General features: G+C 60.6%; 50 protein-coding genes, 3 tRNA genes, 1 pseudogene and 1 riboswitch (1 of these 55 only partly in view). Of the genes and pseudogenes, 42 read left to right on the forward strand and 12 right to left on the reverse strand.

The window, feature by feature from the left end; translation table 11 throughout:
* The 4 genes and pseudogenes from C3Y91_RS26620 to C3Y91_RS26635 all read left to right on the forward strand — a co-directional run.
* On the forward strand, window positions 1–1,257 hold the 3' portion of the coding sequence (locus C3Y91_RS26620) for an O-acetylhomoserine aminocarboxypropyltransferase (RefSeq protein WP_130661346.1). 27 nt of this gene lie to the left of the window's left edge; only the last 1,257 of its 1,284 coding nucleotides appear in the window; its start codon lies off the left edge, out of view; its stop codon occupies window positions 1,255–1,257.
* 23 nt (window positions 1,258–1,280) lie between these two features.
* Window positions 1,281–1,625 (forward strand): cupin domain-containing protein, encoded by a 345-nt coding sequence (locus C3Y91_RS26625; RefSeq protein ID WP_130763977.1) that lies wholly within the window; start codon window positions 1,281–1,283, stop codon window positions 1,623–1,625.
* Window positions 1,626–1,846: 221 nt separating this feature from the next.
* Window positions 1,847–3,976, forward strand: a complete 2,130-nt coding sequence (locus tag C3Y91_RS26630; protein ID WP_168576026.1) for a bifunctional diguanylate cyclase/phosphodiesterase — start codon at window positions 1,847–1,849, stop codon at window positions 3,974–3,976.
* 12 nt (window positions 3,977–3,988) lie between these two features.
* Window positions 3,989–4,382 (forward strand): annotated as a pseudogene (locus C3Y91_RS26635) (phosphate ABC transporter ATP-binding protein); the annotation flags it as partial.
* A gap of 46 nt (window positions 4,383–4,428) precedes the next feature.
* On the opposite strand, the gene C3Y91_RS26640 reads toward C3Y91_RS26635, so the two are convergent.
* Window positions 4,429–5,673: a cytochrome P450 gene (locus tag C3Y91_RS26640; RefSeq protein WP_168576027.1), complete on the reverse strand. Its 1,245-nt coding sequence runs from the start codon at window positions 5,671–5,673 to the stop codon at window positions 4,429–4,431.
* A 59-nt stretch (window positions 5,674–5,732) separates the two neighbouring features.
* Entirely contained in the window at window positions 5,733–7,148 is a 1,416-nt protein-coding gene (locus C3Y91_RS26645; RefSeq protein WP_174827137.1) for a sensor domain-containing diguanylate cyclase, read from the reverse strand.
* 272 nt (window positions 7,149–7,420) lie between these two features.
* Here C3Y91_RS26645 and clpP point away from each other — a divergent pair, with 272 nt between their 5' ends.
* The 6 genes from clpP (at window position 7,421) to C3Y91_RS26675 (ending at window position 16,599) form a co-directional block, all read left to right on the forward strand.
* Window positions 7,421–8,050, forward strand: coding sequence for an ATP-dependent Clp endopeptidase proteolytic subunit ClpP (clpP, locus tag C3Y91_RS26650; RefSeq protein WP_003547334.1), 630 nt, complete (start codon window positions 7,421–7,423; stop codon window positions 8,048–8,050).
* A 303-nt stretch (window positions 8,051–8,353) separates the two neighbouring features.
* Window positions 8,354–9,631: an ATP-dependent Clp protease ATP-binding subunit ClpX gene (gene clpX / locus C3Y91_RS26655; RefSeq protein ID WP_003547337.1), complete on the forward strand. Its 1,278-nt coding sequence runs from the start codon at window positions 8,354–8,356 to the stop codon at window positions 9,629–9,631.
* A gap of 402 nt (window positions 9,632–10,033) precedes the next feature.
* Window positions 10,034–12,451 carry an endopeptidase La gene (gene lon / locus C3Y91_RS26660; protein ID WP_003547341.1) on the forward strand — a complete coding sequence of 806 codons (2,418 nt, stop codon included), beginning with the start codon at window positions 10,034–10,036 and terminating at the stop codon, window positions 12,449–12,451.
* Window positions 12,452–12,657: 206 nt separating this feature from the next.
* Window positions 12,658–12,933: a DNA-binding protein HupB gene (hupB, locus tag C3Y91_RS26665; protein WP_003558438.1), complete on the forward strand. Its 276-nt coding sequence runs from the start codon at window positions 12,658–12,660 to the stop codon at window positions 12,931–12,933.
* Between the two features lie 122 nt (window positions 12,934–13,055).
* Window positions 13,056–13,210, forward strand: a riboswitch (FMN riboswitch).
* A 186-nt stretch (window positions 13,211–13,396) separates the two neighbouring features.
* Window positions 13,397–14,305, forward strand: coding sequence for a riboflavin transporter RibN (gene ribN / locus C3Y91_RS26670; protein ID WP_425523618.1), 909 nt, complete (start codon window positions 13,397–13,399; stop codon window positions 14,303–14,305).
* Window positions 14,306–14,388: 83 nt separating this feature from the next.
* Window positions 14,389–16,599, forward strand: coding sequence for an esterase-like activity of phytase family protein (locus C3Y91_RS26675; RefSeq protein WP_174827138.1), 2,211 nt, complete (start codon window positions 14,389–14,391; stop codon window positions 16,597–16,599).
* 84 nt (window positions 16,600–16,683) lie between these two features.
* Here the strand turns inward: C3Y91_RS26675 and C3Y91_RS26680 are convergent, their stop codons facing one another.
* Window positions 16,684–17,670 (reverse strand): aldo/keto reductase, encoded by a 987-nt coding sequence (locus tag C3Y91_RS26680; protein ID WP_130763438.1) that lies wholly within the window; start codon window positions 17,668–17,670, stop codon window positions 16,684–16,686.
* A gap of 244 nt (window positions 17,671–17,914) precedes the next feature.
* On the opposite strand from C3Y91_RS26680, the gene C3Y91_RS26685 reads away from it, so the two are divergent.
* On the forward strand, window positions 17,915–18,316 hold the full coding sequence (locus tag C3Y91_RS26685) for a (R)-mandelonitrile lyase (RefSeq protein WP_245494879.1): 402 nt from the start codon (window positions 17,915–17,917) through the stop codon (window positions 18,314–18,316).
* Between the two features lie 109 nt (window positions 18,317–18,425).
* On the opposite strand, the gene C3Y91_RS26690 is transcribed toward C3Y91_RS26685, so the two are convergent.
* Window positions 18,426–19,031: a class I SAM-dependent methyltransferase gene (locus C3Y91_RS26690; protein ID WP_168576030.1), complete on the reverse strand. Its 606-nt coding sequence runs from the start codon at window positions 19,029–19,031 to the stop codon at window positions 18,426–18,428.
* A 165-nt stretch (window positions 19,032–19,196) separates the two neighbouring features.
* Here C3Y91_RS26690 and C3Y91_RS26695 point away from each other — a divergent pair, with 165 nt between their 5' ends.
* Both C3Y91_RS26695 and C3Y91_RS26700 read left to right on the forward strand, forming a co-directional pair.
* The gene (locus tag C3Y91_RS26695; RefSeq protein WP_024321117.1) at window positions 19,197–19,550 is read left to right on the forward strand and encodes a hypothetical protein; all 354 of its coding nucleotides are present in this window, start codon (window positions 19,197–19,199) and stop codon (window positions 19,548–19,550) included.
* Between the two features lie 132 nt (window positions 19,551–19,682).
* Entirely contained in the window at window positions 19,683–20,231 is a 549-nt protein-coding gene (locus tag C3Y91_RS26700) for a glutathione peroxidase (protein ID WP_018069462.1), read from the forward strand.
* A gap of 59 nt (window positions 20,232–20,290) precedes the next feature.
* Here C3Y91_RS26700 and C3Y91_RS26705 read toward each other — a convergent pair whose 3' ends face one another.
* Together C3Y91_RS26705 and C3Y91_RS26710 are read right to left on the reverse strand one after the other, a co-directional pair.
* Window positions 20,291–20,689 carry a hypothetical protein gene (locus tag C3Y91_RS26705; RefSeq protein WP_018069463.1) on the reverse strand — a complete coding sequence of 133 codons (399 nt, stop codon included), beginning with the start codon at window positions 20,687–20,689 and terminating at the stop codon, window positions 20,291–20,293.
* 101 nt (window positions 20,690–20,790) lie between these two features.
* Window positions 20,791–20,866: transfer RNA gene (locus C3Y91_RS26710), tRNA-Val, on the reverse strand.
* A 404-nt stretch (window positions 20,867–21,270) separates the two neighbouring features.
* On the opposite strand from C3Y91_RS26710, the gene C3Y91_RS26715 reads away from it, so the two are divergent.
* The 22 genes from C3Y91_RS26715 to C3Y91_RS26820 all read left to right on the forward strand — a co-directional run bounded on the left by C3Y91_RS26715 (window position 21,271) and on the right by C3Y91_RS26820 (window position 41,240).
* Window positions 21,271–21,347 (forward strand) — tRNA-Asp (locus C3Y91_RS26715).
* 84 nt (window positions 21,348–21,431) lie between these two features.
* Window positions 21,432–21,508, forward strand: a tRNA-Asp gene (locus tag C3Y91_RS26720).
* A 247-nt stretch (window positions 21,509–21,755) separates the two neighbouring features.
* The gene (locus C3Y91_RS26725; protein ID WP_010055493.1) at window positions 21,756–22,121 is read left to right on the forward strand and encodes an NADH-quinone oxidoreductase subunit A; all 366 of its coding nucleotides are present in this window, start codon (window positions 21,756–21,758) and stop codon (window positions 22,119–22,121) included.
* Complete coding sequence (locus tag C3Y91_RS26730; RefSeq protein WP_003547368.1) at window positions 22,112–22,696, forward strand: NuoB/complex I 20 kDa subunit family protein; 585 nt, start codon at window positions 22,112–22,114, stop codon at window positions 22,694–22,696. The genes C3Y91_RS26725 and C3Y91_RS26730 overlap by 10 nt, the downstream gene beginning before the upstream one ends.
* An 18-nt stretch (window positions 22,697–22,714) precedes the next feature.
* Window positions 22,715–23,317, forward strand: a complete 603-nt coding sequence (locus tag C3Y91_RS26735) for an NADH-quinone oxidoreductase subunit C (RefSeq protein WP_018069464.1) — start codon at window positions 22,715–22,717, stop codon at window positions 23,315–23,317.
* Between the two features lie 65 nt (window positions 23,318–23,382).
* On the forward strand, window positions 23,383–24,573 hold the full coding sequence (locus tag C3Y91_RS26740; RefSeq protein WP_018069465.1) for an NADH-quinone oxidoreductase subunit D: 1,191 nt from the start codon (window positions 23,383–23,385) through the stop codon (window positions 24,571–24,573).
* A complete protein-coding gene (locus tag C3Y91_RS26745) occupies window positions 24,573–24,845 on the forward strand; it encodes a hypothetical protein (protein ID WP_018484019.1) in 273 nt (90 codons plus the stop codon). Before C3Y91_RS26740 ends, C3Y91_RS26745 begins: the two co-directional genes overlap by 1 nt.
* A 16-nt stretch (window positions 24,846–24,861) precedes the next feature.
* Window positions 24,862–26,028 (forward strand): NADH-quinone oxidoreductase subunit E, encoded by a 1,167-nt coding sequence (locus C3Y91_RS26750; protein WP_018069467.1) that lies wholly within the window; start codon window positions 24,862–24,864, stop codon window positions 26,026–26,028.
* Between the two features lie 10 nt (window positions 26,029–26,038).
* Window positions 26,039–27,343 (forward strand): NADH-quinone oxidoreductase subunit NuoF, encoded by a 1,305-nt coding sequence (nuoF, locus tag C3Y91_RS26755; RefSeq protein WP_003558451.1) that lies wholly within the window; start codon window positions 26,039–26,041, stop codon window positions 27,341–27,343.
* A 2-nt stretch (window positions 27,344–27,345) separates the two neighbouring features.
* On the forward strand, window positions 27,346–28,029 hold the full coding sequence (locus C3Y91_RS26760; RefSeq protein WP_018069468.1) for a 5' DNA nuclease: 684 nt from the start codon (window positions 27,346–27,348) through the stop codon (window positions 28,027–28,029).
* A gap of 218 nt (window positions 28,030–28,247) precedes the next feature.
* Window positions 28,248–30,329, forward strand: a complete 2,082-nt coding sequence (gene nuoG / locus C3Y91_RS26765; protein WP_130664413.1) for an NADH-quinone oxidoreductase subunit NuoG — start codon at window positions 28,248–28,250, stop codon at window positions 30,327–30,329.
* A 12-nt stretch (window positions 30,330–30,341) separates the two neighbouring features.
* Window positions 30,342–31,385 carry an NADH-quinone oxidoreductase subunit NuoH gene (gene nuoH, locus C3Y91_RS26770; protein ID WP_003547383.1) on the forward strand — a complete coding sequence of 348 codons (1,044 nt, stop codon included), beginning with the start codon at window positions 30,342–30,344 and terminating at the stop codon, window positions 31,383–31,385.
* Between the two features lie 40 nt (window positions 31,386–31,425).
* A complete protein-coding gene (gene nuoI, locus C3Y91_RS26775; protein ID WP_003547385.1) occupies window positions 31,426–31,917 on the forward strand; it encodes an NADH-quinone oxidoreductase subunit NuoI in 492 nt (163 codons plus the stop codon).
* Window positions 31,918–32,061: 144 nt separating this feature from the next.
* Window positions 32,062–32,676, forward strand: a complete 615-nt coding sequence (locus C3Y91_RS26780) for an NADH-quinone oxidoreductase subunit J (protein WP_003547387.1) — start codon at window positions 32,062–32,064, stop codon at window positions 32,674–32,676.
* Window positions 32,677–32,699: 23 nt separating this feature from the next.
* Window positions 32,700–33,008, forward strand: coding sequence for an NADH-quinone oxidoreductase subunit NuoK (gene nuoK / locus C3Y91_RS26785; protein ID WP_003547388.1), 309 nt, complete (start codon window positions 32,700–32,702; stop codon window positions 33,006–33,008).
* 7 nt (window positions 33,009–33,015) lie between these two features.
* Complete coding sequence (gene nuoL / locus C3Y91_RS26790) at window positions 33,016–35,016, forward strand: NADH-quinone oxidoreductase subunit L (protein ID WP_130664414.1); 2,001 nt, start codon at window positions 33,016–33,018, stop codon at window positions 35,014–35,016.
* Window positions 35,016–36,527: an NADH-quinone oxidoreductase subunit M gene (locus C3Y91_RS26795; RefSeq protein WP_018447545.1), complete on the forward strand. Its 1,512-nt coding sequence runs from the start codon at window positions 35,016–35,018 to the stop codon at window positions 36,525–36,527. Before nuoL ends, C3Y91_RS26795 begins: the two co-directional genes overlap by 1 nt.
* Window positions 36,528–36,545: 18 nt before the next feature.
* Complete coding sequence (gene nuoN / locus C3Y91_RS26800) at window positions 36,546–37,991, forward strand: NADH-quinone oxidoreductase subunit NuoN (protein ID WP_018484027.1); 1,446 nt, start codon at window positions 36,546–36,548, stop codon at window positions 37,989–37,991.
* Window positions 37,991–38,755 (forward strand): biotin--[acetyl-CoA-carboxylase] ligase, encoded by a 765-nt coding sequence (locus tag C3Y91_RS26805; RefSeq protein ID WP_018069473.1) that lies wholly within the window; start codon window positions 37,991–37,993, stop codon window positions 38,753–38,755. The genes nuoN and C3Y91_RS26805 overlap by 1 nt, the downstream gene beginning before the upstream one ends.
* Before the next feature lie 17 nt (window positions 38,756–38,772).
* Window positions 38,773–40,443, forward strand: a complete 1,671-nt coding sequence (locus C3Y91_RS26810) for a ribonuclease J (protein WP_018069474.1) — start codon at window positions 38,773–38,775, stop codon at window positions 40,441–40,443.
* Window positions 40,444–40,445: 2 nt separating this feature from the next.
* Window positions 40,446–40,850, forward strand: coding sequence for a methylmalonyl-CoA epimerase (gene mce, locus C3Y91_RS26815; protein ID WP_130664415.1), 405 nt, complete (start codon window positions 40,446–40,448; stop codon window positions 40,848–40,850).
* Between the two features lie 114 nt (window positions 40,851–40,964).
* On the forward strand, window positions 40,965–41,240 hold the full coding sequence (locus tag C3Y91_RS26820) for a DUF1467 family protein (RefSeq protein ID WP_018069476.1): 276 nt from the start codon (window positions 40,965–40,967) through the stop codon (window positions 41,238–41,240).
* Between the two features lie 402 nt (window positions 41,241–41,642).
* On the opposite strand, the gene C3Y91_RS26830 is transcribed toward C3Y91_RS26820, so the two are convergent.
* Complete coding sequence (locus tag C3Y91_RS26830) at window positions 41,643–41,831, reverse strand: hypothetical protein (protein WP_018484031.1); 189 nt, start codon at window positions 41,829–41,831, stop codon at window positions 41,643–41,645.
* Between C3Y91_RS26830 and proS the strand changes: the two genes are divergently transcribed.
* Genes proS through C3Y91_RS26845 form a run of 3 tightly spaced genes read left to right on the forward strand, consistent with a single transcriptional unit; the run spans window position 41,830 to window position 45,170 of the window.
* Window positions 41,830–43,152, forward strand: a complete 1,323-nt coding sequence (gene proS / locus C3Y91_RS26835; RefSeq protein ID WP_130664416.1) for a proline--tRNA ligase — start codon at window positions 41,830–41,832, stop codon at window positions 43,150–43,152. The two genes, C3Y91_RS26830 and proS, sit on opposite strands and share 2 nt — an antisense overlap.
* 15 nt (window positions 43,153–43,167) lie before the next feature.
* Window positions 43,168–44,472 (forward strand): lipoprotein-releasing ABC transporter permease subunit, encoded by a 1,305-nt coding sequence (locus C3Y91_RS26840; RefSeq protein WP_018069479.1) that lies wholly within the window; start codon window positions 43,168–43,170, stop codon window positions 44,470–44,472.
* A 14-nt stretch (window positions 44,473–44,486) separates the two neighbouring features.
* Window positions 44,487–45,170 (forward strand): ABC transporter ATP-binding protein, encoded by a 684-nt coding sequence (locus tag C3Y91_RS26845; protein ID WP_075224175.1) that lies wholly within the window; start codon window positions 44,487–44,489, stop codon window positions 45,168–45,170.
* A gap of 86 nt (window positions 45,171–45,256) precedes the next feature.
* On the opposite strand, the gene C3Y91_RS26850 is transcribed toward C3Y91_RS26845, so the two are convergent.
* Entirely contained in the window at window positions 45,257–45,721 is a 465-nt protein-coding gene (locus tag C3Y91_RS26850) for a DUF5680 domain-containing protein (RefSeq protein ID WP_075224174.1), read from the reverse strand.
* Between the two features lie 501 nt (window positions 45,722–46,222).
* Here C3Y91_RS26850 and dnaE point away from each other — a divergent pair.
* Window positions 46,223–49,717, forward strand: a complete 3,495-nt coding sequence (gene dnaE, locus C3Y91_RS26855) for a DNA polymerase III subunit alpha (protein WP_075224173.1) — start codon at window positions 46,223–46,225, stop codon at window positions 49,715–49,717.
* Between the two features lie 123 nt (window positions 49,718–49,840).
* Here dnaE and C3Y91_RS26860 read toward each other — a convergent pair whose 3' ends face one another.
* Both C3Y91_RS26860 and C3Y91_RS26865 read right to left on the reverse strand, forming a co-directional pair.
* Window positions 49,841–51,097, reverse strand: a complete 1,257-nt coding sequence (locus tag C3Y91_RS26860; RefSeq protein ID WP_018069483.1) for a L,D-transpeptidase family protein — start codon at window positions 51,095–51,097, stop codon at window positions 49,841–49,843.
* 92 nt (window positions 51,098–51,189) lie between these two features.
* The gene (locus tag C3Y91_RS26865; RefSeq protein WP_026170695.1) at window positions 51,190–52,482 is read right to left on the reverse strand and encodes a DNA polymerase IV; all 1,293 of its coding nucleotides are present in this window, start codon (window positions 52,480–52,482) and stop codon (window positions 51,190–51,192) included.
* A 76-nt stretch (window positions 52,483–52,558) separates the two neighbouring features.
* Between C3Y91_RS26865 and C3Y91_RS26870 the strand changes: the two genes are divergently transcribed.
* A complete protein-coding gene (locus C3Y91_RS26870; protein ID WP_130655190.1) occupies window positions 52,559–53,146 on the forward strand; it encodes a GNAT family N-acetyltransferase in 588 nt (195 codons plus the stop codon).
* Here the strand turns inward: C3Y91_RS26870 and C3Y91_RS26875 are convergent.
* Together C3Y91_RS26875 and C3Y91_RS26880 are read right to left on the reverse strand one after the other, a co-directional pair.
* Complete coding sequence (locus tag C3Y91_RS26875; RefSeq protein WP_018069486.1) at window positions 53,121–53,798, reverse strand: hypothetical protein; 678 nt, start codon at window positions 53,796–53,798, stop codon at window positions 53,121–53,123. The two genes, C3Y91_RS26870 and C3Y91_RS26875, sit on opposite strands and share 26 nt — an antisense overlap.
* 2 nt (window positions 53,799–53,800) lie before the next feature.
* A complete protein-coding gene (locus C3Y91_RS26880; protein ID WP_018494103.1) occupies window positions 53,801–54,109 on the reverse strand; it encodes a DUF3572 domain-containing protein in 309 nt (102 codons plus the stop codon).
* Between the two features lie 132 nt (window positions 54,110–54,241).
* Here C3Y91_RS26880 and C3Y91_RS26885 point away from each other — a divergent pair, with 132 nt between their 5' ends.
* Together C3Y91_RS26885 and C3Y91_RS26890 are read left to right on the forward strand one after the other, a co-directional pair.
* On the forward strand, window positions 54,242–54,613 hold the full coding sequence (locus C3Y91_RS26885; protein WP_003547430.1) for a response regulator: 372 nt from the start codon (window positions 54,242–54,244) through the stop codon (window positions 54,611–54,613).
* An 18-nt stretch (window positions 54,614–54,631) separates the two neighbouring features.
* Window positions 54,632–56,005 (forward strand): PleD family two-component system response regulator, encoded by a 1,374-nt coding sequence (locus tag C3Y91_RS26890; protein WP_018069488.1) that lies wholly within the window; start codon window positions 54,632–54,634, stop codon window positions 56,003–56,005.
* Window positions 56,006–56,687: the final 682 nt, after the last annotated feature.

The raw sequence follows: 56,687 nt of genomic DNA on the forward strand, positions 1-56,687 counted from the left end.
ACGCTGGCGATCCATGCGGGTGCGCAGCCCGACCCGACGACCGGTGCGCGGGTAACGCCGATCTACCAGACGACGGCTTTCGTCTTCAATGATTCCGATCATGCCGCCGCCCTCTTCGGTCTGCAGGCCTTCGGCAACATCTACACCCGCATCATGAACCCGACGCAGGCCGTGCTCGAGGAGCGCGTCGCAGCGCTCGAGGGCGGCACGGCAGCCCTTGCCGTCGCTTCCGGCCATGCGGCGCAGGTGATCGTCTTCCACAACATCATGCGCCCCGGCGAGAATTTCATCGCTGCCCGCCAGCTCTATGGCGGCTCGGTCAACCAGTTCGGCCATGCCTTCGAGAATTTTGGCTGGCAGGTGCGTTGGGCAGATGCCGCCGATCCGGCAAGCTTCGAAAGCCAGATCGACGACAAGACACGCGGCATCTTCATCGAAAGCCTGGCCAATCCCGGCGGCACCTTCGTTGATATCGCCGCGATTGCCGACGTCGCACATCGCCACGGCCTGCCGCTGATCGTCGACAATACGATGGCGACACCCTATCTCATCCGCCCGATCGAGCACGGTGCCGACATCGTCGTGCATTCACTGACCAAGTTTCTCGGCGGCCACGGCAATTCCATGGGCGGCCTCATCGTCGACGGCGGCACCTTCGACTGGTCGAAATCCGGCAATTACCCGATGCTGTCGAGCCCGCGGCCGGAATATAACGGCATGGTGCTGCACGCGACCTTCGGCAATTTCGCCTTTGCGATCGCTGCCCGCGTGCTCGGCCTGCGCGATCTCGGGCCGGCGATCTCGCCCTTCAATGCCTTCCTGATCCTGACCGGTATCGAGACGCTGCCGCTCAGAATGCAGCGCCACAGCGACAATGCGATCGCCGTCGCCAAATGGCTGAAGGCGCACAGCAAGATCGCCTGGGTGAATTATGCCGGCCTCGACGACGACCCTAACTACGCCCTACAGCAGCGCTATTCGCCGAAGGGCGCCGGCTCCGTCTTCACCTTCGGCGTCAAGGGCGGTTACGAGGCGGGCAAGACGCTGGTCGAGGGGCTGGAACTCTTCTCCCATCTTGCCAATATCGGCGACACCCGCTCGCTCGTCATTCATCCGGCCTCGACGACGCACCGGCAGTTGACCGACGAGCAGAGGATCGCCGCCGGCGCCGGGCCTGACGTGGTCCGCCTTTCCGTCGGCATCGAGGACGTCAAGGACATCATCGCCGATCTCGAACAGGCTCTCTCGAAGATCTGAGATCAGAAGGATCTATGGTGACTATGACAAATTTCATCACCTTCAGCATCGACGGCGTCGAACCCGAGTTCGGCGCTCCGGAGCCCGGCCGTATCATCTCCGGCGATCCGCATTTCCGCACCTGGAGCCTGGAGGAAGCCGAAGGCGGCCTTTATTCCGGTATTTGGGAGGCGACACCGGGCAAATGGCGGATTGTCTACGAGGAATGGGAATATTTCAGCCTGTTGTCCGGCCATTCGATCGTGACGGAGGATGGCGGCGAGCCAGTTCATCTCAAGACGGGCGACCGGATGATCCTCAGATCCGGCTTCAAGGGAACGTGGGAAGTCGTTGAAACGACTCGCAAGGACTATGTGATCAAGGTTTAAGCGGGCCAGCAAACCGACGTTGGCGATTCCGGGTTTGTCCCGATTTGCGGCGATCATAGCCCATATGGCTGCGCTTCTTTCCCGGATAGAATGCTTTTAACCATTCCCATTAATCGTGCCTACATCGTCAAATGCTAAACCTTGTCTGCAGCGCATTGCGGACATGAAGTCTCCTGCCGTCACACAGACATGGCCTTGCAATCGATCTTTTCGGAATTTGCATGTCGTCGAATCTTGCAGGTAGGTACGTTCGGACCCAGACGTCTTCCATCATTGCGACAACCGTCTTCTTCCTTGTCGTCGCCCTCGTACTGACCGGCCTGGTGGCACATGTTGTCATTACGATGACCCGGTCGGCGAACGAAATCGATGATGCCAGGGCCAGTCGCGCCGCCCGCGCGGCAATCGGTGCGTTTGTCAGTCGCCTGAGCGCGACAACGACGGATAATGCGGTATGGGATGATGCCTACAGCGCTGTCTCATCTTCGGCTGCCGCGGATTGGGCCTATGAGAATTGGGGAAAAACCAGCGAGGATTACGCGCTCTATGATGGAGCGATCGTGATCGGCCCTGACCGGTCTTCGATCGTATCCGCATATGCCAAAGGCAAGCCCTTTCAGCCGAGCGCGTTTTTCGGAGAAGGCTTTTATCAGCAGATCAATGTGGCTGCCGATCCGGGGCGGGCGCCAGTGGTCAATTTCATCAAGACCGAAAGCGGTATCGCGCTGATCGCATCGCAGGCAATCCAGCCTTTCGAGGCGACCGCCGAGCTTCCGAAACCTAGCACGCTGAGTTTCTACAAGGAATTTACATCGGAAGTTCTCGACACGCTCTCGAACGAACATGAACTTGAAGGCTTACACCTTGAGACGACGCCTAAGCCGGAATTCCTGAACACGCCGATCACCGACCTGAAGGGAGCTGTCATCGGCTACCTCGTCTGGCCCAGCAAAGCGCCGGGAACCGCCGTGTTTCATCAGGTCTACCCCTATGTCGCGGCCGCTATCGTCATCCTCGCACTGTTCCTGATCGGCGTTCTGCTGGTTGGCGCTTCCGAGGCGCGGCGCCTGCGCCAATTGGCGCAAACAGCGATTTTCGAAGCCGACCACGATAACCTGAGCGGTCTGTTGAACAGACACGGGCTTCTCAACCTATTGGAAGAGCTGGATAATTCGAGCTCTTCGCCACATCGGCTTTATCTGGTCGACCTTGATGGCTTCAAGGCCGTCAACGATGCCTGGGGCCATGCGGTGGGGGACGATTTGATCCGGCTGGTCTCGAAGGCGCTAACCGCCTGCCACCCCGAAATCATTGCCACGGCGCGGCTCGGGGGCGATGAATTTGCGCTGGTGCACGTCGGTTCCGCCATGTGCGGAGAGATGGAAAAGACGATTTTGGCGCTGTTTGCCGAGCCCTTCAAAATCGACGGACGAACGATCGAAGTTGGCGCAAGCATCGGGGCTGCTGTTCGCAACGGCGACGTCCCGCCCTTGGAGCTTCTCCGCAGAGCGGACATGGCCCTTTATCGTGCCAAGGCAAATGGCCGAGGCCAGGCGATCGAATACGACCCCGAATTGGACCGGGAACGCCAACGGGTCGCCGAACTGGAAGGCCTGTTGAAGAGCGCTATCAGCAGTGGCGCAATCGAAGCCGTTTTCCAACCTCTTGTCTCTGCCGCGACCGGCGCTGTGACCGGTCTTGAGGCACTGGCGCGCTGGCGCACTGCAACGGGAAACATCAGCCCGGAGATTTTCATCCCTCTTGCCGAGAGGTGCGGCCTCATCGATGCACTCGGCGTTCATATGTTGAGAACATCGATCGAGCACGCCAAGAGCTGGCCCGATCTGGCATTGTCGGTGAACGTTTCGCCGATCCAGCTGTGCAATCCGGAATTTGCCGCCGAAGTGATCTCGGTCCTGCGGGAGCTCGATTTCAGTCCAAGGCGTCTGACATTGGAGATCACCGAAGGCGTCCTGATGACGAATCCGGACCAGGCGCGGCGGTCGATAGACCAGCTCAAGCGCGTCGGCATCAAATTCGCGCTTGATGACTTTGGCTGCGGTTACGCAAGCATTGGTGCATTGCGGCAGTTTGGGTTCGATCGCATGAAGATCGACCGCTCGCTCGTGTCTGCTCTCGACGAAGGCGCAAATGGCGCCGATGTGCTTCGGGCAACCATTTCCCTGGCAACCGCTTTGCAGATTCCCGTTACCGCGGAAGGTATCGAGAACACCCGCCAGGCGACGATCCTGCGCGATGCCGGCTGTGATCAGCTTCAAGGATATCTGATCGGAAGACCTATGTCGGCACACGACATATCCAGCAAGCTGGAAGAAGAGTCAGCCGCGTGATGCCGTCGTAGCATCTCCAAGCCTGAGATGGACGTCCGCGTCGAGCAAGCGCTGCGCTCGGCAGCCCTGTGGGAAGAGGTCAAGGACAAGCTGAAGGGCAGCGGCCTCGGCCTTTCCGGCGGCCAGCAGCAGCGCCTTTGCATCGCGCGTGCCGTGGCGCTTCGCCCCGAGGTGCTTCTCCTCGACGAGCCGACCTCCGCCCTCGACCCGATCTCGACCGCCAAGGTGGAAGAACTGGTCGCCCAGCTGAAAGGCGGAGTTCACCATCGTCGTTGTCACCACAACATGCAGCAGGCAAGCCGCCTTCATGTATCTGGGCGAGCTGATCGAATTCGGCCCGACCGCTGAGATCTTCCAGTCGCCGAAGGTCAAGCGCACGGACTACATCACCGGCCGTTACGGCTGATCCGCAATCCCCGGATCGCTTCAGCGATGCCCGAAGGAGAAATGGATCACCACTGCAAATCCAACCGGTCCAGCCCGTGGAAATGGTAGACATCCTTGACCACCGGCGTCTTCGCCAGCCTCAGGCCGGCAAGGCGCTCGAACAGGATCGGCAGCACGACGTTGAGCTCCAGCCGCGCCAGCGGCGCGCCGATGCAGAAATGGATGCCGGCGCCGAAGGAGAGGTTTGCCGCCTCGTTGCGGTCGGGCTTGAAGGTCAGCGGATCGGTGAATTTTGCCGGGTCGAGATTGGCGGCGGCGAGGATGAGGCTCACCTTGTCGCCGCGCTTGAAGGAGACCCCGTCGATTTCGGCAGGCTCCAGGGCCCAGCGCTGGAAGATGTGGACCGGCGCGCAGATGCGCAAGGTTTCCTCGACGGTGCGCTCTGTCGTCGCTTCGTCCCGGAAGAGTTCCGCCGGATCGCAGCCGCTGTCGAGAATGGTGCGCACGGAATTGCCGATCTGGTGCACGGTTGCCTCGTGCCCGGCATTGAGCAGCACGATCGTCGTCGACACGAGCTCCTCCTCGGTCAGATACTGGCCTTTGTGCTCGGTATGGATCATGTGGGTCAGCAGGTCGTCGCGTGGTTCGGCGCGGCGTTCTGTGATGACCGTCTTGACGTAGTCGGAAAATTCCTTCGCCGCCCGTTCGGCCTCTTCCTCCTGCTCGCGCGTACGGCCGAACATGTACATGCGGACATAGGCGTGCGACCAGGTGAGCAGTTGCGGTCCCATCTCCTCGGGAATGCCGATCATGCGGGCGATCATCGTCACCGGGATGATGTCGGCAAAGGCCGAGAGCAGCTCGACCTCACGTTTCTCCGCGAAGCCGTCGATCAGCCGATTGGCGAGTTCGGCAAGCTCCGGTTTCATCTTCTCGACATGGCGGGACACGAAGGCGCGGTTGACGAGCGTGCGCAGCCGCGTGTGCTCCGGCGGTTCGAGTTCGAGCAGAGAATAACGTTCCGAGAGATCGAAACTGGCAAGATGCGGCATCGGCTCGGCAAGGCCGAGCTCCTCGCGGCTGGCGATATGCAGGATCTGCCGGCCAAAGCGGCGGTCGCGCAGCAGGCCGTTCACATGGTCGTAACCCGTGAAGAACCACTGCTTCTGCTCACGCCAGTAGAAGGTCGGGCAATGGGCGTGAAGTGCGTCATAGACGGCATTCGGGTTGCCGTAGAAGGCCGGGTTGCGACTATCAAGCGAGACATGACGGTTGGCGCGGTCGATCGAGAGAAAGGATGGGATCATCATGCCCCGAGGCTTAGCGGATTTGCCGAACCTCGGAAAGATGCGGGGTGAGGGATCCCGGACTACCCCGCCCGTGACAGCGTCCCCATGCGTCGCAGCGCCTCGACCTGGTCGTCGACCGTCGGCACGAGTTCGCCGGCGGTGCTGGTCGGCGTGGCCGGTGCAGGGGCTGCGGCCTCCGCTTCGCCGAAGGTGACCGTGCAGTTGCGGCCGGCGGCCTTCGCCGCATAGAGCGCCCGGTCGGCGGCCGAGATCAGTTTGTCGATATTGGCTTCGATCGAGGAGGCGAGCGCGATGCCGATGCTGACCGTGACCGGAACGATCGCTTCGCCGGTGCTGACGGGAAGACGGCAGAATTCGGTGCGGATCGCTTCGGCGATCGCCTCGGCTTCCGTCTGGTCCGTAACCGCGGCGAAGGCGGCGAATTCCTCGCCGCCCATGCGGCCGAAGATGTTGTTTGGAATATACTGGCGGGCCATCCGCGCGAATGCGGTCAGCACGGCATCGCCGGACTGGTGGCCGAAACGGTCGTTGACGCGCTTGAAATGGTCGAGATCGAAAAGCATCACCGCGACCTGGCGCTGGTCGTCATGGGCCTTTTCCTGGGTGGCGTCGAAATAGCCGAGCAGGCCGCGGCGGTTGAGCACACCGGTCAGCGAATCGGTCAGGGTGAGGGCACGCAGGTGCCGTTCGGAACGCTCCATGATCAGCCGGCAAGTGAACGCGAAGGCGATGGTCAGCAGGAACGCGCTGGCCATGGCGGAGGCGCCGCCGAGATTGGTCGCCTCGATATCGCTCGGCAGCGTCAGCGCCATCATCAGCGCCGAGCCGAAGCACAGGCAGCCCTGGATGACGAACACGCCCATCAGCTTGACGCGGGTACGCTCGCGGCGCATGTCACCGGCGGCGACTGCCATGGCAAGTGCCGTCGCACCCGTCGCCGAAGCAAGGTTATAGAGCACCACCCGGTTTGAATAATCGCTGTTGACCCAGGGCAGGAAGACCCCGGCGAGCCAGATGACCGGCGGCAGCAGCGCCCACCATTCGATCCGCTTGCGGTCGAGCGCCAGAAAACCCGCCACCCAGGCGCTCTGGCCGAGCAGGGCGATGGCATTGCCCGCTTCTATGGAAAGCACGCTGGGGATTTCGCCGCGCAGCGCGACCATCGCAAAGCCAATGCCGGTCAGGAGGAAGCCCAAGCCCCAATAGAGATAGGCCTCGTTCCTGACGTTATGGCGCCAGGCGACGAACAGCACCAAAGCGAGCGTCATGGCCTCTGAACACCAGATGGCGAGACCTGTAGCAATATTGAACACGGCAGCAACCCCTTGTCTGTCCGTTCGCATCCTTGCCGAGGAAGCTCGCCACTTCCTTAATGTCGCTGCGCTGCGGCATTGTTTTAGGCCGATATCTGCCGGTAGGCTTTCCGTTGGGTAAACGTGTATGAGTATTGTCGAATAGAGTAAGCCTTCCTTCATCCTGTCATGGAGAAAAACGGGGGGAGACCGTACCAAGGGCTCGCCGTTAACAGGCGTTTGGGGGAAAGAGGCCCAATGCATGTCGCCCGGAAGTACAGCGGTTCCGAGATAACGACATGCATGAAAAGAAGGAGCTTAGCCGCCTTGCCCCGCCTTCTTAACGTTATCCTCATGCGTGTCTTGAAGAGGAGGGCCGGGACACTCTATGTAGGGGTAAGATATTTTTCTTTGATTCCCGGCGCCGGCCGGCGAGACGTTGACAAAGGACGCACATGAGAAACCCAGTCGATACCGCAATGGCCCTCGTGCCGATGGTCGTGGAACAGACCAACCGCGGTGAACGCTCCTACGACATCTATTCCCGCCTGTTGAAGGAACGCATCATCTTCCTGACGGGTGCCGTCGAAGACCATATGGCGACGCTCGTCTGCGCCCAGCTGCTCTTCCTCGAGGCCGAAAACCCGAAGAAGGAAATCGCCCTCTACATCAATTCGCCCGGTGGCGTCGTCACCGCCGGCATGGCGATCTACGATACGATGCAGTTCATCAAGCCCGCGGTTTCGACGCTCTGCATCGGCCAGGCCGCATCCATGGGCTCGCTGCTGCTGGCTGCCGGCCACAAGGACATGCGCTTTGCGACGCCGAATTCCCGCATCATGGTGCACCAGCCCTCGGGCGGCTTCCAGGGCCAGGCTTCGGACATCGAGCGCCATGCCCGCGACATCCTCAAGATGAAGCGCCGCCTGAACGAGGTCTATGTCAAGCACACCGGCCGCACCTACGAGGAAGTTGAAAAGACGCTCGATCGTGACCATTTCATGGATGCGGACGAAGCCCAGAGCTGGGGCGTGATCGACAAGGTCCTGACGTCGCGCCTCGAAATGGAAGGCGAACAGGCCTAGTAATTAATAGGGATGGTGTTTTCCTCGCCACAGTTCTATCCCATTTGTGATTGAACAAGGGCTTTCATACGGCGACGAAGACGCTAATAGTAACTATTAATGCTATGTTGAATTTTTATGACATAGCATTCGGCATTCGAAGGGGAGTTCGTTGCCGCCGGGACCAGGACATGATTGGTTGGGCCCGGTTCGTACCCCCTGAAGCCCTTCTCGGCAAAGGCTCCGGAAACGGAGTGCCGCCAGGAGCTGATAGAGTGGACCGCGATTTCGCCTTGAAATGCGGCGTGCTGGAAGGAAAGTGATATGAGCAAGGTCAGCGGCAGCAACGGCGGCGACTCCAAGAACACTCTTTATTGTTCGTTCTGCGGAAAGAGCCAGCACGAAGTCCGGAAACTGATTGCCGGACCGACCGTCTTCATCTGCGATGAATGCGTCGAATTGTGCATGGACATCATCCGTGAGGAAAACAAGTCCTCGATGGTCAAGTCCCGCGACGGCGTTCCAACGCCCCAGGACATCATCAAGGTCCTCGACGAATACGTTATCGGCCAGCGGCAGGCGAAGAAGATCCTGTCGGTTGCCGTTCACAACCATTACAAGCGCCTGGCGCACGCCTCCAAGAACGGCGAAGTCGAGCTGGCGAAGTCGAACATCATGCTCGTCGGCCCGACCGGCTGCGGCAAGACCTATCTTGCCCAGACGCTCGCCCGCATCATCGACGTTCCCTTCACCATGGCCGATGCGACGACGCTGACCGAGGCCGGTTATGTCGGCGAGGATGTCGAAAACATCATCCTGAAGCTGCTGCAGTCGGCCGACTACAACGTCGAGCGTGCGCAACGCGGCATCGTCTACATCGACGAAGTCGACAAGATTTCGCGCAAGTCCGACAACCCGTCGATCACCCGTGACGTCTCGGGCGAGGGCGTGCAGCAGGCGCTGCTGAAGATCATGGAAGGCACGGTCGCTTCCGTTCCGCCGCAGGGCGGCCGCAAGCACCCGCAGCAGGAATTCCTGCAGGTCGACACGACGAACATCCTGTTCATCTGCGGCGGCGCTTTTGCCGGCCTCGACAAGATCATCTCTGCCCGTGGCGAGAAGACCTCGATCGGCTTTGGCGCTAGCGTCAAGTCGCAGGATGACCGCCGCGTCGGCGAGGTCCTGCGCGAACTGGAGCCGGAAGACCTGGTCAAGTTCGGCCTCATCCCTGAGTTCATCGGCCGTCTGCCGGTTTTGGCGACGCTCGAGGACCTCGACGAGGACGCACTGATCCAGATCCTGTCCGAGCCAAAGAACGCGCTGATCAAGCAGTATCAGCGCCTGTTCGAGATGGAGGATGTGGAACTGAACTTCCACGAGGATGCTCTGCGCGAAATCGCCCGTAAGGCGATCGTGCGCAAGACCGGCGCCCGCGGCCTTCGCTCGATCATGGAGAAGATCCTGCTCGACACGATGTTCGAACTGCCGACGCTGGAAGGCGTGCGCGAGGTCGTCATCTCCGAGGAAGTGGTGCGCGGTTCGGCCCGTCCGCTTTACATCTATGCCGATCGCCAGGAAGAAAAGGCCAACGCTTCGGCGTGAGCTTATGGATTTCGTGTGATTATTTTGGGGGCTTGCCATAGGCAGGCCCCTTTCTATTTGAAAAACCATGCGAAGCGCTGTTAGTATTTGCCGGTGGGAACCGAAATTGCCTTTGCCGATGTTGCGCAAAGGGTAGTGCTTGGCAATGATGCAATGATCCGTAAGCCTCTTGCTGGCGTTTGCATTTTAGCCGGGTCGGAAGTGGTAAGCGCCGGTCCAGCCACGCGCTTCATAGTGTTGGCGTTCCGTTGTAATAAAGCTGTCACATCCGAGGGACGCGGGCGTTAGCGTGGCTTGAAAAGCGTAGTCAGAACCTCCACTTGTAGCAACAAGTGAGAGTGCCGGCCGGTCCCAAGCGGCCGTGCAGAGAGCCCGGCAACGGGACGATGGAAAGGACATAAAATGACGAAGAAAACGTCTGTAGCGAGCAGCACTGCCTACCCTGTTCTGCCCCTGCGCGACATCGTGGTTTTCCCGCATATGATCGTGCCGCTGTTCGTCGGACGGGAAAAGTCGATCCGTGCGCTCGAAGAGGTCATGGGGTCCGACAAGCAGATCATGCTGGTGACGCAGATCAACGCCAGCGACGACGATCCGGATCCTTCCGCGATCCACAATGTCGGCACCGTGGCGAACGTGCTGCAGCTCTTGAAGCTGCCCGACGGCACCGTGAAGGTTCTGGTCGAAGGTCGCGCCCGCGCCGAGATCGACACTTATACCAGCCGCGAGGATTTCTATGAGGCGCTCGGCCATGTGCTCGAGGAGCCGCATGACGATCCGGTCGAACTGGAAGCCCTGTCGCGTTCGGTCGTCTCCGAATTCGAGAGCTACGTGAAGCTCAACAAGAAGATTTCGCCCGAAGTGGTCGGCGCCGCCAGCCAGATCGACGACTATTCCAAGCTCGCCGATACGGTCGCCTCGCATCTGTCGATCAAGATCACCGAGAAGCAGGAGATGCTGGAGACCACCAGCGTCAAGCAGCGCCTCGAAAAGGCCCTCGGCTTCATGGAAGGCGAGATCTCGGTTCTGCAGGTCGAAAAGCGCATCCGCTCGCGTGTCAAGCGCCAGATGGAGAAGACCCAGCGCGAATACTACCTCAATGAACAGATGAAGGCGATCCAGAAGGAACTCGGCGACGGCGAAGAAGGCCGCGACGAGATGAGCGAACTGGAAGAGCGCATCTCCAAGACCAAGCTGTCCAAGGAAGCCCGTGAAAAGGCCGATGCGGAGCTGAAGAAGCTGCGCCAGATGAGCCCGATGTCGGCGGAAGCCACCGTCGTGCGCAATTATCTGGACTGGCTGCTCGGCATTCCCTGGGGCAAGAAGTCGAAGATCAAGGCTGATCTCAACAATGCCGAGAAGATCCTCGAAGCTGATCACTTCGGTCTCGACAAGGTCAAGGAGCGCATCGTCGAATATCTGGCCGTGCAGGCCCGTGCCACCAAGATCAAAGGCCCGATCCTCTGCCTCGTCGGCCCTCCGGGCGTCGGCAAGACCTCGCTCGCCCAGTCGATCGCCAAGGCGACCGGCCGTGAGTATGTCCGCATGGCGCTTGGCGGCGTTCGCGACGAAGCCGAAATCCGCGGTCACCGCCGCACCTATATCGGCTCGATGCCCGGCAAGGTCATCCAGTCGATGAAGAAGGCGAAGAAGTCCAACCCGCTGTTCTTGCTCGACGAAATCGACAAGCTCGGCCAGGACTATCGCGGCGATCCGTCTTCGGCTCTGCTCGAAGTGCTCGATCCGGCGCAGAACATGACCTTCATGGATCACTATCTGGAAGTCGAATACGACCTGTCGGATGTGATGTTCATCACGACGGCGAATACGCTGAATATTCCAGCGCCTCTGATGGACCGCATGGAGATCATCCGTATCGCCGGCTACACCGAGGATGAAAAGCGCGAAATCGCCAAGCGGCACCTGCTGCCGAAGGCCATCAAGGAACATGCGTTGCAGCCGGAAGAATTCTCGGTCAGCGACGACGCCCTGATGGCAATCAGCCAGCAGTACACCCGTGAAGCCGGCGTCCGCAACTTCGAGCGCGAGCTGATGAAACTCGCCCGTAAGGCGGTCACCGAGATCATCAAGGGCAAGACGAAGGCCGTTCACGTGACGGCTGCCAACATCTCCGACTATCTGGGCGTCCCGCGCTTCCGCCATGGCGAAGCCGAGGGCGAGGATCAAGTCGGCGTCGTGACCGGTCTTGCCTGGACGGAAGTTGGTGGCGAGCTGCTGACCATCGAAGGTGTGATGATGCCGGGCAAGGGCCGCATGACGGTCACCGGCAATCTGAAGGAAGTCATGAAGGAATCGATCTCGGCAGCGGCGTCCTATGTCCGCTCGCGCGCCGTCGATTTCGGCATCGAGCCGCCGCGCTTCGACAAGAGCGACATCCACGTGCACGTGCCGGAAGGCGCAACGCCGAAGGATGGCCCCTCGGCCGGCGTCGCCATGGCAACCGCGATCGTCTCGATCATGACCGGCATCCCGGTGGACAGGCATGTGGCCATGACCGGTGAAATCACCCTTCGCGGCCGTGTGCTGCCGATCGGCGGTCTCAAGGAAAAGCTGCTCGCAGCGCTTCGCGGCGGCATCAAGAAGGTGCTGATTCCGGAGGAAAACGCCAAGGACCTGGCGGAGATTCCTGATAACGTGAAGAACAACATGGAGATCATCCCGGTATCCCGCATGGGCGAGGTGATCAAGCATGCGCTGATCCGGCGGCCGGAGCCGATCGAATGGGACGGCACGGTGGAAACGCCGGTCATCACATCGGTCGAAGGCCTCGATGAGACGGGCGCAACCATAGCGCATTGAGTGGCCTTTGCCACATTTATGCCCAATTGGCGCAAAACACGGAAAAAGGCTGGCGGAAACGCCAGCCTTTTTTGTGAAAACGTCATGTAGACGCTTGCTTTTCCTTGATTTGCAGGGCTTTTGGGTTTTCGGCGGGCCTGATGAAACCTATTCTGCGCCTAGCTTACTTTTGAGTCGTTTCATACCATTTAGAAAGGGGTGGAAACATGAACAAGAATGAACTCGTGTCCGCAGTAGCCGAAAAGGCAGGACTGACGAAGTCTGACGCGGCTTCCGCTGTTGACGCGGTTTTCGACGTTGTCCAGGCTGAACTCAAGAACAAGGGCGACATTCGCCTCGCGGGTTTCGGCAGCTTCACCGTTTCTCATCGTGCCGCAACGAAGGGCCGTAACCCGTCGACGGGCGCTGAAGTCGACATTCCGGCTCGCAACGTGCCGAAATTCACGCCCGGCAAGGGCCTGAAGGACGCCGTCAACGGCTGATCTGATATTATCCGTCAGCCGGAAACGAGACCGGTTGTGCAGGATTTGAGAGGGGTTCGGCTTTGCCGGACCCCTTTTGCTTTGGCTAGCCTTGCTGTCGCCCGGGCTTTGATCTACGACGTTTCTGTTCTCAGGGCGGGGTGAAACTCCCCACCGGCGGTAAGGGTTTCGGCTCGAGCCCGCGAGCGCCTGCTCTCGTGTCCAAGCGGGGGAAGGGCCAGCAGATCCGGTGCGATTCCGGAGCCGACGGTAAAAGTCCGGATGGAAGAGAATGAGTGTCGGTCGTGCAAAGGGCGGGGATCCGCCATGTCGCTCGTGTCCGTGCCTCATGCGTCCTGATTTATGTTGGTCCCACTGCATAATTCCTTAAATCGGAATCGATTTAAGGATAAAATTATGCAGCGATTTAAAGTGCTACAGCGTCCTTTGCGCGTCTGAAAAGACGCGCGGCGCTGTAGTTTGGATGAAAGACATGAATCAGACTTCCCTTGCAGTCTCGCCGTCCCGCGCCGTTGTCGGTGCCATCTGGATGGTGCTTGCCGGCATTGCCTTTTCGCTTCTCAACGTCGTCACCCAATGGCTGACGATGAAGCTTGCCTTTCCCTCGGCGTCGGCAGCTTTCTGGCAATATGGCTTCGCCTTCCTGTTTTCGCTGCCGTTCCTTAAGAGGCTCGGCCTTGCGGCGATGCGCACGGACTATCCCTGGCGTCACCTCGTGCGCGTCGCGCTTGCCGCGCTCGGCGTCGAAGCTTGGGTCGCGGGCCTTGCCGCGGTGCCGATCTGGCAGGCGATCGCACTGGTGATGACCTCGCCCTTCTTCACCATTCTGGGCGCCCGGCTTTTCCTGGGTGAGCGCGTCGGCCCGGCCCGCTGGGCTGCGACGGCTGCGGGTTTCACCGGAGCGATGATCATCCTGCAGCCATGGTCGGACGGCTTTGGCTGGGCGGCTCTCTTGCCTGTGCTTTCGGCGCTGCTGTGGGGCGCCTCGTCGCTGATCACCAAGAGCCTGACGGGTATCGAACGACCGGAGACGATCACCGTCTGGCTGCTCGTTCTGCTGACGCCGATAAATGGCGGGCTGGCGCTTGCGGCAGGCTTTGCAGTGCCGACGGGCGCAACCCTTGCCCTGTTCCTGCTGGCGGGGCTGCTGACTGCCGCAGCGCAGTATTTCCTGACGCTCGCCTATGCAGCCGCTGATGCCGCCTATGTCCAGCCGTTCGACGATCTGAAGCTGCCGTTGAACGTACTGGCGGGTTGGCTGTTCTTCGGTTATGCGCCGGCGGGTTATCTCTGGCTGGGAGCGGCTCTCATCCTGTCTGCTTCGCTGTTCATCATGCGAAACGAGATGCGCCGGGAGCGCAAACCAGCCTGACGTGATCAGGTGCAAAATGCCGCATCTGTCATGCCTCTGTCATGCCGCGCGCGCAGAAAACTCCTGTTTCGAATGTTCGACACATGGGGGATTTCATGACAATTTCATCGCGCAAGGCAGTGCTCGCTGCCGTGCTTCTCGCATCCGTTGCTTTTCCGGCCGCGGCCGAACCGGTTTTCAACCGCATCGCTTCCTTCCCGGTCGCAGAGAACCTGCCGGCTGACAAGGACAAGCTGTCGGTGAGCTCCGCCGAAATCATCACCGCGACCGACGACGGCAACACGCTGATCTATAGCGACAGCCCGCTCGGCGCGATCGGCTTCATCGATATTACCGATGCCAAGGCACCGAAGGCCGGCGGCGCGGTGATGATGGACGGCGAGCCGACATCGGTCACCTCCAGCGCCGGCAAGGCGCTCGTTGCTGTCAACACCTCCGAAAGCAAGGCGAAGCCCTCGGGCCGTCTCGCGATCGTCGACGTGGCGACCAAGAAGATCGAGAACACCTGCGATCTCGGCGGCCAGCCGGATTCGATCGCCCTCAACAAGGACAAGATGCTCGGCGCCATCGCAATCGAAAACGAGCGCGACGAAGACGTCAATGACGGCAAGATCCCGCAAATGCCGCCCGGCGACCTCGTCGTCTTCCAGGTCAAGAACGGCACCGTCGATTGCGGCACTATCAAGCACGTGGCGCTGACCGGGCTTGGCGGCGTCGCCCCTGAAGATCCGGAGCCGGAATTCGTCGCCTTCAACGGCCTGAACGAAATTGCTCTGACATTGCAGGAGAACAATGAGATCGTCATCATCGACGCCAACACGGCTGACGTGAAGACGCATTTCTCCGCCGGCAGCGTCGATCTTTCCGGCATCGACACCAAGCGTGACGGCGCCCTGAAATTCTCGGGCGAAGCCAAGGGCGTGCTGCGCGAGCCCGACGCCGTGAAGTGGCTGGACGACAACCGCCTCGTCGTCGCCAATGAAGGCGACTACCAGGGCGGCTCGCGTGGTTTCACCATCTTCGACAAGACGGGCAAACTTCTCTACGAATCAGGCGCCTCCTTCGAACGCGCCGTTGCCCATATCGGCCACTATCCGGAAAGCCGTTCGGGATCGAAGGGCGTCGAGCCGGAAGGCCTTGAAGCCGCCAAGTTCGGCGACGATCAGTATTTCTTCCTGCTCGCCGAGCGTGCTTCGGTCGTCGGCGTTTTCAAGGATACCGGCGCCGATCCCGAACTCATCCAGCTCTTGCCGTCGGGCATTTCGCCGGAAGGCGCGATCGCCATTCCCGCGCGTAATCTTTTTGCGACCGCCAACGAGCTCGACCTCGGCAAGGACGGCGGCGCGCGCTCGCATGTGATGATCTACGAGCGCTCGGAAGGCGAAAAGGCCTATCCGCAGATCGTCTCTGCCGAAAAGGACGGCAATCCGATTGGCTTCGCAGCCCTTTCGGGTCTCGCCGCCGTTCCGGGCAAGCCGGGCATGCTCTACGCCGTCAGCGACAGCGTTCTGGGCTCGCAGCCGACGATCTACACGATCGATGCCAGCAAGAAGCCGGCCGTCATCACCGACGCCCTCGTCGTCAAGCGTGACGGCGCCCCGGCCCAGAAGCTCGACATCGAAGGCATCGCGGCTGCTGCCGATGGCTCCTTCTGGCTCGCCTCGGAAGGTTACAGTGAGCGTCTCGTCCCGCACGCGCTCTACAACGTCAATGCCAAGGGCGAAATCAAGGCCGAGGTCGCCCTGCCGAAGGAGCTCGTCGCCAACGAAATCCGTTACGGCTTCGAAGGCGTGACCATTGTCGGCACCGGCGACGACACCACGCTCTGGATGGCGGTCCAGCGCGAGTGGAGCGACGACGAGAAGGGTTTCGTCAAGCTCGTCTCCTACAATCCGAAGAAGAAGGAATGGGGTGCTGTGCGCTATCCGCTCGACAGGACGGAAAGCGGCTGGGTCGGTCTGTCGGAAATCTCGGCTCAGGGCGACAGCGTCTTCATCATCGAGCGCGACAACCTCGTCGGTGATGCCGCCAGGCTGAAGAAGCTCTACAAGGTCGCGATATCGGACCTGAAGCCCGCCAAGCTCGGCGGTGAACTGCCGGTCGTCAAGAAGACTGAAGCCCATGACTTCCTCGGCGAACTGAAGTCTGCCACCAACGGCTATGTGCTGGACAAGCTTGAAGGCTTCACCTTCGACGCGTCGGGCAAGCCCTACGCGGTCACCGACAATGACGGCGTCAGCGACTCCTCCGGCGAGACCCTGTTCTTCCCGGTTGACCTGGTCGGCACCAACTGAGCCCACCAACTGACCTTGACGGATCGATAATATGCAAATGGCCGGGCGAAAACCCGGCCATTTGCATTTTGGAGTGTTGGACGCCTACCAGCGCTGATGCACATGCGGCGCGATCAGCCGCCCATAGATCTCGCGCGTTGCCGCCATGAGGTCGGCCGAAAGCGGCGCAAGGTCGGCCGCGGCCGTGTTGGCCCTGGCTTGCTCGCCATTGCGGGCACCGGGGATGACGACGGTGACGGCATCGCTCATCAGGATCCAGCGGAGCGCGAAGGCGGCCATGGTCGCGCCCGCGGGCACCAGCTTGCGCACCTCTTCCACCGCCTGCAGGCCGACCTCGAAGGGCACGCCGGCAAAGGTCTCGCCGACATCGAAGGCTTCGCCGTTGCGGTTGAAATTGCGATGGTCGTCGCTGGCAAAATGTGTGTCCCGGGTGATCTTGCCGGAGAGAAGACCGCTTGCGAGCGGCACACGGGCGATGATCGCCACATTCCTGCGGCGTGCTTCCTGGAAGAACAGGTGATCGGGGCGCTGGCGGAAGATGTTGTAGATGATCTGGATGCTGACGACGCCGGGATATTCGATCGCCTTCAGCCCGTCCTCGACCTTTTCGACGCTGACGCCGTAACCCTTGATCTTGCCGGCCTTCTGCAGCGCGTCCAGGCCCTCGAAGACCTCCGGCTGGTAAAGCACGTCGCGGGGCGGGCAGTGGAGCTGCACGAGGTCGAGACTGTCGACGGCAAGATTCGTCAGGCTGCGGTCGATGAAACCTTCGAGATTAGCCTTGGTGTAACCTTCCGCGACATGCGGGTTGAGGCGGCGGCCCGCCTTGGTGGCGACCATCGGGCGCTTGCCCGCACGCGACTTCAGCACGTCAGCAATGATCTTTTCCGAGCGGCCGTCGCCATAGACGTCCGCCGTGTCGATGAATGTCATGCCGGCATCGAGCGCGGCATTCAGCGCCGCGCGTCCGTCGGCCTCGCTGATATCGCCCCAGGAGCCGCCGATCTGCCAGGCGCCGAAGCCGACATTGGTGACGGTGAAGGCCATGCGGCCAAAAGCATGGTGTTTCATGAAAAATCCTCCCTACTGCATGTCGCCCGGAAGTATTGCATCGGTTCCGGACAACGACATGCATAAAAACAAAGAGCCAAAGCACGTCGCATGATTCAAGCAAGATGCGACGCGCTGATGAAAGGCAATGGCACTATCAGCCAGGTGACACCGCGGCAATTGTCGATCCGGCTTTGATTGGTCGCCCCGATGAAATATCGTTCTGCTACAAGGCTTCAACCGCATGAATGAAAAAGGAAAGATCATGGAGATCAAACCTGTCGGCTCTCGCCCCTCGACGAAGCCACCGGCCGACTATTTCACCGGCGCCGTTCGCCAGGATCCGCTGATGGAAACGCCGGCGCCGGCACGGGCGAGGGCGGTCTCCGTCACCTTCGAACCCGGTGCCCGCACCGCCTGGCATACGCATCCGCTCGGCCAGACGCTGATCGTGACATCAGGCAAGGGCCTCGCCCAGAGTTGGGGAGAGGACATCCGCGAGATCCGTGCCGGCGATACCGTCTGGTTCGCGCCGGGCGAAAAACATTGGCATGGCGCGGCCCCGGATACGGCGATGACGCACATCGCCATCCATGAGGCGCTGGAAGGCAATCACGTCGACTGGATGGAAAAGGTCAGCGACGAGCAATATTCCGGCCAAGCGTAAAGCATGTCGCGCAAAAGTGTGCAGCGGTTTTGCGGTGAAGACATGCGCAAGACCAAAGACCTAAAGCGCGTGAAGCGAATCTGAAAGATCGCGCCGCGCTTTAGACTGATCAAAGCCGCTTCAGGCAATAGGAAAAATGCGCGTGCGATTCGACCGTCAGGAACTCGAATTGCCAGCCGTAATCCTTGCAGAATTTGGTGACCGCCTCGACGACGCCGTAGACGATCGGCTTGACCGTATTGCCGGTGCAGAAATCATGCCCGGCAATGCGCCCCGTCCGCTTCACCTTCTTTTCGCAGAGCAGCAGTTCCTGCCAGGTGAGCTCGAAGGAATGATCGGTATCGATATAGGCCCAGTCGAGGAAATCGTCCTCGAATTCGGCAAGCTTCTCGAGCGATGTGCCTTGCATCAGATGCAGCCGGCCGGCCTCGATCTCGGCCGCGAAATTCGTGTGGATCGCGTCGAGCCCGGAGCTGTAGCGATCCATCGACCAGGGATCGATGAGATAGAGCTGCGCCGGGCGATTCTTTTCCAGGACCTCCGCCGTATATTCGCCGAAGGCTGCCCCGACTTCGACGCCGATGCCGCCGTTCGGGATCCGATAAAGCAATTCGCCGCGATCCGGCAGCAATCGGGCGTTTTCCATATGATGGGCGTTGAGCGGGGTGCGCGGCATGCTCGCCCGGAGCGCCTGCCTTTCTTCACGTGTCTTCATCTCTGATCTCGGGATTGCGGGCGACTGACGGCCCTGATGCGGTTTGACGGGAAGGTAGGAGCAGCCGGCACCGATGACAACCGCATGACAGGAATTTGCTTCTTTCGAACAAACCGCTAAGTTCCATCTGTGAACTGACGAAAAAGCCTCGGGAGGAGCGATTTCATGAGACGCATGTGGCCTGAAGAATTCAACACCATCATCAGCGGAGCTGAGGAGGTGATGTTGGAAACACCAGCCGAGGCCGGCGAAGCGCCGCTGCAGCGCAAGGCGCTGAAGGCGCGAATCACCATGCAGGATTACGAGCGGATCTGGCCGCTCGCCGAGATGCGCTTCCGGCTTGGCGAAAGAGATGGCAAGGCCATCACGCTGATCACCACCAACCCCCACTATCATCCCTGGCACCCGAAGGACGGCGGCAGCGTCGATTCCATGTCGGACAGTGGCCGCCATTACAAGACGGATTATCTCGTCGTGCACTTCCTGCTCGACGACGTGAAGGAAACGTCTCCCGCCTGAGGTGCTGAGGCCCGGTGCGGCCGGAAGCCGCACCGGCGTCCTGTGGAAGCCAAGTTGATCCCGACGCTGATGACAACAGCGGCGATATCGCTAAGCTTAGCGAAACATATCCTTACGAAATTGGAGGTTCCCGTGACGGGCAACGTGCTGGATATCCCGGTCAAAACAGTGGATGGTCGTGAGACCACGCTCAACGAATACAAGGGCAGGGTGCTCTTGGTCGTCAATGTGGCCTCGAAATGTGGGCTGACAGTCCAATATGAGGGGCTGGAAAAGCTCTATGGGGAAAAGCGCGAGCGCGGCTTCGTCATCGCCGCCTTTCCCGCCAACGACTTCAAGGGCCAGGAGCCCGGCACCGACGCCGAGATCCTCGATTTCTGCACCAGCACCTACGACGTCACCTTCCCGATCTTCTCGAAGATTTCGGTCAAGGGCGAAGCCCAGCACCCGCTTTACCGCCAACTGACCAAGTCGGGCGTGAAGACGACGGGCGACGGCCCGATGCGCGAACGCTTGAAATCCCACGGGATGACCGGCAGCGATGAGGACGACATCCTCTGGAACTTCGAAAAATTCCTGATCGGCCGCGACGGCAAAGTCGCCGCCCGCTTCGCGCCTGACGTGACGGCGGATGATTCGCGGCTGGTTTCGGCGGTGGAGAAAGAACTGGCGAAGGCATGAATAGTAGGGGATGGGCATCCTCCAAACAGCGAGGCATGCCCATTGCCCCGATCACGCCGTCACATCTGCGTCAGAGAAAATGAGAAGGCGCATCGGGCGCCGCTCATAAATGAAACGCGGTTTTGGAAAAACGAAAACGTATATTTATCGCCACTTTGACCGCTGTCTCTGAAAGACGCGGGGAATCGGCTGATTGTGCTTAAGACGCCGCGCTGGCTGGCTTTGCTGATTTCCAGGCTGCAGGCTGAATTGTCTGCATCGACCGAAAAATTAATCGGAAGATCTGACGGCATTCTCAGGAGATATGTTCTGGCTTCACGTGCCGGAGTTTCTCCCGAGGTTGTAATCGCCTGATCCCCGGCAGACAGGAACACCTCTTGCGCCGGCTCTCTGGCAATGCACGGCGGCGCAGCCACGCTGGCGAGAAGCAGCGTAGAGATGATGGCAACGGTTTTCATGAGGTGTCTCCTGACAAAACACCTTGCGCAGATCGTGGCCGGATTAGCGAGCTAATTCGGGAGCCTAACTCTGATGAACAAGCAGCAGGAAACTCTAGAAATGGTGGGCGATGACGGACTCGAACCGCCGACATCCTCGGTGTAAACGAGGCGCTCTACCAACTGAGCTAATCGCCCATCGCAAACGAAGCCGGATCGGCCTGCCGCGTTGGTGGCCGTGATCTATGCGGATCGCGGCAAAACCGCAAGAGTGTTTGTGAAGATTTTTTGATTTTTTTGGTGGTGGTCCCGTGTCTTGCAATGACGCTTAGGCTCGGCTCGGCTGTGGAAAAGTGAGGGGAGGGCGGCGAGCATCCCCGTTTCGAAGGCGTTGCGTCTGCGGCTGAGCATTGCTGCCGAAGACGGAAGTGCCGGCTTTTGTTCGTCTGGCACCCAACCCGCCGAAACAATTCGCGGACTGTCATTGTTTTGTCTCCAAACCTGCTTGACACTAAAAGGCGAACCCCGTAGTTAGCCGCTCATCGAAACGGGCAGCCGTTTTGGAGAGGGTGCGAAGGCATCCGGACTGCTTGAAATGAATTGCGGGTGTAGCTCAGTTGGTTAGAGTGCCGGCCTGTCACGCCGGAGGTCGCGGGTTCGAGCCCCGTCACTCGCGCCATTTCAAGTCTTGTAAAACGCAAATGCGATTTGTCGTTTGTCCGGTTGTCTTCATCCTCGCGGCCGCAAAATGGCGGATTAATGCGCGGGTGTAGCTCAGTCGGTTAGAGTGCCGGCCTGTCACGCCGGAGGTCGCGGGTTCGAGCCCCGTCACTCGCGCCATTCTCTCTTGAAAGCCATGCAGTTTCCAGTGGTCAGCCATGCGCGCTGAAGCGGCTTGCGCGGATTTGTCGCGACATCGTTGTATGTGCTTGATAGTGTCCCTCGGATACTCGTCGAATTGCCTCTGTAAAAGTCTTGCGCCGGGGCGTCGGCTGCGCTAACCACGGCTTGTTGCAACGCACGTTCGCTTGCCGGGCATTTGCCCAAATGCGCCGCCTGGCGTCTCCGGCAAGCAGGGATGAACATGATGACTGAACTGCTCAGTTCTTATATTCCGATCGCTATCTTCATTGCTATTGCGCTCGTTATCGGCCTGGCGCTGCTCATTGCGCCGTTCGCCGTGGCTTTCAAAGCGCCCGATTCGGAAAAGCTCTCGGCTTACGAATGCGGCTTCAACGCTTTCGATGACGCCCGCATGAAGTTCGACATCCGCTTCTATCTCGTGTCGATTCTCTTCATCATCTTCGACCTCGAAGTCGCCTTCCTCTTTCCCTGGGCCGTGTCTTTCGGCGCTATCGGCTGGTTCGGCTTCTGGTCCATGATGGTCTTCCTTCTCGTGCTGACCATCGGCTTTATCTATGAATGGAAGAAGGGAGCCCTGGAATGGGAGTAGCCCCTGTGAGCAATCAGCCGCTTGTGGCCCAGCAGCCGAAGGGGATCATCGATCCCTCGACCGGCAAGCCGATCGGCAGCAACGACCCATTTTTTGGCGAGATCAATAACGAGCTTGCCGACAAGGGGTTTCTCGTCACCTCGACCGACGAACTGATCAACTGGGCCCGCACCGGCTCGCTGATGTGGATGACCTTCGGTCTTGCCTGCTGCGCCGTCGAAATGATGCAGCTGTCGATGCCGCGTTATGACGTCGAGCGCTTCGGTTTTGCGCCGCGCGCCTCGCCGCGCCAGTCCGACGTGATGATCGTCGCCGGTACGCTGACCAACAAGATGGCGCCGGCGCTCCGCAAGGTCTACGACCAGATGCCCGAGCCGCGTTATGTTATCTCGATGGGCTCCTGCGCCAATGGCGGCGGCTATTATCACTATTCCTATTCGGTGGTGCGCGGCTGCGACCGCATCGTGCCGATCGACATCTACGTGCCGGGCTGTCCCCCCACGGCAGAGGCGCTGCTTTATGGCGTGCTTCTGCTGCAGAAGAAGATCCGGCGTACCGGCACGATCGAACGCTAAGGGTTAAGGACAAGGCATATGAGTGAAGCCCTGACTGAGCTTGCGTCCTACCTTGGCGAAGCGCGCGGTAATCTGATCGCCGCATCGCAGATGAAGTATGGCGAACTGACGGTGACGACGACGGGTGAGAACCTGATCGCGCTGCTGACCTTCCTGCGTGATGACGCCAAATGCGGTTTCGTCAACCTGATCGATATTTGCGGGGTCGACTGGCCGCAGCGCGAGCTGCGTTTCGACGTCGTCTATCACCTGCTGTCGCCGAAGAAGAACCTGCGTATCCGCGTCAAGGTCGCGACCGACGAGGATACGCCGGTTCCGTCGGCTTGCCCCGTCTATCCGGGCGCCGACTGGTTCGAGCGCGAGACCTGGGACATGTATGGTGTGCTCTTCACCGGCCATCCGGACCTGCGTCGCATCCTGACCGACTACGGCTTCGAAGGCCATCCGCTGCGCAAGGACTTCCCGACGACCGGTTTCGTCGAGGTTCGCTATGACGATGCGGCAAAGCGCGTCGTTTACGAGCCGGTGGAACTGAAGCAGGAATTCCGCAACTTCGACTTTATGTCGCCCTGGGAAGGCACGGAGTATGTGCTGCCCGGCGATGAAAAAGCGAAACAATAAATTCAAGGCGGCTGGTGGGCTTGGCCCGCCATTCACTGGTTATCTGAGAACGCGAGCCCATCGCCATGACAGAACACAACGTTCGCAACTTCAATATCAACTTCGGACCGCAGCATCCGGCGGCGCACGGCGTTCTTCGTCTTGTCCTGGAGCTTGACGGCGAAATTGTGGAGCGTGTCGATCCGCATATCGGCCTTTTGCATCGCGGCACCGAGAAGCTGATCGAGACCAAGACCTATCTTCAGGCAGTGCCCTATTTCGATCGCCTCGATTACGTCGCGCCGATGAACCAGGAACATGCCTATGCGATGGCGGTCGAAAAGCTGCTCGGCATCGAGATCCCGATTCGCGGCCAGCTGATCCGCGTTCTCTATTCGGAAATCGGCCGTATCCTCTCGCACCTCCTGAACGTCACGACGCAGGCTATGGACGTCGGCGCGCTGACGCCGCCGCTCTGGGGCTTCGAAGAGCGTGAAAAGCTGATGGTGTTCTACGAGCGCGCCAGCGGCTCGCGCATGCATGCCGCTTATATCCGTCCGGGCGGCGTCCACCAGGATCTGCCCGAACAGCTCGTGCAGGATATTGGCGCCTGGTGCGATCCGTTCCTGAAGGCGCTCGATGACATCGACAACCTGTTGACCGGCAACCGCATCTTCAAGCAGCGCAACGTCGATATCGGCGTCGTCTCGCTGGAGGAATGCTGGGCCTGGGGCTTCTCCGGCGTCATGGTGCGCGGTTCGGGTGCTGCCTGGGATCTGCGTCGCGCCCAGCCCTATGAATGTTATTCCGATCTCGAATTCGACATCCCGATCGGCAAGAATGGCGACAACTACGACCGTTATCTGATCCGTATGATCGAGATGCGCGAATCGGTCCGCATCATGAAGCAATGCGTCAACCGCCTGCTCTCGGATGCCAAGACCGGTCCTTTCTCGTCGATCGACGGCAAGGTCGTGCCGCCGAAGCGCGGCGAGATGAAGCGCTCGATGGAAGCGCTGATCCACCACTTCAAACTCTATACCGAAGGCTACCACGTGCCGGCCGGCGAGGTTTACGCCGCCGTCGAGGCGCCGAAGGGCGAGTTCGGCGTCTATCTCGTCTCCGATGGCACCAACAGGCCTTATCGCTGCAAGATCCGTGCGCCGGGTTACGCCCATCTGCAGGCGATGGACTTCATGTGCCGCGGTCACCAGCTTGCCGACGTGGCGGCCGTGCTCGGCTCGCTCGACATCGTCTTCGGCGAGGTGGACCGCTAATGCAGCTTCTGCCGCTGGCCGCCGCAATTCTTCTTTCGGCATCCGGAGTTTCAGCTCAGGAGTCCGATAGCCTCGGCACGCCGCTGGGCCGTAAGGAAGAGACGCCGCCGGCGCAGCAATCGTCCATGGGCGAGCTTTTGTCCAAGGGCTATCAGATCAAGGCTGCCATTCCGAACGGCAGCAAATTCGTAGTGTTTATGCAAAAAGACCAGTCGGCCTATGCCTGCGAAATGCAGTCTTTGACCGCTTCGCGGTGTGGAACCCTAAACTGACAAGGCGTGAGGAAGAATGTCCGTTCGTCGATTAGCCGAAGATCAATTCCAGCCTGCCGCATTCGCCTTCAGCGATGACAATGCGGTCTGGGCGGACAAGACGATCCAGAAATACCCCGCCGGTCGCCAGCAATCGGCGGTCATTCCGCTGTTGATGCGGGCGCAGGAGCAGGACGGCTGGGTCACGCGCGCGGCGATCGAAAAGATCGCCGACATGCTCGACATGGCCTATATAAGAGTGCTCGAGGTCGCGACCTTCTATACGCAGTTCCAGCTGCATCCTGTGGGAACGCGCGCCCATGTCCAAGTCTGCGGCACGACGCCCTGCATGCTGCGCGGCTCGGAAGCGCTGATGTCGGTCTGCAAGAGCAAGATCCATGCCCATGCCTTCGAGCGCAATGCCGAAGGCACGCTGTCCTGGGAAGAGGTCGAATGTCTCGGGGCTTGTGTCAACGCCCCGATGGTGATGATCGGCAAGGACACCTATGAGGACCTGACGCCCGAGCGTCTCGAAGAAATCATCGACGTCTTTGCCGCCGGCAATGGCGCCAGCATCAAGCCCGGCACCCAGATCGACCGGGTGTTTTCGGCGCCTGAAGGCGGCCTGACGTCGCTGACGACGGAAGAGCCGAAGGCAAGGACGCGCGCCAAGAAGGCCGACGCCGAAACCGTGTCGGCTCCGGTCGACCGCGCTCCGGTTCCGCCCTCCGAGGCCGCCCGCCCGAAGAGCACCGATGCGGAGACCAATGCTGCCCTGAAGACGCCGGCAACGGCGCCGAAGGCGGCTGCGAAAAACGCCAAGGCAGCCGAGCAGCAGCCGATATCAGGCACTGCAGCCGCCGAACCGGCGCCGAAAGCTGCCGTCAAGGCCGAGGCTGCCCCGGCGGCAAAGCCTGCCCTGACCGACAAGAACCGTCCGGCGGGCGTCGAAAAGCCCGCCGCACCGGATGATCTGAAGATGATCTCGGGTGTTGGCCCGAAGATCGAGGCGACGTTGAACGAAATCGGCATCTTCACCTTCGCGCAGGTCGCAGGCTGGAAGAAGGCCGAACGCGAATGGGTCGACGGCTACCTGAACTTCCGCGGCCGCATCGAGCGCGATGACTGGGTCAAGCAGGCCAAGGCGCTCGCCAAGGGCGGGGAAGCGGAATATATCAAGGTCTTCGGCAAGAAGCCGCGGTAAGAGGTGAAGCATGTTACAAGATAAAGACCGCATCTTTACCAACATCTACGGCCTCAAGGACAAATCCCTGAAGGGCGCGATGAGCCGCGGCCATTGGGACGGCACCAAGCAGATCCTCGAAAAGGGCCGCGACTGGATCATCAACGAGATGAAGGCGTCGGGCCTTCGCGGTCGTGGCGGCGCCGGCTTCCCCACAGGCCTCAAATGGTCCTTCATGCCGAAGGAAAGCGACGGCCGTCCGCACTACCTCGTCGTCAACGCCGACGAATCCGAGCCCGGCACCTGCAAAGACCGCGACATCATGCGCCACGATCCGCATACGCTGATCGAAGGCTGCGTCGTCGCCAGCTTCGCGATGGGCGCCAATGCGGCCTACATCTATGTGCGCGGCGAATATATCCGCGAGCGTGAAGCGCTGCAGGCGGCGATCGACGAATGTTATGATTATGGCCTGCTCGGCAAGAACAACAAGCTCGGCTGGGACATGGACATCTTCGTCCATCACGGTGCCGGCGCCTACATCTGCGGCGAGGAAACCGCGCTGCTCGAAAGCCTCGAAGGCAAGAAGGGCCAGCCGCGTCTGAAGCCGCCGTTCCCGGCCAATATGGGTCTCTACGGCTGCCCGACGACGGTCAACAACGTCGAATCGATCGCTGTCGCGCCGACGATCCTGCGCCGCGGCGCCGGCTGGTTCTCGGCCATCGGCCGTCCGAACAATGTCGGCACCAAGCTGTTCATGCTCTCCGGCCACGTCAACAAGCCGTGCACGGTCGAAGAGGAAATGGGCATCACCTTCCGCGAACTGGTCGATCGCCATGCCGGCGGCATTCGCGGCGGCTGGGACAACCTGCTTGCCGTCATTCCGGGCGGCGCATCCTGCCCGATCGTTCCGGCCAAGGACATCATCGACTGCCCGATGGATTTCGACGGCCTGCGCGGCGTCGGCTCTTCCTTCGGCACGGCCGCCGCGATCGTCATGGACAAGTCCACCGACGTCATCAAGGCGATCGCCCGTATCTCCGCCTTCTTCAAGCATGAGAGCTGCGGCCAGTGCACGCCCTGCCGCGAAGGCACGGGCTGGATGTGGCGCGTGATGGAGCGCATGGCCAAGGGCAATGCCCAGAAGCGCGAAATCGACATGCTGTTCCAGGTGACGAAGCAGATTGAAGGTCACACCATCTGTGCGCTCGGCGATGCCGCCGCATGGCCGGTGCAGGGTCTGATCCGTAACTTCCGTCCCGAGATCGAAAAGCGCATCGACCAGTATACGGCAAGCGCGCTCGATCACGGCGCGGTTCTGGAGGCGGCTGAATAATCATGGCGGACATTGCATCCAAGGGTAGGAAAAAGGAAGAAGCCGCCGATTTCGCGGCGGGTTTCGGCCGTCTTGCCGCCGAGATGCTGGAAAATGCACAGGCAATGCCGGTGCATCCGCTGATGGCGCATCCGGCTGCAGCCTTTGCCGCCGCAACGGCGATCGGCTTCGGTTTCTCGACCCAAATGGCCGGTGCTTTCTTCGGGGCCTGGCAGAGCGCCCTGGAAACCACCAGCAAGGTCGCTGCCGCCCTCGATGACACGCCGCCGGACGAGCCGGCGCCCGATGTCGATATCCGGCCGGAGAATATTCGCTCGGAGGTCAAGGCTTTCACCAAGCCGCCGGCCGAGAAGAAGGCAAGGCCGACACTGACTGTGGTCAAGCCGGTCAGCGCGCCGATCCCAGCCAGCCAAACGAAGGCCAGCCAGCCTAAGCCGGCAGTGAAGGCAAAACCGGTTGCGCGGGCTGGAAAGGCCGACGATCTCAAGCTGATCGCCGGCATCGGCCCGAAGCTGGAGCAGGTGCTGAACGCCAAGGGCATTCGCAGCTTTGCCGAGATTGCCGCCTGGACCGACGAGGAAATCGCCAGGCTTGACGTCGAACTCGGCTTCAATGGCCGCATTGCGCGTGACGACTGGACCGGCCAGGCGAAGGTTCTGGCAGGACGGGGCCGCAGAAAGAAATGAACTGTCCGGCCGTGTCAATCGGCCGGAAAGATGGGCAGGTCGGCGGACGGGCGGGGGCCTCAAGATGCCGGTGCGGGTTCCGGATCTGGAATGCGCGACAGAGAATTTGGGCGACATCAGATGTCGGCAGGACGAAAGATCCGGCTTGGCAATGAGAGTGTTGCAAAAATAGGTTTGTTTGCCGTCATCAGGCAAACGGGAAACAGGACTGAGCGACGATGGCAAAACTGAGGATTGACGGCAACGAGATCGAAGTTCCGGATCATTTCACGCTATTGCAGGCGTGCGAGGATGCCGGTGCCGAGGTTCCGCGCTTCTGCTTCCATGAGCGTCTGTCGGTTGCCGGCAATTGCCGCATGTGCCTTGTCGAGGTGAAGGGCGGCCCGCCGAAGCCGCAGGCTTCCTGCGCCATGAGCGTGCGCGACATCCGCGGCGGCCCGAACGGCGAACTGCCCGAGGTCTTCACCAACACCCCGATGGTCAAGAAGGCCCGCGAAGGTGTGATGGAATTCCTGCTGATCAACCATCCGCTGGATTGCCCGATCTGCGACCAGGGCGGCGAATGCGACCTGCAGGACCAGGCGATGGCCTTCGGCATCGACACCTCGCGCTATCAGGAAGACAAGCGCGCCGTCGAGGACAAGTATATCGGCCCGCTCGTCAAGACGGTGATGAACCGCTGCATCCACTGCACGCGCTGCGTCCGCTTCACCACCGAGGTCGCCGGCATTTCCGAACTCGGCCTGATCGGCCGCGGCGAGGATGCCGAGATCACCACCTATCTCGAACAGGCGATGACCTCCGAGCTGCAGGGCAACGTCGTCGACCTTTGCCCGGTCGGCGCGCTCACCTCGAAGCCCTTCGCCTTCACCGCGCGCCCCTGGGAGCTGAACAAGACCGAATCGATCGACGTCATGGATGCCGTCGGTTCGGCGATCCGCGTCGACACCCGCGGCCGTGAGGTCATGCGCATCCTGCCGCGCGTCAATGAGGCGATCAACGAGGAGTGGATTTCCGACAAGAGCCGCTTCATCTGGGACGGCCTGAAGACCCAGCGCCTCGACCGGCCTTACGTTCGCCGCGACGGCCGCCTGCAGCCCGCCACCTGGGCCGAAGCCTTTGGCGCCATCAAGGCCGCCGTCGGCGCCACCTCGGGCGACAAGATCGGCGCGATATCAGGCGACCTCGCTTCCGTCGAGGAAATGTATGCGCTCTCCGAACTGGTGAAGTCGCTGGGGTCGGTCAATCTCGACTGTCGCCAGGATGGGGCGGCACTCGATCCGTCGCTCGGCCGTGCAAGCTACCTCTTCAACCCGACCATTGCCGGCATCGACCAGGCCGACGCGCTGTTGATCATCGGCGCCAATCCGCGCTTCGAGGCCGCCATCCTCAACGCCCGCATCCGCAAGCGCTGGCGCCGCGGCAAGTTCCCGATCGGCGTGATCGGCGCACCGGGCGAACTGCGCTACAGCTATGATTACCTCGGCGGCGGTCCCGACACGCTGAAGGATCTGGTCGACGGCACCCACGCCTTCGCCGAAGTCCTGAAGAACGCCGCCAAGCCGATGATTATCATCGGCCAGGGCGCGCTGTCGCGCACCGACGGCGCCGGCGTTCTCGCCAGTGCTGCCAAGCTCGCCGGCTCGGTCGGCGCGGTCGCCGAAGGCTGGAACGGCTTTGCCGTTCTCCATACCGCTGCCTCGCGTGTCGGCGGCCTCGACCTCGGCTTCGTGCCGGGTGCCAAGGGCGTCAATGCCGCCGAGATGCTGACGGCGATGGACGTGCTCTTCCTGCTCGGTGCGGACGAACTCGACTTCACCGCCAAGAAGGCCAAGCTCACCGTCTATATCGGCTCGCATGGCGATAATGGCGCGCACCATGCCGACGTCATCCTGCCGGCCGCAGCCTATACCGAAAAGTCCGGCACCTGGGTCAACACCGAAGGCCGCGTCCAGATGGGCAACCGCGCAGGTTTTGCGCCGGGTGACGCCCGCGAGGACTGGGCAATCATCCGTGCCCTTTCCGACGTGCTCGGCAAGAAGCTTCCCTTCGATTCGCTCAGCGAATTGCGCGCCCGGCTCTATGCCGCTTTCCCGCATTTTGCCGCCATCGACGAGATCGCCGAAACCGATAGCGCCCAAATTGCCGCAGTTGCGAAAAAAGCCGGCAAGATGAACAAATCCGGGTTTGCGTCGCCGGTGAAAGACTTCTATTTGACGAACCCGATAGCGCGTGCCTCGGCTGTCATGGCGGAGTGCTCGGCATTGGCCCGCAACAACTTCAAAGTCGCGGCAGAGTAAGGGCAGGGGACTATGGATTCTTTCTTTTCGACCTATGTCTGGCCGGCGATCATCATGATCGGTCAGTCACTGCTGCTTCTCGTCTGCCTGCTCGTCTTCATCGCCTATGTGCTGCTCGCCGACCGCAAGATCTGGGCGGCCGTACAGTTGCGCCGCGGCCCGAACGTCGTCGGTCCTTTCGGCCTGTTCCAGTCCTTCGCCGACCTTTTGAAATTCGTCTTCAAGGAGCCGATCATTCCGGCCGGCGCCAACAAGGCGGTCTTCCTGCTTGCTCCGCTGGTGACGGTGCTTCTGGCGCTGTCCACCTGGGCGGTGGTACCGCTGGCCGACGGATGGGTGATCGCCAACATCAATGTCGGCATCCTCTATATTTTCGCGATTTCCTCGCTCGAAGTTTACGGCATCATTATGGGCGGCTGGGCTTCGAACTCGAAGTATCCGTTCCTCGGCGCGCTACGCTCGGCGGCACAGATGGTGTCCTATGAAGTCTCGATCGGCTTCGTCATCGTCACCGTGCTTCTCTGCGTCGGCTCGCTGAACCTGACCGATATCGTCAATGCGCAGCATACCGGCCTCGGCACCATGCTCGGCCTGCCGGCCTCGTTCCTCGACTGGCACTGGCTGTCGCTCTTCCCGATGTTCATCATCTTCTTCATTTCGGCACTTGCCGAGACGAACCGCCCGCCCTTCGACCTTCCGGAAGCTGAATCGGAACTCGTTGCCGGCTTCATGGTCGAATACGGCTCCTCGCCATACATGATGTTCATGCTCGGCGAATATGCGGCCGTCTGCCTGATGTGCGCGCTGACGACGATCCTCTTCCTCGGCGGCTGGCTGCCCCCGGTCGATATCTGGATCCTCAACTGGGTCCCCGGCATCATCTGGTTCACGCTGAAGGCTTGCTTCGTGTTCTTCATGTTCGCGATGGTCAAGGCCTTCGTTCCGCGCTACCGCTACGACCAGCTCATGCGCCTCGGCTGGAAGGTCTTCCTGCCGCTGTCACTCGCCATGGTCGTCATCGTTGCATTCGTGCTGAAACTGATGGGTTGGGCATGATCATGCCTGCTCTCGTTTTCGGCAAAATTGGAGGTTGAAGATGGCAAGCTTGTCCGGCTCCATCAGCTCGCTGTTTCTCAAGGAATTCGTCGGCGCGTTCTTTCTGTCGATGCGCTATTTCTTCCGCCAGAAGGCGACGATCAACTACCCCTTCGAAAAGGGTCCGGTTTCCCCGCGTTTCCGCGGCGAGCATGCTCTGCGCCGTTATCCGAACGGCGAGGAGCGCTGCATCGCCTGCAAGCTTTGCGAGGCGATCTGTCCTGCCCAGGCGATCACCATCGAGGCGGGTCCCCGCCGCAATGACGGTACGCGCCGCACGGTGCGCTACGATATCGACATGGTGAAGTGCATCTATTGCGGCTTCTGCCAGGAAGCCTGCCCGGTCGACGCGATCGTCGAAGGCCCGAATTTCGAATTTGCGACGGAAACCCGCGAAGAGCTCTATTTCGACAAGGCGCGGCTTCTGGACAACGGAGACCGGTGGGAGCGGGAAATCGCTCGCAACATCGCGATCGACTCGCCGTATCGCTGATTGAGATTTTGAAATGCCGTGGTGGAGCGCAGTTGCTCTTGTCGCGGTCAATATGCACAGGAGCTTTGCCGGTTAGCGCCTGCGAAAGCTCCATCGGGCAGGGAAACTCCCGGCTGCCCGGGGGAAGATGAAAAAGGCACCAACATGGGTCTGCAGGCTCTATTTTTCTATCTTTTCGCCTTTGTCGCGGTGGCGTCGGCGTTCATGGTCATCTGGGCGAAGAACCCGGTTCACTCGGTTCTCTTCCTGATCCTGGTGTTCTTCAATGCGGCTGGCCTCTTCCTGCTGCTCGGTGCCGAATTCCTGGCGATGATCCTGCTTGTCGTCTATGTCGGCGCCGTCGCCGTGCTCTTCCTCTTCGTGGTGATGATGCTCGATATCGACTTTACCGAACTGAGGGCCGGCGTTCTCGAATATGCGCCGATCGGCGGGCTGATCGGGGTGATCCTCGCAGCCGAACTGATCGTCGTCATCGGCGGCAGCGTCATCTCGCCGGAGATCGCCAAATCAGTCGCCATGCCGATCCCGGCGCTGAGCGAGCGCACCAATACCGCCGCTCTCGGCGACGTGCTCTACACCAACTACGTCTATTTCTTCCAGATCGCCGGTCTGGTGCTCCTGGTCGCCATGATCGGCGCGATCGTGCTGACATTGAGACACCGCACCAACATCAAGCGGCAGAATATTCCGAGGCAAGTTGCCCGTACGCCCGCCACCGCCGTCGAGGTGGTTTCGGTCAAGCCCGGGCAGGGCGTCTAAAGGCAGGTCAAGGAACAAAGAACATGGTCATCGGACTTTCCCACTACCTGACGGTCAGCGCCATCCTCTTCACGCTTGGCGTCTTCGGCATCTTCCTGAACCGGAAGAACGTCATCGTCATCCTGATGTCGATCGAACTGATCCTGCTTGCCGTCAACATCAACATGGTCGCCTTCTCCTCCTTCCTGAACGACATCGTCGGCCAGGTCTTCGCGCTGTTCATCCTGACAGTCGCGGCTGCCGAAGCGGCGATCGGTCTTGCAATTCTCGTTGTCTTCTACCGCAACCGCGGCTCGATCGCGGTCGAAGACGTCAATATGATGAAGGGCTGAGTGGCTCATGTTCCTCTATAAGGCTATCGTCTTTCTTCCCTTGATCGGTGCGATCGTCGCAGGCCTTTTTGGCCGCGCCATCGGCGCCAAGGCTTCGGAATATGTCACCAGCGGCCTGATGATCATCGCCGCCATCCTGTCCTGGGTCGTCTTCTTCACCGTCGGCATGGGTCATGCCGAAGGCGGCCCGATCAAGGTCGAGGTGCTGCGCTGGATCCAGTCCGGCGGCATCGACGTCTCCTGGTCGCTGCGCGTGGATACGCTGACATCAGTGATGCTGATCGTCGTCAACACGGTCTCGACACTGGTGCATGTCTATTCGATCGGCTACATGCATACCGATCCGCATCGCCCGCGCTTCTTCGCCTATCTCTCGCTCTTCACCTTCGCCATGCTGATGCTGGTGACCGCTGACAACCTTGCCCAGATGTTCTTCGGCTGGGAAGGCGTCGGTCTCGCCTCCTATCTGCTGATCGGCTTCTGGTTCAAGAAGCCGTCGGCGACGGCTGCGGCGATGAAGGCCTTCATCGTCAACCGCGTCGGCGACTTCGGCTTCGTGCTCGGCATTGCCGGCGTCTTCGTGCTGTTCGGCTCGATCAACCTCGACACGATCTTCGCAAATGCCTCGAACTTCGCCCCGCATGAAGGCGGCAGCGAAGCGGGCGAGGTCATCCTCAATCTCTTCGGCATGCAGCTCGACAAGGCTCATGCGCTGACCGGCATCTGCCTGCTGCTCTTCATGGGCGCGATGGGCAAGTCGGCGCAGTTCCTGCTGCACACCTGGCTGCCGGACGCCATGGAAGGCCCGACCCCGGTCTCGGCCCTCATTCATGCCGCCACCATGGTCACCGCCGGCGTCTTTCTCGTCGCCCGCATGTCGCCGCTTTTCGAACTGTCGCCGGATGCGCTGGTTGTCGTCACCGTCATCGGCGCGATCACCGCCTTCTTCGCGGCAACAGTCGCCCTCGTGCAGAACGACATCAAGCGTGTCATCGCCTATTCCACTTGCTCGCAGCTCGGCTACATGTTCGTGGCACTCGGAGCCGGGGCGTATGGCGCAGCGATCTTCCATCTCTTCACGCATGCCTTCTTCAAGGCGCTGCTCTTCCTCTGCGCCGGCTCGGTCATCCATGCCGTCGATGGCGAGCAAGACATGCGCTACATGGGCGGCCTGTGGCCGCATATTAAAGTTACTGCCGTGCTGATGATCATCGGCACACTGGCGATCACCGGTTTTGGCATTCCCTTCACGCCGATCGGCTTCGCCGGCTTCTTCTCCAAGGACGTGATCATCGAGGCGACCTATGCATCGCATTCGCCGGTCGCGGGCTTCGCCTTCGCGTTGCTGGTCATCGCGGCTCTCTTTACGAGCTTCTATTCCTGGCGCCTGATCTTCATGACCTTCTTCGGCAAGCCGCGCGCTTCCCATGAGGTCATGCACCACGTCCACGAGTCGCCGCAGGTCATGCTGGTGCCGCTCTATCTCCTGGCGATCGGCGCAGTGCTTGCGGGCGTGATCTTCGAAGGCCGGTTCTACGGCGAGGAATATGCCGAGTTCTGGAAGGGGGCGCTCTTCACCGGCGCCGAGAACGAACTTCTCGAAGAGTTTCACCACGTTCCGGCGCTTGTCGGCTTGAGCCCCTTCATCGCCATGGTGCTCGGCTTCGTCACCGCCTGGTACATGTATATCCGCTCGCCGCAGACGCCGCGCATCCTCGCGCAGCAGCACCGCGTGCTCTACCAGTTCCTGTTGAACAAGTGGTATTTCGACGAGCTCTATGACTTCCTCTTCGTCCGCTCCGCCAAGGCACTCGGCCGCTTCCTGTGGAAGAAAGGTGATGTCGGCGTCATCGACACCTACGGCCCGAACGGCGTCGCCGCTCGCGTCGTCGCCGTCACCGATCGCGTGGTCCGCCTGCAGACCGGTTACCTCTATCACTACGCCTTCGCCATGCTGATCGGCATTGCGGCGCTCGTTACCTGGATGATGCTCGGGAGTTCCTTCTGATGACCGATTGGCCTATTCTTTCAACGGTCACCTTCCTGCCGCTCGTCGGCGTGGTGCTCCTGCTATTGATGAACGGCGAGAGCGAAACCGGCCGGAAGAACGTGCTGTGGATCTCGCTGATCACCACCGTCTTCACCTTCGTCGTTTCGCTCTTCATCTGGACCGGCTTTGACAATGCCAATCCGGGCTTCCAGATGCTCGAGAAGCATGACTGGCTCGGCACCGGCATCGGCTACCACGTCGGCGTCGACGGCATCTCGATGCTGTTCGTCATCCTGTCGACCTTCCTCATGCCCTTCTGTGTGCTGGCGAGCTGGCTCTCGATCGAGAAGCGCCTGAAGGAATACATGATCGCCTTCCTCATCCTCGAAACGATGATGATCGGCGTGTTCGTCTCGCTCGATATCGTGCTGTTCTACGTCTTCTTCGAGGCGGGCCTCATTCCGATGTTCCTGATCATCGGCGTCTGGGGCGGCAAGGACCGCGTCTATGCGAGCTACAAGTTCTTCCTCTATACGTTGCTCGGCTCGGTGCTGATGCTGCTCGCCATCATGGCGATGTACTGGCAGGCTGGCACGACCGATATCACCGCGCTGCTCGCCTACAAGTTCCCGCCGGCGCTGCAGACCTGGTTATGGCTTGCCTTCTTCGCCTCCTTCGCGGTCAAGATGCCGATGTGGCCGGTCCATACCTGGCTTCCCGATGCCCACGTTCAGGCGCCGACGGCAGGCTCGGTGATCCTGGCCGGCGTGCTTTTGAAGCTTGGCGGCTACGGTCTCATCCGTTTCTCGCTCGGCATGTTCCCGGTGGCGTCTGATTATTTCGCGCCGCTCGTCTTCGCCATGTCCGTCATCGCCATCATCTATACCTCTCTGGTGGCGATGATGCAGGACGATATCAAGAAGCTGATCGCCTATTCCTCCGTGGCACACATGGGCTACGTGACCATGGGTATCTTTGCCGCCAACATGCAGGGCGTTCAGGGTTCGATCTTCCAGATGCTGTCGCACGGCATCGTCTCCGGCGCGCTCTTCCTCTGCGTCGGCGTCGTCTATGACCGTACCCACACCCGCGAGATCAACGCCTATGGCGGCCTCGTCAACAACATGCCGAAATATGCCGTGGCGATGATGGTCTTCACCATGGCCAATGTCGGGCTTCCCGGCACGTCGGGCTTCATCGGCGAATTCCTGACGCTGATCGGTGTGTTCCGGGTCAACACCTGGGTAGCGCTCTTTGCCGCCACCGGCGTCATCCTCTCGGCCGCCTACGCGCTCTGGCTTTATCGCCGGGTGATCTTCGGCGCGCTCGAGAAGGAGAAGCTGAAGGCGCTGCTCGATCTTTCCAGACGCGAGCAGCTGATCCTTTACCCGCTGGTCGCACTGACCATCTTCTTCGGCGTTTACCCGGCTCCGGTCTTCGACGCGACGGCCGCCTCGGTGGATCTGCTGGTCAACAACTACACGGCCGCCGTGCACGCAGCGCAGAATGTTGCGCTGTCTATGAAATGATGACGGGACTTATTGGACATGACCGCTGAAACAATTCTCCTCAGTCTGCATCTTTCCGCGCCGGAGCTCATCCTCGCGGTCGGCGCCCTTGTCCTGTTGATGGTCGGCGTCTTCTCAGGCGAGCGGTCGGGCCTTGTCGTCACCGGCTTGGCCATCGTCCTGCTCCTGGCCTCCGGCCTGTGGCTGCTCTTCGTGCCGGCAGAAGGCCTTGCCTATGGCGGCGTCTACATGGCGGACGGCTTCTCGCGCTTCATGAAGCTGGTGGCGCTGATCGGTTCGCTGGTTGCCATATTCATGTCGATCGGCCACGCCCGCGAAAATCAGCTCGACAAGTTCGAGTTCCCGGTTCTCCTGGTGCTTGCGACCCTCGGCATCCTGCTGATGATCTCGGCCAATGACCTGATCTCGCTCTATCTGGCGCTGGAACTGCAGTCGCTGGCGCTCTACGTCGTCGCCGCGATCAACCGTGACAGCCTGAAGTCGACCGAAGCCGGCCTGAAATATTTCGTCCTCGGCGCGCTTTCCTCCGGCATGCTGCTCTATGGCATGTCGCTGGTCTACGGCTTCACCGGCCACACCCACTTCTCCGAGATCGCCCAGGCGCTGTCCGTCGAGGGCGCGCGTTCGCTCGGCCTGATCTTCGGCCTGGTCTTCATCCTCGCCGGCATCGCCTTCAAGATCTCCGCCGTTCCCTTCCACATGTGGACGCCGGATGTTTACGAAGGCGCGCCGACGCCGGTCACCGCCTTCCTTGCCGCAGCACCCAAGGTTGCCGCCATGGCGATGATGACCCGTATCGTCATCACCGCTTTCCAGCCGGTTCTGGCGGACTGGCAGCAGGTCGTCGTCTTCATCTCGATCGCCTCGATGCTGCTCGGCTCGTTTGCCGCGATCGGCCAGAAGAACATCAAGCGGCTGATGGCCTATTCCTCGATCGGCCACATGGGTTATGCGCTGGTCGGTCTTGCCGCCGGCAACCAGACCGGCGTCACCGGCGTCATGCTTTACATGGTCATCTACATGGTCATGACGCTCGGCAGCTTTGCGATCATCATGTCGATGCGCCGCAAGGACGGCACCGTCGTTGAAAATGTCGACGATCTCGCCGGCCTCTCCACGACGAACCCGTTCATGGCCGTGGTGCTGACGGCGCTGATGTTCTCGCTCGCCGGCATCCCGCCGCTTGCCGGCTTCTTCGCGAAGTACTTCGTCTTCGTTGCCGCCATCGAAGCCAAGCTCTATGCGCTTGCCATTATCGGCGTTCTCGCCTCGGTCGTCGGCGCTTACTATTATCTGCGTGTCATCAAGCTGATGTGGTTCGATGAGGCGACCGGCGAATTCGCCCGTGTCTCCGGTGCGCTGCGTCTGGTCTTCGGTCTCTCCGGTCTCTTCGTCACCGCCTATGTCCTCATCGGCGGCCCGATCGGCGGTGCGGCAGAGCTTGCCGCCGCGACGCTCTTTTGATGGCTTCCGACGGGCGGCGCCGGATGTCGCTCGGCGATTTCAGGCACGAGGCTCTGTCGGAAACATCGTCTACTAACAGCGAATGCCTCGCCCGGGCTCGGGCGGGCGATGGTGGCAATGTCTGGGTGACCGCCGAAAAGCAGACGGGCGGCCGCGGCCGCCGCGGCAGGCTCTGGGTTTCCGAGCGCGGCAATCTCTACGCTTCTCTTCTTCTGATCGACCCGGCCCCGATGGAGCGCCTGGGCTCGCTGCCGTTGGCGATCGCCGTTGCCGTGCACCAGGCGATCCGCAGGGTGCTGCCACTGGGTGCCGAACCGCTCGAGGTCAAATGGCCGAACGATATTCTCATCGGCCGAAAGAAGACCTGCGGCATTCTCGTCGAAGGTGAGGGACTGCCGGACGGACGTTACGCGCTGATCGTCGGCATCGGTATCAATATCTCTGTGATGCCGGACAATCCGCTCTACCCCGTCACCTGTCTGCGCCAGCAGGGAAGTGCGGCTTCGCCGGAGGAACTCTTCGCGCACCTCTTCGCCACCACGGCGGAAGTGCTTGAAATATGGGACCAGGGCCGCGGCATCGGCGAGATCACGGCGCTCTGGCGCGCGATCGCCTGCGGCATCGGCGAAAAGATTACGGTCAATTTGCCGGACCGATCGATTTCCGGACAATTCGCCGGAATTGATGATAATGGCTTGTTGATGCTCGATACCGGCACTGGCAGGATAATGCCCATTGCTGCCGGTGATGTGTTTTTTGGATAGCGGAAAAAACGAAAATTATGGCGAAACAGGACGAACTGGTATTCCTGCCTCTGGGCGGCGTTGGCGAGATAGGTATGAATCTCGCTCTCTATGGCTACGGCCCGCCCGAGCATCGCCAGTGGATCATGGTCGATTGTGGCGTCACTTTTCCGGGGCCCGATCTGCCGGGTGTCGACCTCGTGCTGCCCGATATCCGCTTCCTCGCCAGCGAACGAAAGAACCTCAAGGCGATCATCATCACCCATGCGCATGAAGACCATTATGGTGCGCTCGCCGACCTCTGGCCCGGCCTCAACGTGCCGGTCTATGCCTCTGGTTTCACAGCCGGTCTGCTCGAAGCCAAGCGCAATTTCGAGAAGGCTAAGATCGGCGAAGTGCCGGTGACGCCGTTCAAGGCCGGCGATACGATCAATGTCGGCCCCTTCAGCATCGAAGGCGTCGCCGTCAACCATTCGATCCCCGAGCCGATGTCGCTGATGATCCGCACGCCGGTCGGCAATGTCATCCATACCGGCGACTGGAAGATCGACCACGAGCCTTCGCTCGGGCCCCTGACCGACGAGACACGTTTCCGCCAGCTCGGCGACGAGGGCGTGCTGGCGCTGATGTGCGATTCCACCAATGCGCTGCGCGACGGTGTTTCGCCCTCCGAGAAGGATGTGTCCGAAAGCCTGCGCAAGATCATCGAGAATGCCGAGGGCAGGGTGGCGATTACCACCTTCTCGTCGAATGTCGGGCGTATCCGCACCGTTGCCGAGGCTGCCGAGGCGGCCGGCCGCGAAGTGCTGCTGCTCGGCAGTTCGCTGAAGCGCGTCGTCGACGTCGCCCAGGATATCGGCCTGATGGAAGGTGTGAAGCCTTTCATCTCCGAGGACGAATACGGCTATATCCCGCGCGATAAGGTCGTCGTCATCCTGACCGGCAGCCAGGGCGAGGCGCGGGCAGCCCTTGCCAAGCTCTCGCGCGACGAGATGCGCAATGTGGCGTTTGCGGCAGGCGATATCGTCGTCTTTTCCTCTCGCGCCATTCCCGGCAACGAGAAGGCGATCCAGGACATCAAGAACGGCCTCGTCGAGCAAGGTGTGCACATCATCACGGATACCGAGGCGCTGGTCCACGTTTCCGGCCATCCTCGCCGCAACGAGTTGCAGCGGATGTATGAGTGGACGCGACCGAAGATCGTCGTGCCGGTGCATGGCGAGGCAACGCATCTGACGGCGCACAAGGAACTTGCCGAGCAATCCGGCATCGCACTGGTGCCGCGGGTGCGCAACGGCGATATCCTGCGGCTGGCGCCCGGTCCGGTCGAGGTGATCGGCGAGGCACCGCATGGCCGGATCTATAAGGACGGCACGCTGATCGGCGATTTCGACGAGATGGGTATCGGCGAGCGTAAGAAGCTCTCCTATGTCGGCCATGTCGCGGTCAATGTCGTGCTCGACGCCCGCTATGACATCGTCGGCGAACCCGACCTCATTTCGATCGGCCTGCCGACCTACGATGACGAGGGCGAGGATATGGAGGATACGCTCTTCGACGCGGCGGTCAGCGCCATCGAGAGCATTCCGCGCGCCCGCCGCAAGGATATCGACATGCTGCAGGAGGCCGTGCGCCGCGCCATCCGCTCGGCCGCGAACAACACCTGGGGCAAGAAACCTCTTGTCACCGCTTTCGTCACCAAGGTCTGACCATGCTCGGCCGGGTCAACCATATCGCCATCGCCGTGCCCGATCTGGCCGCGGCGACGGCGGCCTATCGCGATAAGCTGGGTGCTGCCGTATCGCAGCCGCAGGCCCTGCCAGAGCATGGCGTCACCGTTGTTTTCGTCGAATTGCCGAACACCAAGGTCGAGTTGCTGCAGCCGCTCGGGGTTGCCTCGCCGATCGCAGCCTTCCTCGAAAAGAACCCGTCCGGCGGCATGCACCACATCTGCTACGAGGTGGACGATATCCTTCTCGCCCGTGACCGGCTGGTAGAGGCGGGCGCAAGGGTGCTCGGCGACGGCCAGCCGAAGACCGGCGCCCATGGCAAGCCGGTACTCTTTCTGCATCCCAAGGATTTCTTCGGCACGCTGATCGAACTCGAACAGGCCTGAGCCCTGCTGCGGCAGAGTGACCCGAAGACCGGCCAAAACCGTTCGTCCGCTTTGAGTGGTCGCCATTCCGCCGTATAAGGACGCGATACCGGCGCGACACCAACGGGAACCATAATGCTCCAGATCTTTCTTCAGGGATTTGCCGTCTACTTCATCATCTGGTGGATGACGCTTTTTGCCGTCCTGCCGGTCGGTCTGCGTACGCAGGCGGAAGACGATGATGTCGTGCTCGGCACCGTTCCGAGCGCGCCCACCCGGTTTCGCGCCGCCTTCGTGTTTTCGCTGACGACGCTGATTTCGGCCCTGGTCTATGGCCTCTGGTACGTCTGCGACACCTATTTCGGCTGGGGCTTCGACGCCCTGCCGCAACTCGGCCCTAGCTTCTATTGAATCGTGGCTTTTGCTCAAACTTTGGGCAGATGTAAGCTTATTGAATGCGAGTTTCGTCATACCAGCGTCATGCTGTTGCGGCAAAGAGCTCGCGTAACGGAATGAGGGCTATTCCCTTACGGAAGTCGGTCGGATTTCTGGATGGGACGGAGGCCGAAAAGCCAAAAAAAAACAAGGCTAAAAGCCTTGTTTTAAGTATCGCGTGATCTGTAACCGTTGCCGGGGCTGCGACGAGCGCGCCTAAGATCTGATCCTCCCAAGACTTGACCGCGAATTCGGCAAGAATTTAACTTCCTGCCTGTTTTGTGAGCTAAAACTAGCTCAAACATTGGGCTTTGTCATCAGCTTTTTTTGCATTTTTGCTACACTCTAGCAAAATTTTTCTGTTGACAAGATTTTCGTTCAAGTCCTTATAAACACGCGCTTTTTCACGCCCTTCCATTTTGCGGGTGCGAACATGCGCTTCCGGGAGGTGGCCGGCATCCGTTGCGGGTTTCCTTCCTGCCGCGAAGCGGCTATGAACGCTCCCACATCAACAATTGCCTTCGATTCCGCCTGCTGCGGGATCTCAACTGCTCCGGAATCCGCCATGCGTCTGTCCCGCTATTTCATGCCCATCCTCAAGGAAAACCCCAAGGAGGCGGAAATCGTCTCCCACCGGCTGATGCTGCGCGCCGGCATGATCCGCCAGCAGTCGCAGGGCATCTATTCCTGGCTGCCGCTCGGCAAGCGCGTGCTCGACAAGGTCAACGCCATTATCCGCGACGAGCAGAACCGCGCCGGCGCCATCGAGCTGTCGATGCCGACCCTGCAATCGGCCGAGCTCTGGCAGGAAAGCGGCCGCTACGACGCCTACGGCAAGGAGATGCTGCGCATCAAGGACCGCCAGGATCGGCCGATGCTCTATGGTCCCACCAATGAAGAGATGGTGACGGATATTTTCCGCTCTTCCGTCAAATCCTATAAGGACCTGCCGCTCAATCTCTATCACATCCAGCTGAAGTTCCGCGACGAGATCCGCCCGCGCTTTGGCACCATGCGCTCGCGCGAATTCATGATGAAGGATGCCTATTCCTTCGACCTGACGCGCGAAGGGGCGGAGCATTCCTATAACAAGATGTTCGCAGCCTACCTGCGCACCTTCGATCGGCTCGGCCTGCGCGCCATTCCGATGCGCGCCGACACCGGCCCGATCGGCGGCAAGCTCAGCCATGAGTTCATCATCCTCGCTGACACCGGTGAATCCGAAGTCTTCTGCCACAAGGATTTCGTCGATTTCGATATTCCTGGTGCACACACCGATTTCGACAGTGTCGAGGGCCTGCAGGCGATCTTCGACAAATGGACCTCGCTCTATGCGGCGACCTCGGAAATGCACGACGAGGCGGCCTTCAACGCCGTTCCCGAGGGCGACCGCCTGTCGGCGCGCGGTATCGAGGTCGGCCATATCTTCTATTTCGGCACGAAATATTCCGAGCCGATGGGTGCGAAAGTGCAGGGACCTGATGGCAAGGAACACTTCGTTCACATGGGTTCCTATGGTATCGGCCCGACACGCCTTGTTCCCGCCATCATCGAAGCATCGCATGACGACAACGGAATCATCTGGCCGGCATCGGTCGCGCCCTTCGATATCGTTGTGATCAACATGAAGGCGGGCGATCAGGCCTGTGACGATACCTGCGAGCTGATCTATGCCGCGCTGACCAAGGCCGGCAGGGATGTGCTCTACGACGATACCGACGATCGGGCCGGTACGAAATTCGCAACCGCCGACCTGATCGGTGTGCCCGTCCAGATCATCGCCGGCCCGCGCGCGGTCGCCAACGGCGAAGTTGAAGTGAAGGACCGCAAGACCGGCGCCCGCGAAACGATGACCATCGAAGCGGCGATCAACCGGTTCGTGGCTTAAGGAAACGGAGGCGAAATGGCAGAGGCAGCAGTGGACCGGAGTTCAAAATCCGGCTTGGGTCCGGCTGGCAAGCCATTTTCCACCTTCGAACGCCTCGTGGCGTGGCGTTATCTGCGCGCCCGCCGCAAGGAGGCCTTCATCTCGGTAATCGCCGGCTTCTCCTTTGTCGGCATCATGCTGGGCGTTGCGACGCTGATCATCGTCATGGCCGTGATGAACGGCTTTCGCACAGAGCTCGTCTCGCGCATTCTCGGCATCAACGGCCACATGATCGTCCAGCCGTCCGATGGCCCTTTCACCGATTATGCCGACCTCGCCAGCAGGCTTGCCGCCGTGCCTGGCGTCAAGATGGCGCTGCCGTTGGTGGAGGGCCAGGTACTTGCCTCCGCCCAGGCGGGCGGCAGCACGGGCGCGCTGGTGCGCGGCGTCCGCGCGGAGGACCTGACCAAGCTCAAAGCGGTTTCTGAGAATATCAAACCGGGAGACATGGTAGGCTTTGCCTCCGGCCAGGGCGTGCTGATCGGCACGCGCATGGCCGACCAGTTGGGTCTTAGCGTCGGCGACCTTATTACGCTGACGTCGCCAGATGGTGACATTACGCCAATGGGCGTCAGCCCGCGCGTCAAGTCCTACAAGATTTCCGGCCTCTTCGAGATCGGCATGTCGGAATACGACTCCTCGATCATCTTCATGCCGCTGGAGGAGGCGCAGCTCTATTTCAACGCAGAGGGACTGGTGCAGTCGATCGAACTCTTCGTCGACCACCCCGACGATATAGACAATCTGAAGCCTAAGGTAGTGGAGGCGGCCGGCCGCCAGATCAACCTCACCGACTGGCGCCAGCGCAACCAGACCTTTTTCTCGGCGCTACAGGTCGAGCGTAACGTCATGTTCATGATCCTGACGCTGATCGTGCTTGTCGCGGCGCTGAACATCATCTCCGGCCTCATCATGTTGGTGAAGGACAAGGGCAGCGATATCGCCATCCTGCGTACCATGGGTGCCAGCGCCGGTGCGATCATGCGCATCTTCTTCATGACCGGAGCGGCGATCGGGATCGTCGGCACAATTGGCGGTGTGTTGCTCGGCGTTCTTGTCTGCGTCAACATCGAATCCGTCCGCCAATTCTTCTCCTGGGTATCAGGCACCGTTCTCTTCAATCCGCAGGTCTATTTCCTCAGCCAGCTGCCGGCCGAAATGGATTTCAGCGAAACGATGTCGATCGTCGTCATGGCGCTGACGCTCTCCTTCATCGCGACCATTTTCCCGGCCTGGCGTGCCTCCAGGCTCGATCCGGTGCAGGCCCTGCGCTACGAATAAGGAATGCCGCATCTATGAAACGCAACGTCGTTCTCAAGCTTACCGGCGTCGAACGCCATTACGGGCAGGGCGATACGCTGCTCTCGATCCTGAAGGGCGCGGATTTTTCGATGTCGAAGGGCGAGATCGTCGCTCTCGTCGCTCCATCCGGCACCGGCAAATCGACGCTGCTGCATATCGCCGGCCTGCTGGAGCATCCGGACGGTGGTGAAGTCAACATCAACGGTCATGCCTGTGACGGCCTTAGCGACGAGAAGCGCACCGCGATCCGCCGGAGCGAAATCGGCTTCGTTTACCAGTTCCACCACCTCTTGCCGGAGTTCTCGGCACTCGAGAACATCATGATGCCGCAGCTGATCGCCGGGCTTTCCTGGAAGGAAGCCGGAGAGCGGGCCGGTCAGCTTCTCGATTACATGCGTATCGGCCATCGCGGCTCGCATCGCCCAGGCGAGCTTTCCGGTGGCGAGCAGCAGCGCGTCGCGATTGCCCGCGCCGTCGCCAATGCGCCGACCCTGCTTTTTGCCGACGAGCCGACAGGCAATCTCGACCCGGAAACGGCAAGCTATGTCTTCGACGCGCTGGAGGCGCTCGTGCGCCAGTCCGGCCTTGCCGCTCTCATCGCCACCCATAATCACGAGCTCGCCCGCCGCATGGATCGGCGCGTGACGATCTCCGACGGCAAGATCGTCGATTTCTGACGCATGTCGCCCAAAAGTGTGCGGCGGTTTTGGGATAAAGCGCATCGCGTGAATCCAGACTGACACGATGCGCTTTAAGGCAGCGATCAGGGGATGATCAGCCCGCCGCGGTAGTCGAGCACATAGGCCTTCTGGCCATCGACCATGATGCATTCGTGGCCGCTGAACCGCTCGCAGTCGCCTTCGCTGCGGTCGATATAGCGGCCGAACGGATGGTCGAATTCCATTCCGCCAAGAAACCGGCCCTCTCGATACATCGCCGAAAGTGCTGTCTTGATCACCGTCCCGGCTGCTGCGCCGTCGATGAGATCAGGCGCAATGACGCAGCCAAAATAATTCATCGCCCAGACGGGCTCGTCGGCAAGCCACACCACTTCCTGTCCGGCAAAATCGGTGCCGCCGAAATAGCTGTCGAGATAGCGCCAGTCGCCGCGTTCGTAACCGATATCGTGGGAACCCGGCCGGCAGGGCGCGCGCGCCACGCCGCCGCCGACATAGGTCGCAGCCTTCGCCTCCACGACGAATTCGTTCAGCATCGCAATATTCAACATCTCATTCTCCTCTCAGCCCGATGCTGGCAAATATGCCGCGATGTGTAAAGAACAAAAAGAGAACATTGGCTCGAAATAAACGGGTCGCCTCGAGGGGGGTGGCCGTCTAGGCGCCATGACCGATCTGTGGCAGCCCAGAAGGCAAAGCTGTTGCCCATCTCATCGGGTGCTGGCTCCCAGCGATTCGCAGGTGCGCATCCCGGCATTTTTCAAACACAAGAAAGGAGGAAAAGATTCCTGTTGACAGCAGAACATACATGGAACAAATTGAAAACATAACGAGTAAAGGAGAGCCCGATGACTGACATGATCCGTGATATCGCAGCATTCACCTCCATCGCAATGTTCGTTGCCAGCTTCTCGCTTATCGTCATGGCGTTCTAAAGTTTTCAGGGGATCGCATGGCAGTCATGCGGTCCGGACGCGGGACTTCTTCTGGACATCATCGCCCTCTATGCCGACAATGCGTCCGATTCATTCGGGTGATTGGGAAGGCATGTCATGGCGGATACGGCAAAGGGTTCAACGGGTGAGGCGACCGGCACGCCGGGTTTCATCCACCTGAGGGTCCATTCCGCCTATTCGCTTCTCGAGGGCGCGCTGCCGCTGAAGAAGATCCTCTACAAGGCGACCGGCGACAGCCAGCCGGCGATTGCGATTACCGACACCAACAATCTGTTCGTCGCCCTCGAATTCTCCCAGAAGGCGATGGAGGAAGGCCTGCAGCCGATCATCGGCTGCCAGGTCTCGATCGACATGGAAGACGGGCTGGAAACCGAAAAGCGCGGCGGTCAGCAGGCCCTGGTCAAGCTGCCGGCGATCGTTCTTCTCGCTGCGACGGATGCCGGTTACGAACGGCTGGTCGATCTCGTCAGCCGGGCCTATCTCGGGGGCGAGAGCAACCAGGCCGTTCATATCAGCGCCTCCTGGCTGGAGGAGGCGGGCACGGAAGGGCTGATCGCATTGAGCGGCGCCTTGACCGGGCCGGTCGACGTGGCGATCAAGGAAGGCCATCCCGCTCAGGCGGAAGCCCGGCTGCTCACGCTGAAACGTCTCTTCGGCGACAGGCTCTATGTCGAACTGCAGCGGCACGGCACCTACGACAAGCGGCACGAGCAGAAGATCATCGGGCTCGCCTGTGCCCACGAGCTGCCGCTGGTTGCGACCAACGAGGCTTTCTTTCCGACGCGCGACGATTACGACGCTCATGATGCGTTGATGGCGGTCGCGCACAACGCCATCGTCTCCGACGACAGCCGCTTTCGCCTGACGCCGGATCACTATCTGAAGAGCCGGGCCGAGATGGTCAAGCTCTTCGCCGACCTGCCGGAAGCGCTGGAAAATACGATCGAGATCGCCACGCGCTGCTCCTTCGTGCTGAAGACGCGAAAGCCGATCCTGCCACGCTTCACCGGTGCGACCGACGATGCCGAGGAGGCCGAACGCGCCGAGGCGAGCGAGCTGCGCCGCCAGGCGGTCGAAGGGCTGGACATGCGGCTTTCGACGCTCGGCATGTCGCCGGGTTACGAGGAAGAGGATTATCGCGAACGGCTGGATTTCGAGCTCAGCGTCATCGAGCGCATGCGTTTCCCCGGCTACTTCCTGATCGTTGCCGACTTCATCAAATGGGCCAAGCAGCACGACATTCCGGTCGGTCCCGGCCGCGGTTCGGGCGCTGGTTCGCTGGTCGCCTATGCATTGACGATCACCGACGTCGATCCCTTACGTTTTTCGCTGCTCTTCGAGCGCTTCCTCAATCCGGAACGCGTCTCGATGCCCGACTTCGACATCGACTTCTGTCAGGACCGCCGCGAAGAGGTGATCCGCTATGTCCAGGCCAAGTATGGCCGCGAGCAGGTGGCGCAGATCATCACCTTCGGTTCGCTGCAGGCGCGTGCCGCCCTTCGCGACGTCGGCCGTGTGCTGGAAATGCCCTACGGCCAGGTCGACAAGATCTGCAAACTCGTGCCGAACAACCCCGCCAATCCGACGCCGCTGTCCAAGGCGATCGAGGAGGAGCCGAAGCTGCAGGAGGAGGCGGCGAAAGAACCTGTTGTCGCGCGCCTGCTCGACATCGCCCAGAAGATCGAGGGGCTCTACCGCCATGCCTCGACCCATGCCGCCGGCATCGTCATCGGCGACCGGCCGCTTTCCAAGCTGGTGCCGATGTATCGCGATCCGCGCTCGGACATGCCGGTCACCCAGTTCAACATGAAATGGGTGGAGCAGGCAGGCCTCGTCAAGTTCGACTTCCTCGGCCTGAAGACGCTGACCGTGTTGAAGGTCGCGGTCGATTTTGTCGCCAAGCTTGGCATCAAGGTCGATCTCGCGGCCATTCCACTCGACGACAAGAAGACCTACGAGATGCTGTCGCGCGGCGAGACGGTCGGCGTGTTCCAGGTGGAAAGTGCCGGCATGCGCAAGGCGCTGATCGGCATGAAGCCGGACTGCATCGAGGACATCATCGCGCTGGTGGCGCTCTATCGTCCCGGCCCGATGGAGAACATCCCGACCTACAACGCTCGCAAGCACGGCGACGAAGAGCTGGAATCGATCCATCCGATGATCGACCACCTGCTCAAGGAAACCCAGGGTGTCATCGTCTATCAGGAACAGGTGATGCAGATCGCCCAGGTGCTGTCCGGCTACTCGCTGGGCGAAGCCGACCTTCTGCGTCGCGCCATGGGCAAGAAGATCAAGGCCGAGATGGACCAGCAGCGCGAACGCTTCGTCGTAGGCGCCGTCAAGAATGGTGTATCGAAGCCGCAGGCCGACAATATCTTCGAGCTGCTGGCGAAGTTCGCCAATTACGGCTTCAACAAGTCGCATGCCGCCGCCTATGCCATCGTCTCCTACCAGACCGCCTACATGAAGGCGCATTACCCGGTCGAATTCCTCGCCGCCTCGATGACGCTCGACATGTCCAACACGGAAAAGGTCAATGATTTCCGTCAGGATGCCAAGCGCCTCGGCATTGAGGTGATCGCACCCTCGGTGCAGACCTCCTTCCGCCATTTCGAGACCGGCGACAACCGCATCTATTACGCGCTCGCCGCTCTCAAGGGCGTCGGCGAATCCGCCGTCGACCATATTGTTGGGGTGCGTGGCGACAAGCCCTTTGCCAGCATCGAGGATTTCTGCCTGCGTATCGATCCGCGTCAGGTCAATCGTCGCGTGCTCGAAAGCCTGATCTATGCCGGCGCCTTCGATTGTTTCGACATGGACCGCGCCCAGCTAGCAGCCGGCCTCGACCGCATTCTCGGTTATGCCCAGCGCGCCCAGGAGAACAAACTGAGCGGCCAGTCGGACATTTTCGGCAGTACGTTGACGTCGGGGCCTGAGAAAATCTCCCTGCCGCCGTTCTCGCCCTGGCTCCCCTCCGAGCGGCTGCTCAAGGAGTTCCAGGTGCTGGGCTTTTATCTCACAGCCCACCCGCTCGATTCCTACAACAATATCCTGCAGAAGATGCGGGTGCAGACCTTTGCCGAGTTTTCCGCCGCCATCAAGCAGGGCGCGGCCAATGCGCGCCTTGCCGGTACCGTCATCTCGAAGCAGGAGCGCAAGACTCGCACCGGCAACAAGATGGGCATCATCGTCTTCTCCGATTCTTCGGGCCAGTTCGAAGCGGTGCTCTTTTCGGAGATGCTCAACCAGTATCGCGACGTGTTGGAGTCAGGCAAATCCTTCGTGCTGACCGCGACGGGCGAGGAGCGGCCGGAGGGCATCGGCCTGCGCATCCAGACGATCCAGTCGCTGGAGGAAAAGTCGCTGCAGATGCAGAAGGCGCTGCGCGTCTATGTTCGCGATTCCGGACCGCTGAGAATGGTTGCCGGCCATTTGAACGCCAAGGGCGATGGCCTCGTTTCCTTCATCGTCATCAAGGAGGAGGGCAAACGCGAGGTGGAAGTAGCACTGCCGGAGAAATACCGCATCACACCGGAGATCGCCGCCGCCCTTCGCGCCGCCCCCGGCGTCATCGACGTCGAGCTTGTCTGATCAGCCTAAAGCGCGTCGCGTCAATCAGGATTCATGCGCCGCGCTTTAAGTCTTTGTTTTATGCATTTCGTTATCCCAAAACCGCTGCGCACTTTTGGGCGACACGCATTAGCGTGATGGCCATCACCCGCGGGTGATCGTGATGAAATCCGTGCCTTCGCCGGTCTCCCGGCCGAGGCCGGTATCGGAGATCGTCAGCGTCGAGCCGGGCGCGATGAGGGCGTCAATCTTGTGGCGGGTCTCGTCGGGGATGGCAATCCTGTTGAGCGAACGGGCGATCGGCTTGCCTGTAATGATCGAGCTTTCCTGATTGGTGATGCCAAGCCGCTTCATCGTCTCGCGGGAGAGATTGTTCTCAAGCGTGATGCCGAGCCAGTCGGCGGTGCCGGCCTTTTCATCGACCGCATGCAGCGTGAAGAAATGTGTGCCGAGCGCCAGTCCCGGATCGGCGATCGTCACCGGCGCTTCGAAGATCGGTTTGAAGGCCTGCCGCACCATGATGACGCCGTTCGGCGGCTCGCCCTTGCCAGCCGCGGCATAGACTTCTCTGAGGAGCGTGTCGGAGACCAGGCTCCTGTCGCCGGCAAATTCCGCCGGCCGTAGCGTCTTGAAAGCCTTTATCGCCTGTACGGTCGACGAACCGAGCAAGCCGTCCGGATTGCCGGCGGGAAAACCGAGCTGGTTGAGCAGGGTCTGGATGTCGATCACCGTCTCGCGCAGCGTCCGGCGCGTAATCAGCATGCTGATCGGCTCGGACGGCGGCTCGGGTTCGGGCGCTGCAATCGGCTGCGCTACCGGCATCGGCATCGCAGCGGTATCGTTCATCGCCACCTGCACCGGCTTTTCGGGGCTGTCGGGCATAGAGGGCCGCAGTTCGACATCCGAAAGCAGCGGCATCGCCGCCGGTGCATCCGGATGGAAAAGGGTCGGATGATCGATCGGCTGCGGCACCAGTTCACCGTCGCTGATAATGACGGGGACACCGGGATCGGTCATCCCATAAAGCATTTTTGCGAAAGCGCCCGGCATGCGCACGCAGCCATGTGAGGCCGGATAACGCGGGACCGAATTGGATTCGTGCAGCGCGATGCCGGACCAGGTCAGCCTTTGCATGAACGGCATCGGCGCCGCCGAATAGAGGTTGGATTCGTGGTATTTCTGCTTTTCCAGCACCGAGAAGATGCCGCTCGGCGTCGTGTGGCCGTCCTTGCCGGTCGAGACCTTCGAGGTCGCGACGACCTCGGTGCCGTCATAGACCACAAGCGACTGCTTGTCCTTGGAGACGATGATCTGCAGCGTGCGCGCATCCGCGGCAAGAGCGGGGTGCACGAGTGCGGTGGCCGACAGCAAGCCGAGGCCGAAGACGAGACGCGAGAACATGAGACCCAACCATACGCAATACTTGCCCGGCACATTATGAGACGAAGTTTAAGGAAGATTTTATAGGCTGGATCGCCGGCTGCCCTCACGCGTTAGTGATCGCGCTTGCCGCTGCCGAAGGTGTAGCCGGTCTCGACCGTTTTCTTGCCGAACTTGTCACGCAGCTTGTCCATCGCCGCTTCGGCTGCCGCCCGCCGGCCCGATTGCCGGTCGATCAGATCGGGCGGATCGGCGCGGGCGGCATCGCCGAGATCGGTGACGCCGATGCCGATCAGGCGGAACTTCGTACCGTCTGTCTCTTTTTCGAGAAGCTCGAGCCCGGTGCGGAAGATCTTGTCGGCAAGCTGGGTCGGGTCTTCGAGCTTGCGGTTGCGGGTGCGCGATTTGAAATCGGCGGTCTTCATCTTCAGGACGACGGTATGGCCGGCAATGCCGTTTTTCTTTAGCCGCCAGGACACCTTTTCGGAAAGGTTGCGCAGGATCGGCACCAGATCGTCGTAGCGCGATATGTCTTCGAAGAAGGTCGTCTCGGCCGATACGCTCTTGGCCGCATCGTTGAGATGCACCTCGCGGTCGTCGACGCCGCGCGACAGCCGGGCGAGCCGCTGCCCGATACTGCCGTAGCGGCGCATCAGATCGTTTTCCTCCATCTGCTGCAGCTGGCCGATGGTGCGGATGCCGTCCGCCTCCAGCGTCGCCGCAAAGGCCTTGCCGACGCCCCAGATCGTGGTGACGGGACGCGGCGCCAGGAACTCGACCGCTTCCTCGCGGCCGATGACCGAAAAGCCGCGCGGCTTCTGCAGATCGGAGGCGACCTTGGCGAGAAATTTGCAATAGGAAAGCCCGACCGAAACGGTGATGCCGATCTCCCTTTCGATGCGACGGGCGAATTTGGCGAGCGTGCGCGCCGGCGGATCGTGATGCAGCCTCTCGGTGCCGCCGAGCTCCAGGAAGGCCTCGTCGATCGATAGCGGCTGCACCAGCGGCGTCAGATCCTGCATCATTGCGCGCACCTGCCGCCCGACCCGGACATATTTCTCCATGTCGGGGCGGATGACGATCGCTTGAGGGCATGCCTCCAGCGCCTTGAACATCGGCATGGCCGAACGCACGCCGTGGATACGGGCGATATAGCAGGCAGTGGAAACCACACCGCGTTTGCCGCCGCCGATGATGACAGGCTTGTCGGCAAGATCAGGATTGTCGCGTTTCTCCACCGCTGCGTAGAAGGCGTCGCAATCGATATGCGCCAGCGTCAATGCATAGAGTTCGCGATGGCGCACGAGGCGGGGACTGCCGCAGGAAACGCACCGGCGCGCCTCGCCCTTCTGCTCGGCAAGGCAGTCGCGACAGAAGCCGGGTGTCTTGTCAGGCGCGGGCGTCATGATGAGAACAAAGATTGAACGATCGGACATTACGCCTTAAGCTTCCGAGTCTCAAGAGAGGCCGGGAGCTTTGCCTTTGGATAACGATCTTCGTTTCGAGCCGGTAACGCCAGAACGCTGGGACGACTTCGAAATCGTGTTCGGGCCGCAGGGTGCCTTCTATAACTGCTGGTGCGTCGCATTGCGCCTGCCGCATGCGATACGGACGAAGATGGCGGCCGACGAACGCAAGGCGCATATGCGGGAGCGGATCGAGGCGGGTCCGCCGCCTGGCATCCTCTGTTATGCCGACGGCGTGCCGGTCGCCTGGGTGCAGGTCGGGCCGCGCCACGACGTGCCGCAGTTCAATTCGCCGCGCACCGTCTCGCGGCCGCTGGATGAGGGCGATGCGCATGATCCATCCATCTGGGCCGTCAGTTGCTTCTTCCTGCTGCCCAAACTGCGTGGCAAGGGAATGGCCCACCGTCTGCTCGCCGGCGCGATCGACTACGCGCGGCGCCAGGGAGCGCGGCTGCTCGAAGCCTGTCCGATCGATCATGTGAAGCAGTCGAAATCCGTGACGCTCTGCATCGGCTCGACGGCAGTCTTCGATGCCGCCGGTTTCGAGACTGTAGCACGGCGCAAGGATGGCCGTCCGCTCATGCGGCTGGAGCTGCGCGCGTGACAGTGCCGGAAACAAAATGCGCCTCGATGAGGGCGGCCGCATGCGTCCAGTCGGTGGCGCGCGTGATGTCGTCAGCGGCCGCCGGTGCGAAACGATGGACGGGCGAGTTCGGCATCAGGTGAATCAGCAGGCAATCGGTGACGTGATCCCTAACGGAATGCAGATTGCGCGCCATATCATCGATGAAGACGACGGGAAGGGAGCGGCTGGCATGCAATGCGTGAACGATCGGCCCCTTGGGTTGCTCGGTGGCAAGCAGCGGAAAAAGCAGGCCCATCCTGTCGAGAAGGCGACGGCGCTGGTCCTGGAACCGTGGCTGCATGGCCGTCAGGAAAAGGATATCGGCCTCTTCCGAAAGCCGGTCGAGCGTTTCGACGACGCGGTCGAGCGGCGTCTGCCACAGCTCTTGGGCCTCGAAGAATTCCTCGATCAGCCGGCTGACCTCTTGATCCTCGATCTCCACGCCGTCCGCTTGCGAGACGATGTTGCCGTGAAGCCGGAACGATCGCGGCAGAAACGCGTGGCCCTGGCTCTGAAGGAAAAGCTGGAAGGGACCGATGAACTGCAGCACGACGTCGTCGACGTCACAGACGATCAACGGCCGTTCGCCGAGGCGGATATGCGAGATGTCGAGTTCTGGAGCGGAGGCCACGGTCAGTATTCTCCGGAATCGAGGCCCGGCGACGAGAAATGTTGCCAGGCCGCCGTCACCGTCTCTGGGCTGATCCCGCTCGCCGCGCAGAAGGCCATCGCCGTCGGTTCATGGTTCATCAGGAAATCCATCAGGCCGGCGAGGAATCCCGGATCGTTGACGGCGTTGCGCACCTGGCCAGGCGCTACACCCGTCAGGGCAAGAAAGCGGCCGAACATTTCGGGATCACCGGCAAGCCAGCCGAGCACGGCGATCGCCGTCTCGTGCGGGTCGGCAGCCTGTTGTTTCGAAGTCTTGAAGTTGCTTTGCATTTCGCTGGGTAAGTTACCTTTTCTTCAACCAAATACCGGTAGCGTGCACTATCGGTTTCACGCAGCTTTTGTCCGCATGTGCCTTTGTCATGGGACGAACCGCTGCGCGAACGGACGTAGGGACAGCTTGTCATGCCCAAACAGGTGATGATTGTAGAAGATAACGAGCTCAACATGAAGCTCTTTCGCGACCTCATCGAGGCGTCCGGCTATACGACGATCCAGACCAGAAACGGCATGGAGGCGCTCGATCTGGCGCGCAAGCATCGCCCCGACCTCATCCTGATGGATATTCAGCTTCCCGAGGTCTCCGGCCTCGAAGTTACGAAATGGCTGAAGGAGGACGACGAGCTGCACGTGATTCCCGTCATCGCCGTGACGGCTTTCGCGATGAAGGGGGACGAGGAGCGGATCCGCCAAGGCGGCTGCGAGGCCTATGTTTCAAAGCCGATCTCGGTTCCGAAATTCATCGAGACGATCAAGACCTATCTGGGCGATGCCTGACGCATCGGAAAGACGCTTATGACTGCGCGAATACTGGTGGTTGACGATATTCCGGCCAACGTGAAGCTGCTCGAAGCGCGGCTGCTTGCGGAGTATTTCGACGTGATGACCGCAGCAGACGGCTACACGGCACTGGCGATCTGCGAGCGCAACCAGGTCGATCTCATTCTGCTCGACATCATGATGCCTGGCATAGACGGTTTCGAGGTCTGCGAGCGGCTGAAGGCCAGCCAGAAGACCGCCCATATTCCAGTCGTCATGGTCACCGCGCTCGACCAGCCGACCGATCGCGTACGCGGCCTGAAGGCTGGCGCTGACGATTTTCTCACCAAGCCGGTCAACGATCTGCAGCTGATCTCCCGGGTGAAGAGCCTGCTACGGCTGAAGACGTTGAGCGATGAGCTGCGCATCCGCGCCGACACCGCCCATACGATGGGCATCGACGACCTCACGCGGGCAGGGGAGGGTCGCGCCGACGAGACCGCTCAGGTCCTGCTCGTCGACGGCCGCGCCAATTCGCAGGAGCGCATCATCAAGGCGCTGAAGCCCGTCGCCGACGTCCTTGCCCTCTCCGATCCGCAGGCCGCCCTGTTCGAGGCGGCCGAAAGCGCGTTTGATCTCGTCATCGTCAACGCCAACTTCGACGATTACGATCCGCTTCGCCTCTGTTCGCAGCTGCGCTCGCTGGAGCGCACCCGTTTCCTGCCGATTCTGATCATCACAGAGCAGGGCGCTGACGAGATGGTCGTGCGCGCGCTCGATCTCGGCGTCAACGACTACATCATCCGCCCGGTCGATCCCAACGAACTGGTTGCCCGCAGCCTGACGCAGATCCGCCGCAAGCGCTACAACGACCGCCTGCGCGCCAGCGTCAAGCAGACGATCGAGCTTGCCGTGACCGATCCGCTGACCGGCCTTTATAACCGGCGCTATCTCGACAATCACCTGAACGTGCTCTTCAACCGTTCGATGGCGCGGGGCAGGCCGCTTTCGGTGCTGATCACCGATATCGACCGCTTCAAGCAAGTGAACGACACCTACGGCCATGACGGCGGCGACGAGGTGCTGCGGGAATTCGCAAATCGCGTCCGTTCGACCATCCGCGGTGCCGATCTTGCCTGCCGCTATGGTGGGGAGGAATTCGTCGTCGTGATGCCCGACACCTCGCCGGAAATTGCCGCTACTGTCGCCGAGCGCCTGCGCGCGGCGATCGAAAGCGCTCCCTTTATGCTGAAACACTCCGGTGAAGCGCTAAATGTCACTGCTTCCTTCGGCATCGCCTCGCGTATTGCATCGGTGCTGACCCCGGACCAGCTGATGAAGCAGGCGGATCTGGCTCTTTACGAGGCCAAGAACACCGGCCGCAACCGTGTGGTCGCCGCGGCGGCGTGACGAATCACTTGCGGCCATACGCGCCATTTGCGGGTTTTCCACTGCGGTAAGCGAATTGTTACCGATTTTTAATCTTCGCCTGTGCAACGCGGGGCGAAAAATTTGGAATTCAATAGCCCAAAAATGGACTCGCCGCGTTGCTGCGGATGTGTTGGCGCTAGATAGTCTTCAGAGCGTCAGGCCGTAGCTCAAAATGAAACGAAGACTATAAAAAATGCCTGCCGCCAACCGGGTCAAATAGATTGCGGCGACGTCACCTCACGTAAGGGGAGGGCAGGCGTAAGTTGTTAAGTTATATTGTCGAATTTCTTCGAAGGGTGAAGCGCTACGCTTCAAGCTCAAGCAGAGCCGATCAATCTTTGTATGTCCCAAATCTGGACTTTTAACCATAGAATCAAGATAAGAAAATTCATCATTAAGAATTTGTTGATTTTCTTTCATTTTTGCGCAAATTATCGGCTCATAAGAGAAGCGCTCCCGTTGAGGAGTTGTCGATACCCCATGATGCTCAGGTCCGCCGCATCTCCTGGGTCGTGGGGTCGGTCGGCTAGTAGGCAAGTTATAGCGGTTCCTCGTGCCGTTTTGCATGCTGGCCGACCCCCTTTCAAGAAAACGCCGCCACTTCCCGAAGATGGAAGGGCGGCGTTTTGTCTGTTTGCGCTATCATTTTTCAAAGACCACA

This window comes from Rhizobium ruizarguesonis (genome assembly GCF_012349115.1).
Lineage (GTDB): Bacteria > Pseudomonadota > Alphaproteobacteria > Rhizobiales > Rhizobiaceae > Rhizobium > Rhizobium ruizarguesonis.

Excerpts from the sequence above, each read along its gene's own strand:
- C3Y91_RS26890 (WP_018069488.1), top strand. The coding sequence starts at position 54,632 with ATGACTGCGCGAATACTGGTGGTTGACGATATTCCGGCCAACGTGAAG.
- ribN (WP_425523618.1), top strand. The coding sequence starts at position 13,397 with ATGAAAGACATGAATCAGACTTCCCTTGCAGTCTCGCCGTCCCGCGCC.
- C3Y91_RS26865 (WP_026170695.1), bottom strand. The coding sequence starts at position 52,482 with ATGACGCCCGCGCCTGACAAGACACCCGGCTTCTGTCGCGACTGCCTT.
- C3Y91_RS26795 (WP_018447545.1), top strand. The coding sequence starts at position 35,016 with ATGACCGATTGGCCTATTCTTTCAACGGTCACCTTCCTGCCGCTCGTC.
- C3Y91_RS26860 (WP_018069483.1), bottom strand. The coding sequence starts at position 51,097 with ATGTTCTCGCGTCTCGTCTTCGGCCTCGGCTTGCTGTCGGCCACCGCA.
- nuoF (WP_003558451.1), top strand. The coding sequence starts at position 26,039 with ATGTTACAAGATAAAGACCGCATCTTTACCAACATCTACGGCCTCAAG.
- nuoN (WP_018484027.1), top strand. The coding sequence starts at position 36,546 with ATGACCGCTGAAACAATTCTCCTCAGTCTGCATCTTTCCGCGCCGGAG.
- C3Y91_RS26625 (WP_130763977.1), top strand. The coding sequence starts at position 1,281 with ATGACAAATTTCATCACCTTCAGCATCGACGGCGTCGAACCCGAGTTC.
- C3Y91_RS26780 (WP_003547387.1), top strand. The coding sequence starts at position 32,062 with ATGGGTCTGCAGGCTCTATTTTTCTATCTTTTCGCCTTTGTCGCGGTG.
- lon (WP_003547341.1), top strand. The coding sequence starts at position 10,034 with ATGACGAAGAAAACGTCTGTAGCGAGCAGCACTGCCTACCCTGTTCTG.
- proS (WP_130664416.1), top strand. The coding sequence starts at position 41,830 with ATGCGTCTGTCCCGCTATTTCATGCCCATCCTCAAGGAAAACCCCAAG.
- C3Y91_RS26760 (WP_018069468.1), top strand. The coding sequence starts at position 27,346 with ATGGCGGACATTGCATCCAAGGGTAGGAAAAAGGAAGAAGCCGCCGAT.
- C3Y91_RS26880 (WP_018494103.1), bottom strand. The coding sequence starts at position 54,109 with ATGCAAAGCAACTTCAAGACTTCGAAACAACAGGCTGCCGACCCGCAC.
- C3Y91_RS26885 (WP_003547430.1), top strand. The coding sequence starts at position 54,242 with ATGCCCAAACAGGTGATGATTGTAGAAGATAACGAGCTCAACATGAAG.
- C3Y91_RS26840 (WP_018069479.1), top strand. The coding sequence starts at position 43,168 with ATGGCAGAGGCAGCAGTGGACCGGAGTTCAAAATCCGGCTTGGGTCCG.
- nuoK (WP_003547388.1), top strand. The coding sequence starts at position 32,700 with ATGGTCATCGGACTTTCCCACTACCTGACGGTCAGCGCCATCCTCTTC.
- C3Y91_RS26695 (WP_024321117.1), top strand. The coding sequence starts at position 19,197 with ATGAGACGCATGTGGCCTGAAGAATTCAACACCATCATCAGCGGAGCT.
- mce (WP_130664415.1), top strand. The coding sequence starts at position 40,446 with ATGCTCGGCCGGGTCAACCATATCGCCATCGCCGTGCCCGATCTGGCC.
- C3Y91_RS26740 (WP_018069465.1), top strand. The coding sequence starts at position 23,383 with ATGACAGAACACAACGTTCGCAACTTCAATATCAACTTCGGACCGCAG.
- C3Y91_RS26830 (WP_018484031.1), bottom strand. The coding sequence starts at position 41,831 with ATGGCGGATTCCGGAGCAGTTGAGATCCCGCAGCAGGCGGAATCGAAG.
- C3Y91_RS26820 (WP_018069476.1), top strand. The coding sequence starts at position 40,965 with ATGCTCCAGATCTTTCTTCAGGGATTTGCCGTCTACTTCATCATCTGG.
- C3Y91_RS26705 (WP_018069463.1), bottom strand. The coding sequence starts at position 20,689 with ATGAAAACCGTTGCCATCATCTCTACGCTGCTTCTCGCCAGCGTGGCT.
- C3Y91_RS26845 (WP_075224175.1), top strand. The coding sequence starts at position 44,487 with ATGAAACGCAACGTCGTTCTCAAGCTTACCGGCGTCGAACGCCATTAC.
- C3Y91_RS26690 (WP_168576030.1), bottom strand. The coding sequence starts at position 19,031 with ATGAAGACACGTGAAGAAAGGCAGGCGCTCCGGGCGAGCATGCCGCGC.
- C3Y91_RS26725 (WP_010055493.1), top strand. The coding sequence starts at position 21,756 with ATGACTGAACTGCTCAGTTCTTATATTCCGATCGCTATCTTCATTGCT.
- C3Y91_RS26730 (WP_003547368.1), top strand. The coding sequence starts at position 22,112 with ATGGGAGTAGCCCCTGTGAGCAATCAGCCGCTTGTGGCCCAGCAGCCG.
- C3Y91_RS26810 (WP_018069474.1), top strand. The coding sequence starts at position 38,773 with ATGGCGAAACAGGACGAACTGGTATTCCTGCCTCTGGGCGGCGTTGGC.
- C3Y91_RS26745 (WP_018484019.1), top strand. The coding sequence starts at position 24,573 with ATGCAGCTTCTGCCGCTGGCCGCCGCAATTCTTCTTTCGGCATCCGGA.
- C3Y91_RS26735 (WP_018069464.1), top strand. The coding sequence starts at position 22,715 with ATGAGTGAAGCCCTGACTGAGCTTGCGTCCTACCTTGGCGAAGCGCGC.
- dnaE (WP_075224173.1), top strand. The coding sequence starts at position 46,223 with ATGGCGGATACGGCAAAGGGTTCAACGGGTGAGGCGACCGGCACGCCG.
- C3Y91_RS26645 (WP_174827137.1), bottom strand. The coding sequence starts at position 7,148 with ATGAAGGAAGGCTTACTCTATTCGACAATACTCATACACGTTTACCCA.
- C3Y91_RS26805 (WP_018069473.1), top strand. The coding sequence starts at position 37,991 with ATGGCTTCCGACGGGCGGCGCCGGATGTCGCTCGGCGATTTCAGGCAC.
- clpX (WP_003547337.1), top strand. The coding sequence starts at position 8,354 with ATGAGCAAGGTCAGCGGCAGCAACGGCGGCGACTCCAAGAACACTCTT.
- C3Y91_RS26675 (WP_174827138.1), top strand. The coding sequence starts at position 14,389 with ATGGGGGATTTCATGACAATTTCATCGCGCAAGGCAGTGCTCGCTGCC.
- nuoL (WP_130664414.1), top strand. The coding sequence starts at position 33,016 with ATGTTCCTCTATAAGGCTATCGTCTTTCTTCCCTTGATCGGTGCGATC.
- C3Y91_RS26640 (WP_168576027.1), bottom strand. The coding sequence starts at position 5,673 with ATGATGATCCCATCCTTTCTCTCGATCGACCGCGCCAACCGTCATGTC.
- clpP (WP_003547334.1), top strand. The coding sequence starts at position 7,421 with ATGAGAAACCCAGTCGATACCGCAATGGCCCTCGTGCCGATGGTCGTG.
- C3Y91_RS26850 (WP_075224174.1), bottom strand. The coding sequence starts at position 45,721 with ATGTTGAATATTGCGATGCTGAACGAATTCGTCGTGGAGGCGAAGGCT.
- nuoG (WP_130664413.1), top strand. The coding sequence starts at position 28,248 with ATGGCAAAACTGAGGATTGACGGCAACGAGATCGAAGTTCCGGATCAT.
- C3Y91_RS26750 (WP_018069467.1), top strand. The coding sequence starts at position 24,862 with ATGTCCGTTCGTCGATTAGCCGAAGATCAATTCCAGCCTGCCGCATTC.
- nuoI (WP_003547385.1), top strand. The coding sequence starts at position 31,426 with ATGGCAAGCTTGTCCGGCTCCATCAGCTCGCTGTTTCTCAAGGAATTC.
- nuoH (WP_003547383.1), top strand. The coding sequence starts at position 30,342 with ATGGATTCTTTCTTTTCGACCTATGTCTGGCCGGCGATCATCATGATC.
- C3Y91_RS26680 (WP_130763438.1), bottom strand. The coding sequence starts at position 17,670 with ATGAAACACCATGCTTTTGGCCGCATGGCCTTCACCGTCACCAATGTC.
- hupB (WP_003558438.1), top strand. The coding sequence starts at position 12,658 with ATGAACAAGAATGAACTCGTGTCCGCAGTAGCCGAAAAGGCAGGACTG.
- C3Y91_RS26685 (WP_245494879.1), top strand. The coding sequence starts at position 17,915 with ATGGAGATCAAACCTGTCGGCTCTCGCCCCTCGACGAAGCCACCGGCC.
- C3Y91_RS26630 (WP_168576026.1), top strand. The coding sequence starts at position 1,847 with ATGTCGTCGAATCTTGCAGGTAGGTACGTTCGGACCCAGACGTCTTCC.